The organism is Holospora obtusa F1 (assembly GCF_000469665.2).
In the GTDB taxonomy this organism is placed as follows: domain Bacteria; phylum Pseudomonadota; class Alphaproteobacteria; order Holosporales; family Holosporaceae; genus Holospora; species Holospora obtusa.
Genome location: NZ_AWTR02000085.1, coordinates 1 through 57,671, shown reverse-complemented (window position 1 = coordinate 57,671; position 57,671 = coordinate 1). Strand labels below are relative to the sequence as shown.

At 35.5% G+C, this 57,671-nt stretch carries 49 protein-coding genes, 2 tRNA genes and 1 pseudogene (1 of these 52 running past the window's edge); 19 read left to right on the top strand and 33 right to left on the bottom strand.

Annotation, left to right across the window (positions count from 1 at the left end):
- Positions 1–340: the 5' end (the start) of a glutamine--fructose-6-phosphate transaminase (isomerizing) gene (gene glmS, locus P618_RS05420; RefSeq protein ID WP_021826816.1), read on the bottom strand. 1,442 nt of this gene lie to the left of the window's left edge; the window shows 340 of its 1,782 coding nt (coding positions 1–340); the start codon lies at positions 338–340; the stop codon falls past the left edge of the window.
- Between the two features lie 196 nt (positions 341–536).
- Positions 537–610 (bottom strand) — tRNA-Arg (locus tag P618_RS05415).
- A 373-nt stretch (positions 611–983) separates the two neighbouring features.
- On the opposite strand from P618_RS05415, the gene P618_RS05410 reads away from it, so the two are divergent.
- The 4 genes from P618_RS05410 (at position 984) to murB (ending at position 4,581) form a co-directional block, all read left to right on the top strand.
- Positions 984–1,709, top strand: a complete 726-nt coding sequence (locus P618_RS05410; protein ID WP_024161258.1) for a glycosyltransferase — start codon at positions 984–986, stop codon at positions 1,707–1,709.
- A 19-nt stretch (positions 1,710–1,728) separates the two neighbouring features.
- A complete protein-coding gene (locus tag P618_RS05405; RefSeq protein WP_024161257.1) occupies positions 1,729–2,094 on the top strand; it encodes a glycosyltransferase in 366 nt (121 codons plus the stop codon).
- A gap of 116 nt (positions 2,095–2,210) precedes the next feature.
- Positions 2,211–3,653 (top strand): UDP-N-acetylmuramate--L-alanine ligase, encoded by a 1,443-nt coding sequence (gene murC, locus P618_RS05400; protein WP_021826814.1) that lies wholly within the window; start codon positions 2,211–2,213, stop codon positions 3,651–3,653.
- A 1-nt stretch (position 3,654) separates the two neighbouring features.
- Positions 3,655–4,581 carry a UDP-N-acetylmuramate dehydrogenase gene (murB, locus tag P618_RS05395; protein WP_021826813.1) on the top strand — a complete coding sequence of 309 codons (927 nt, stop codon included), beginning with the start codon at positions 3,655–3,657 and terminating at the stop codon, positions 4,579–4,581.
- Positions 4,582–5,004: 423 nt separating this feature from the next.
- Here murB and P618_RS05390 read toward each other — a convergent pair whose 3' ends face one another.
- Positions 5,005–5,577: a DedA family protein gene (locus tag P618_RS05390; RefSeq protein ID WP_021826812.1), complete on the bottom strand. Its 573-nt coding sequence runs from the start codon at positions 5,575–5,577 to the stop codon at positions 5,005–5,007.
- 110 nt (positions 5,578–5,687) lie between these two features.
- On the opposite strand from P618_RS05390, the gene P618_RS05385 reads away from it, so the two are divergent.
- From P618_RS05385 to P618_RS05365, 5 genes are all read left to right on the top strand, one after another.
- Positions 5,688–6,563 (top strand): aminotransferase class IV, encoded by an 876-nt coding sequence (locus P618_RS05385; RefSeq protein WP_021826811.1) that lies wholly within the window; start codon positions 5,688–5,690, stop codon positions 6,561–6,563.
- A 60-nt stretch (positions 6,564–6,623) separates the two neighbouring features.
- Positions 6,624–7,712, top strand: a complete 1,089-nt coding sequence (locus P618_RS05380) for a Rossmann-fold NAD(P)-binding domain-containing protein (RefSeq protein ID WP_021826810.1) — start codon at positions 6,624–6,626, stop codon at positions 7,710–7,712.
- A 108-nt stretch (positions 7,713–7,820) separates the two neighbouring features.
- Complete coding sequence (locus P618_RS05375; RefSeq protein WP_021826809.1) at positions 7,821–8,258, top strand: proton-translocating transhydrogenase family protein; 438 nt, start codon at positions 7,821–7,823, stop codon at positions 8,256–8,258.
- Positions 8,255–9,388, top strand: coding sequence for a lipid-A-disaccharide synthase (gene lpxB, locus P618_RS05370; RefSeq protein ID WP_021826808.1), 1,134 nt, complete (start codon positions 8,255–8,257; stop codon positions 9,386–9,388). Before P618_RS05375 ends, lpxB begins: the two co-directional genes overlap by 4 nt.
- 109 nt (positions 9,389–9,497) lie before the next feature.
- Positions 9,498–9,812: an HU family DNA-binding protein gene (locus P618_RS05365; protein ID WP_021826807.1), complete on the top strand. Its 315-nt coding sequence runs from the start codon at positions 9,498–9,500 to the stop codon at positions 9,810–9,812.
- A gap of 8 nt (positions 9,813–9,820) precedes the next feature.
- Here the strand turns inward: P618_RS05365 and P618_RS05360 are convergent, their stop codons facing one another.
- From P618_RS05360 to rpsF, 7 genes are all read right to left on the bottom strand, one after another.
- Positions 9,821–11,173 carry an NAD-binding protein gene (locus tag P618_RS05360; RefSeq protein ID WP_021826806.1) on the bottom strand — a complete coding sequence of 451 codons (1,353 nt, stop codon included), beginning with the start codon at positions 11,171–11,173 and terminating at the stop codon, positions 9,821–9,823.
- On the bottom strand, positions 11,166–12,500 hold the full coding sequence (locus tag P618_RS05355) for a M48 family metalloprotease (RefSeq protein WP_162147095.1): 1,335 nt from the start codon (positions 12,498–12,500) through the stop codon (positions 11,166–11,168). Before P618_RS05355 ends, P618_RS05360 begins: the two co-directional genes overlap by 8 nt.
- 62 nt (positions 12,501–12,562) lie before the next feature.
- Positions 12,563–13,534: a DMT family transporter gene (locus P618_RS05350; RefSeq protein ID WP_024161256.1), complete on the bottom strand. Its 972-nt coding sequence runs from the start codon at positions 13,532–13,534 to the stop codon at positions 12,563–12,565.
- On the bottom strand, positions 13,482–13,937 hold the full coding sequence (gene rplI, locus P618_RS05345) for a 50S ribosomal protein L9 (RefSeq protein ID WP_021826803.1): 456 nt from the start codon (positions 13,935–13,937) through the stop codon (positions 13,482–13,484). The genes P618_RS05350 and rplI overlap by 53 nt, the downstream gene beginning before the upstream one ends.
- Positions 13,938–13,985: 48 nt before the next feature.
- Complete coding sequence (locus P618_RS05340; protein ID WP_021826802.1) at positions 13,986–14,750, bottom strand: hypothetical protein; 765 nt, start codon at positions 14,748–14,750, stop codon at positions 13,986–13,988.
- Positions 14,751–14,775: 25 nt separating this feature from the next.
- Positions 14,776–15,045, bottom strand: a complete 270-nt coding sequence (locus P618_RS05335) for a 30S ribosomal protein S18 (RefSeq protein ID WP_024161255.1) — start codon at positions 15,043–15,045, stop codon at positions 14,776–14,778.
- A gap of 35 nt (positions 15,046–15,080) precedes the next feature.
- Positions 15,081–15,524, bottom strand: a complete 444-nt coding sequence (gene rpsF, locus P618_RS05330) for a 30S ribosomal protein S6 (RefSeq protein ID WP_024161254.1) — start codon at positions 15,522–15,524, stop codon at positions 15,081–15,083.
- A gap of 295 nt (positions 15,525–15,819) precedes the next feature.
- Between rpsF and P618_RS05325 the strand changes: the two genes are divergently transcribed.
- Positions 15,820–16,101 carry a hypothetical protein gene (locus tag P618_RS05325; RefSeq protein ID WP_021826799.1) on the top strand — a complete coding sequence of 94 codons (282 nt, stop codon included), beginning with the start codon at positions 15,820–15,822 and terminating at the stop codon, positions 16,099–16,101.
- Between the two features lie 132 nt (positions 16,102–16,233).
- On the opposite strand, the gene gatA is transcribed toward P618_RS05325, so the two are convergent.
- The 4 genes from gatA to dut form a co-directional block, all read right to left on the bottom strand.
- Positions 16,234–17,706, bottom strand: a complete 1,473-nt coding sequence (gatA, locus tag P618_RS05320; protein WP_021826797.1) for an Asp-tRNA(Asn)/Glu-tRNA(Gln) amidotransferase subunit GatA — start codon at positions 17,704–17,706, stop codon at positions 16,234–16,236.
- On the bottom strand, positions 17,706–17,993 hold the full coding sequence (gatC, locus tag P618_RS05315) for an Asp-tRNA(Asn)/Glu-tRNA(Gln) amidotransferase subunit GatC (protein WP_021826796.1): 288 nt from the start codon (positions 17,991–17,993) through the stop codon (positions 17,706–17,708). Before gatC ends, gatA begins: the two co-directional genes overlap by 1 nt.
- 124 nt (positions 17,994–18,117) lie before the next feature.
- On the bottom strand, positions 18,118–19,422 hold the full coding sequence (gene tilS / locus P618_RS06170; RefSeq protein WP_021826795.1) for a tRNA lysidine(34) synthetase TilS: 1,305 nt from the start codon (positions 19,420–19,422) through the stop codon (positions 18,118–18,120).
- On the bottom strand, positions 19,391–19,831 hold the full coding sequence (gene dut / locus P618_RS05305) for a dUTP diphosphatase (protein ID WP_021826794.1): 441 nt from the start codon (positions 19,829–19,831) through the stop codon (positions 19,391–19,393). Before dut ends, tilS begins: the two co-directional genes overlap by 32 nt.
- Before the next feature lie 143 nt (positions 19,832–19,974).
- On the opposite strand from dut, the gene P618_RS05300 reads away from it, so the two are divergent.
- Positions 19,975–20,047 (top strand) — tRNA-Thr (locus P618_RS05300).
- Positions 20,048–20,412: 365 nt separating this feature from the next.
- On the top strand, positions 20,413–24,342 hold the full coding sequence (locus P618_RS05295) for a hypothetical protein (RefSeq protein ID WP_021826793.1): 3,930 nt from the start codon (positions 20,413–20,415) through the stop codon (positions 24,340–24,342).
- 182 nt (positions 24,343–24,524) lie between these two features.
- Here P618_RS05295 and P618_RS05290 read toward each other — a convergent pair whose 3' ends face one another.
- From P618_RS05290 to P618_RS05275, 4 genes are all read right to left on the bottom strand, one after another.
- A complete protein-coding gene (locus P618_RS05290; RefSeq protein WP_024161253.1) occupies positions 24,525–27,203 on the bottom strand; it encodes a PD-(D/E)XK nuclease family protein in 2,679 nt (892 codons plus the stop codon).
- Positions 27,204–27,304: 101 nt separating this feature from the next.
- The gene (locus P618_RS05285; RefSeq protein ID WP_021826791.1) at positions 27,305–28,297 is read right to left on the bottom strand and encodes a hypothetical protein; all 993 of its coding nucleotides are present in this window, start codon (positions 28,295–28,297) and stop codon (positions 27,305–27,307) included.
- 18 nt (positions 28,298–28,315) lie between these two features.
- Complete coding sequence (gene pth / locus P618_RS05280; protein ID WP_021826790.1) at positions 28,316–28,924, bottom strand: aminoacyl-tRNA hydrolase; 609 nt, start codon at positions 28,922–28,924, stop codon at positions 28,316–28,318.
- 6 nt (positions 28,925–28,930) lie between these two features.
- Positions 28,931–29,557, bottom strand: coding sequence for a 50S ribosomal protein L25/general stress protein Ctc (locus P618_RS05275; RefSeq protein WP_021826789.1), 627 nt, complete (start codon positions 29,555–29,557; stop codon positions 28,931–28,933).
- A gap of 267 nt (positions 29,558–29,824) precedes the next feature.
- Between P618_RS05275 and P618_RS05270 the strand changes: the two genes are divergently transcribed.
- The 4 genes from P618_RS05270 to obgE all read left to right on the top strand — a co-directional run bounded on the left by P618_RS05270 (position 29,825) and on the right by obgE (position 33,407).
- Positions 29,825–30,805 carry a peptidylprolyl isomerase gene (locus P618_RS05270; protein WP_021826788.1) on the top strand — a complete coding sequence of 327 codons (981 nt, stop codon included), beginning with the start codon at positions 29,825–29,827 and terminating at the stop codon, positions 30,803–30,805.
- A 3-nt stretch (positions 30,806–30,808) separates the two neighbouring features.
- A complete protein-coding gene (locus tag P618_RS05265) occupies positions 30,809–31,363 on the top strand; it encodes a hypothetical protein (protein ID WP_021826787.1) in 555 nt (184 codons plus the stop codon).
- A 179-nt stretch (positions 31,364–31,542) separates the two neighbouring features.
- Positions 31,543–32,331, top strand: a complete 789-nt coding sequence (locus tag P618_RS05260) for a hypothetical protein (RefSeq protein ID WP_021826786.1) — start codon at positions 31,543–31,545, stop codon at positions 32,329–32,331.
- A 107-nt stretch (positions 32,332–32,438) separates the two neighbouring features.
- A complete protein-coding gene (gene obgE / locus P618_RS05255; RefSeq protein ID WP_021826785.1) occupies positions 32,439–33,407 on the top strand; it encodes a GTPase ObgE in 969 nt (322 codons plus the stop codon).
- A 182-nt stretch (positions 33,408–33,589) separates the two neighbouring features.
- Here the strand turns inward: obgE and P618_RS06165 are convergent, their stop codons facing one another.
- The 14 genes from P618_RS06165 to secG form a co-directional block, all read right to left on the bottom strand.
- The gene (locus P618_RS06165; protein WP_021826784.1) at positions 33,590–35,794 is read right to left on the bottom strand and encodes an ATP-binding protein; all 2,205 of its coding nucleotides are present in this window, start codon (positions 35,792–35,794) and stop codon (positions 33,590–33,592) included.
- A 19-nt stretch (positions 35,795–35,813) separates the two neighbouring features.
- Positions 35,814–37,613: a tetratricopeptide repeat protein gene (locus P618_RS05245; protein WP_021826783.1), complete on the bottom strand. Its 1,800-nt coding sequence runs from the start codon at positions 37,611–37,613 to the stop codon at positions 35,814–35,816.
- A 54-nt stretch (positions 37,614–37,667) separates the two neighbouring features.
- Positions 37,668–39,413, bottom strand: coding sequence for a type III secretion system outer membrane pore InvG (locus P618_RS05240; RefSeq protein ID WP_024161252.1), 1,746 nt, complete (start codon positions 39,411–39,413; stop codon positions 37,668–37,670).
- 176 nt (positions 39,414–39,589) lie between these two features.
- The gene (gene acpS / locus P618_RS05235) at positions 39,590–40,009 is read right to left on the bottom strand and encodes a holo-ACP synthase (RefSeq protein ID WP_021826781.1); all 420 of its coding nucleotides are present in this window, start codon (positions 40,007–40,009) and stop codon (positions 39,590–39,592) included.
- An 18-nt stretch (positions 40,010–40,027) separates the two neighbouring features.
- Positions 40,028–41,377 carry a phosphohexomutase domain-containing protein gene (locus P618_RS05230; protein WP_021826780.1) on the bottom strand — a complete coding sequence of 450 codons (1,350 nt, stop codon included), beginning with the start codon at positions 41,375–41,377 and terminating at the stop codon, positions 40,028–40,030.
- A complete protein-coding gene (gene rpoC, locus P618_RS05225) occupies positions 41,374–45,489 on the bottom strand; it encodes a DNA-directed RNA polymerase subunit beta' (RefSeq protein WP_420805334.1) in 4,116 nt (1,371 codons plus the stop codon). Before rpoC ends, P618_RS05230 begins: the two co-directional genes overlap by 4 nt.
- Positions 45,490–45,651: 162 nt before the next feature.
- The gene (gene rpoB / locus P618_RS05220) at positions 45,652–49,794 is read right to left on the bottom strand and encodes a DNA-directed RNA polymerase subunit beta (protein ID WP_021826778.1); all 4,143 of its coding nucleotides are present in this window, start codon (positions 49,792–49,794) and stop codon (positions 45,652–45,654) included.
- 194 nt (positions 49,795–49,988) lie between these two features.
- A complete protein-coding gene (gene rplL / locus P618_RS05215) occupies positions 49,989–50,366 on the bottom strand; it encodes a 50S ribosomal protein L7/L12 (protein WP_021826777.1) in 378 nt (125 codons plus the stop codon).
- 24 nt (positions 50,367–50,390) lie between these two features.
- Positions 50,391–50,903, bottom strand: a complete 513-nt coding sequence (gene rplJ, locus P618_RS05210; protein ID WP_021826776.1) for a 50S ribosomal protein L10 — start codon at positions 50,901–50,903, stop codon at positions 50,391–50,393.
- Positions 50,904–50,976: 73 nt separating this feature from the next.
- Positions 50,977–51,687 (bottom strand): 50S ribosomal protein L1, encoded by a 711-nt coding sequence (gene rplA / locus P618_RS05205; RefSeq protein ID WP_021826775.1) that lies wholly within the window; start codon positions 51,685–51,687, stop codon positions 50,977–50,979.
- A 4-nt stretch (positions 51,688–51,691) separates the two neighbouring features.
- The gene (gene rplK / locus P618_RS05200; protein ID WP_021826774.1) at positions 51,692–52,147 is read right to left on the bottom strand and encodes a 50S ribosomal protein L11; all 456 of its coding nucleotides are present in this window, start codon (positions 52,145–52,147) and stop codon (positions 51,692–51,694) included.
- 3 nt (positions 52,148–52,150) lie between these two features.
- Positions 52,151–52,693: a transcription termination/antitermination protein NusG gene (gene nusG / locus P618_RS05195; protein ID WP_021826773.1), complete on the bottom strand. Its 543-nt coding sequence runs from the start codon at positions 52,691–52,693 to the stop codon at positions 52,151–52,153.
- The gene (gene secE / locus P618_RS09545; RefSeq protein WP_021826772.1) at positions 52,686–52,892 is read right to left on the bottom strand and encodes a preprotein translocase subunit SecE; all 207 of its coding nucleotides are present in this window, start codon (positions 52,890–52,892) and stop codon (positions 52,686–52,688) included. The genes nusG and secE overlap by 8 nt, the downstream gene beginning before the upstream one ends.
- A gap of 119 nt (positions 52,893–53,011) precedes the next feature.
- Positions 53,012–53,302, bottom strand: a complete 291-nt coding sequence (gene secG, locus P618_RS05185) for a preprotein translocase subunit SecG (protein ID WP_021826771.1) — start codon at positions 53,300–53,302, stop codon at positions 53,012–53,014.
- A gap of 798 nt (positions 53,303–54,100) precedes the next feature.
- On the opposite strand from secG, the gene P618_RS05180 reads away from it, so the two are divergent.
- The 3 genes from P618_RS05180 to P618_RS05170 are packed head-to-tail and all read left to right on the top strand — an operon-like array spanning position 54,101 to position 57,078.
- A complete protein-coding gene (locus P618_RS05180; RefSeq protein ID WP_021826770.1) occupies positions 54,101–55,078 on the top strand; it encodes an NAD-dependent epimerase/dehydratase family protein in 978 nt (325 codons plus the stop codon).
- A 2-nt stretch (positions 55,079–55,080) separates the two neighbouring features.
- The gene (locus P618_RS05175; protein WP_021826769.1) at positions 55,081–56,340 is read left to right on the top strand and encodes a nucleotide sugar dehydrogenase; all 1,260 of its coding nucleotides are present in this window, start codon (positions 55,081–55,083) and stop codon (positions 56,338–56,340) included.
- A 15-nt stretch (positions 56,341–56,355) separates the two neighbouring features.
- Positions 56,356–57,078 carry a diacylglycerol kinase catalytic domain-containing protein gene (locus P618_RS05170; RefSeq protein WP_021826768.1) on the top strand — a complete coding sequence of 241 codons (723 nt, stop codon included), beginning with the start codon at positions 56,356–56,358 and terminating at the stop codon, positions 57,076–57,078.
- Between the two features lie 476 nt (positions 57,079–57,554).
- On the opposite strand, the pseudogene P618_RS09540 reads toward P618_RS05170, so the two are convergent.
- A pseudogene (locus P618_RS09540) lies at positions 57,555–57,671 on the bottom strand (IS701 family transposase); the annotation flags it as partial.

Genomic DNA, 57,671 nt, shown 5'->3' with positions numbered 1-57,671 from the left:
CTTGTTTCAAAAGTTGGGACTTTAATTCAGAAAAATTTTCGATAATTCCGTTGTGTACTACCGAAACCCCACGACTTACTTGTGGATGAGCGTTGCGTTCTTCCGGTGCACCGTGAGTGGCCCATCGTGTGTGTCCTATGCCAAGGGTACTGCTTAGATTTGTAGGCAATATTTTTACTAGTTGATCTAAGGTGCCTACCGAACGATATCGAACTAAGTGACCTTGATTGACTAATGCAATGCCGGAAGAATCATACCCGCGATACTCAACGCTTTTTAAAGCCTGTACGATAACATTCAACACAGGATGTTTTCCTATAAAACCAACAATTCCGCACACAATCTGTCTCTAAAAAAAATAATTACTGATCATGATTATCCACGAAAACCTAATATCTTACAAGATAAAAATTCTGTGATATTTATTCCAAAGGCGTTCTTCCAAACTATTTAAAAAAGACAAATCTAAGAAGTTTATAAATTATTTTTTGCTTTATGTCGAAAATAAATTGCAAAACGATATATCACGTTATACATACGCTCGGCGGGATTTGAACCCACGACAACAAGATTAGGAATCTTGTGCTCTATCCAGCTGAGCTACGAGCGTTTGAACGAATTATTCTAGCAATTTTTTTGTTTAAAATCTATAACGTACAAAAAATAAATTCTAAAAAAAAAACTATTAAAAAAGAGTTCAGGAGCGCATGATGGGAAGTTTTTGTAAAAGTAAACGTATCTACAATTAATAGCTTACTAGAATTCTGTTTAAACTCTACGCAAGTAATTTATTACGTGTTTTTTGTAATAATTTATAATTTTTTATTTCAAATTTAAAAACATTTCATTTTTGTAACTCATAATAAACGTGATTTTTATGAGCGTAGGGGAAAATTTTCAATGTTTTGCGTAACTTGAACGATGGTAACGAAAAAAAAAATGTGGATAATAAGTTTCACAAATAACTTTTCAAAGGATTCGTTATGGTGTTGCTTATTGCTGGAGGATCCGGAGGGCATGTGTTTCCTGCCATTGCTTTAGCACAACGACTTTCAGATCATGCGTATTCCGTATGTCTTTTGACAGATGAGCGCGGTAAAAGATTCATAAAAGATTACACACATATATTTGACCACATTGAGGTGTTGTCAAATTTTTCTTTTTCTGGACGGTATTCACGTTATGTAAAGCCCATAACGATGAGTATTCAGGTGTTGGTATGGATCTGGCAAATACGAAAAATTTTTCGTCGTCATAAGAGTATTCAAGCTTGTTTTAGTTTTGGAGGTATGATGAGCGTTGTTCCTATGCTTTGGGGGCGATATTTTTATCGAAATGCGAACAAAAAAGAAATATTTTTTTCTCTACATCAATCTGATCGCGTATTGGGCAGAGCGAATCGTTTCCTTTCGAATTGGATACCGGTGTTGTTTACGGGATATCCGGATACGTTCAAAATTCCTAAAAATGTTGCTGTCTTTCCGGTAGGAACCCCAGTTCGTAAAGAATTTTTTGAAATTCCAGAGCCAACCCTACCCAGAAAATTTTTAGGAATTTTAATTTTAGGAGGAAGTCAAAGTGCATCTTTTTGGAGCACAATATTTTTGAAGGCATTAGAACAGTTATCTTTTCAGCAACAAAAAAAAATTTACGTTTTTCATCAATGCCCTGAAAAAGAAAGTTTTTTGCGTACAAAAACACTATGGTAAGCTTGGTGTTTCTTGTGATGTGCGTAATTTTTTTTCAGATTTACCAGAAATCTTAAAACAAGTGCACGTTGTTTTTAGTCGGTGTGGAGCATCTACTGCAGCAGAACTAGCATGTTGTGGTCGAAGTGGATTTTTTGTTCCTTATCCTTACGCCACCGATCAACATCAAAAATATAATGCAGAATTTTGGGTTTCTCATCAAGCGGGATGGATGTGTTCTCAATCTGAAATAAGTGAAGAAAAAATTGCTGTTTTTTTGAAAAAGAGTCTAGAAGACCCTGAAAGATTGTTGTATACTTGTGGTCGAGCAAAAAATTTCGGGCGCCAAGATGCTGCTATGACTATGATTCGGTATTGGAGGAATCAATGCGTGACTAAATTGTAAAAAAAAATTGTGTATTTAAGCGTACAAATGTACAAAAAATAAATTAAATTTTTTTATATGTCTAGCAATAATGAAAAAAATAGTATAAAAATATTAAAAGGTTTTTTACAGAAAAAATGACAAAAACAATGTACAAGTCTATTCATTTTGTTGGAATCGGCGGGATAGGAATGAGCGCGCTTGCTTATGTGTGCTTGAATCAAGGATACGCAGTTTCGGGAAGCACTTTATCAGGAGAAGAAAGTTTATTAGATGCATTAGAAAAAAAGGGAGCTTTGATTTATAAGAGTCATCACGCTTCTTATATTTCTGAGGAAGTAGAATGCGTTGTAATAAGCTCCAGCATAAAATCAGACAACGTGGAATGGTTAGAAGCTAGAAAAAAAAATAAAATTATTTTACATCGCTCTGAGTTGCTGGATCATTTAATTTTGGACTATCAAATTATTGCAATAAGTGGAACGCATGGTAAAACAACGACAACTGCGCTTATTGGACACATGTTAGATGTTGCCGGATATGATCCTTTAATTATCACAGGGGGAATTATGCCTTTATATCACAGCAATGTGCGTCAAGGGAAGGGGGCTTGGGCAGTGATAGAAGCGGACGAATCTGATGGAACGTTTCTTAATCTTTCCCGTGTTGATATTGCTGTTGTCACCAATGTAGAACCTGAACATATGGAGTTTTATGGTACAGAAGAAAAATTATTTTCTTTTTTTTCTAAATTTTTGCTGAAAGCTTCTAAGAAACGAATTATAGGAAATATGGGATCTTTTTGCCAAGATTTTACCAAGTATCATGATGATTCTTCATTAAATGTAACCTATGGATCTCAAGGATCTGTGTATTGCCAAAATGTTTGTCCCTTTATTGAAGGAACTCAGTTTGATGCAATTTTTGTCAATTCTGCCATGACATGGGATGGATTAAAGCTGCACTTAAAAGGAGTGCACAACGTGCACAATGCTTTGGCTGCGATTTCGGTTGCACAAACCTTAGGGATTAAAGCTTTAGATGTCTACAAAGCGTTTTCTACGTTTAAGAGCGTTCAAAGAAGGATGACGCATACCGGATCTGCTCAAGGAGTGCATGTGTTGGATGATTATGCTCATCACCCGACAGAAATCAAAGCAGTTTTAGAGGCGTTACGTTGTCATTATCCTGGGAAAAAAATTTTTATTATTTTTCAGCCACACCGTTATACACGGCTTCAATATCTTATGGAGGAATTTGCAGAAAGTTTTTGTGATGCAGATGAAGTTATGGTTCTTCCTGTGTATGGCGCGGGGGAAAAACCTTTAAAGGACATCAACTCTTCGGTTCTTCTGGAAAAAATTCAAAAATTTCATAAAAGAGCGTATATTTTTTCGGAATGGGGCGTGAGTTTACAAGATTTGTGTGATCATCTTGCGCGTTTTTTAAATCAAGAAGATATTATCGTTTGTTGTGGTGCTGGAGATATTACAAACTTAGCTTATGCTTTACCCAAAGCTTTAGAGCGGACGTTAGTTGAAATCGACTCTTTAGTTAACAGCTCTTTGGCATGGAAATGACGTGGTGAATTTTGGGGCGTTAAAGAGCCCTTTAAAATTGCATGATCGATTAGAAATGCACACGTGGTTTCGTGTAGGTGGACCTTGTTTAGGGATTTTTTCTCCTTTAAGCATTCAAGATCTTTGTCATTTTCTTCAACATGTTTCAAAGCCGTACCGTGTGTTAGGTGCTGGATCAAATGTTCTTATTCACGATGAAGGGTGGCCAGGATTTATTATAAAATTACAGAAAGGGTTTCATTCTATCACCGTAGAAAATGATAAAATTCGTGTTCAAGCCGGCGCATTAGATCGCGTGGTTTCCCAAGTGGCTCAAAAATCTGGGCTTTCGGGTTTGGAATTTTTGTATACTATCCCAGGAACTATAGGGGGGGCCTTGTCATTGAATGCGGGATGTTATGGTCATGAGATTGCAAATGTACTTGAAGAGGTGACCGTTATGAGCCCTTCAGGAGAACTGCATATTTTAGATCCTAAAGAATTAGGGTACGGGTATCGTTCTTGTTCTTTACCTTCTGGGTGGATTTTTATTGAAGCTGTATTATCTTGCATCCCAAGTCATCCTGCTAAAATTTTAGAAGTTATGAAAGACTATATGTGTCGTCGACAAAAAAGCCAGCCTTTACAAGTGCGCACAGGAGGAAGCACGTTTAAAAATCCTGCGGGAAGTTTTGCATGGAAATGGATCGATGCCGTGGGAGGAAGAGGAGAGATTTTAGGAGACGCGCAATGTTCTCCAGTGCATTGTAATTTTCTTGTTAATTTAGGGCGTGCCAAGGCTCAAGACTTATGGGAATTAGGAACGCGCATTCAAGAGCGGGTACGTTTAGCATACCAAGTAAATTTAGAGTGGGAAATTCATATTTGGGATGAGGTTTTGTTTCAAAAAAATCAACAAGAAGAATATAAGGTGTTAGCTTCTGGTTAGAAAAATATCAAAATACTCAACTCAATTTTTGGAAAACTTAAAATTTAAGTTTTTGTATAAGGGTTAATTATTTTTGTCGGCATAAAGTAAACTTATATACACAAAGTATGTTTGAAAAACTAGTAGTTTTTGGAGTAATTCGGGTAAAAAAATTATTTCTCAAAGACAAGCATTATTATTATATATCGAAAAATCTTTTTTTGGGGTGTGACGCTTTATTTTTATCCTGTAATTTTTTATAAGAGTCTAAAAACATATGTGCAGATATGTCCGTGAAAAATATTTTCATATTTAAAAATTAGATCAGAAAATTAAAATTATTTTTACTGAAAAAAACCATTCACTATGTTCTAACTTATGAAGCAGTACTTTTTCAATAAAAATCTGTCCTATAATTTTTTTACGATTGCTTAAAAAAATAATTTAATTATTTTTATTTTTTTTTAACATCTTCCATCCCAGAATACCTAATAAAACAGTTGAAATAATGCCTATGGAAATCCACCATCCGTAACGTTCTAGCGTATAAAGCAACGCTTCTCCAATAAAAAAACCCGTCATACAACTGGCTACTGTCCAAACGATTGCAGCAATAAAATTTAAGCTTGCAAATCTCAAAAGAGAAATTTTTTGGGAACCAATAATAACAGAGCTAATAATGCGAACCCCCCAAATAAATCGAAAAGAAAGAATATAAATATTTTGGTAACGCATCAAAAAATTTAAAGCCTTATCTATATAAGGATTCATTGAAGGAAAACGACAGCGAATCCAATCTAAAACCCTAGATCCATACAGATACCCTAAAAAATACAATGCTTGATCTGCCAACAAAGTTCCAAAAAACGCAATAATCATAATTTTCTGAATAGAAAAATAACCCGCAGCTGCCATTGCGCTAGAGGTTAAAATAATCGATTCTCCTTCAATTAAAGAGCCTAAAAAAATAGCCCAATACCCGTAGTTTTGCAAAAATTTTAAAACCTCAGCGTTCACACAAAATCCATGTATATTTTTTGCTATTTTCCCAGTTTAATACGCTATTGTCAATGTACCAAAAATATGGTCTAATACTCCGTTTTGTAAATAAAAAAAGGAAGGGGAGGGTGTTTGATCAGCTTGAAGGAAATATTTGGTTAGATGGGGCTATTCTTGCTTGGAATCAAGCAAAAATTCATATCATGACGCACGCTTTACACTACGGAACAAGCGTTTATGAGGGGATTCGAAGTCGAAATGGGGTGTTATTTCGAGGATTTTTGCATTATCAACGGTTTTTAGAATCTGCAAATTTACTTGATTTTCAGATTCCGTATAGCGTTTGTCAGCTTGTGCAAGCAACTCAACTGCTTTTGGACGCTACGCATTATCATTTTGGATACGTTCGAGCGTTGGCATGGTGCGGAAGTCAAAGCATGTTTGTTTCTCACCGTCAATCAAATGTTCATACCGCTATTATGATTTGGGAAAGACCCATGCCCTACAGCACTAAACACTACGAAAAAGGGTTACATCTTCATATTTCATCGTGGCGTCGTCCTGATCCGCGTAGCGCTCCTGTACATAGTAAAGCTTCAGGACTTTATATGATTTCTGCAATGGCCAAGCGTACAGCAGAATTAAAGGGGTTTGATGATGCAGTATTACTGGATACCCAAGATCGCATTGCAGAAGCAAGCAGTTCTAATATTTTTTTTGTTAAAGACGGCAAACTTTTAACTCCGTTTCCTCATAGTTTTCTTAAAGGATTAACGCGAGCTTTTGTGATAGAGCAAGCAAAAAAAAGGGGAATTGATGTGCAAGAAACAGATATATTTTTGTCTGATTTACCCTTAATGGATTCCGCATTTTTAACGGGAACTGCAGTTGGCATCGTCCCGATAGCATCGATTCTTTCAGATTCTAAAGTATACAAATTTTATCCAGATACGGTAACGCGAAATTTACAGCTCATTCACAAAGAAACATTTGATTTATTGTAGAAGATAATGCTTGACAAAAATAATTAATTATTTTTATAATTCTAAAAAAACTAAGAGTACATGAAAATCATCGTTCCTGCTAACTGTGTGAGCGAAGACAAGCGTATCGCGTTAGCTCCAGAGCATGTTTCTTCTTTGATAAAATTGGGTTTTGAGGTTTGGTTTGAACAGTGCGATGCTCCGTTTCCCGTATCTGATTATGAAGCTCAAGGGGGAAGGTGGACTTGTGATAAACGTCAGTTATGTTCCGATGCTACGTTAATTCTTTCTATAGGGGCAGTGTCTCCGGATGTTTTGAACCTGATATCTTCTCCTGTCTATGTCGTGGGATTGTTGGGAGGAAAACGAAATGCAGGTCTTTACGGATCTCGTTTTTTACAAGCATACGCTTTGGAGTTATTGCCAAGAATTTCAAAAGCTCAATTCATGGATGTTCTTTCTTCTCAAGCAACTTTGATGGGATATTGGGCGATTACACAGGTAGCAACCTATTTGCCCAAAGTCCTTCCGATGATGACAACTGCTGCAGGAACTCTTTCTCCAGCACAAATATTGGTGCTTGGCGCTGGTGTTGCAGGACTTCAAGCCATCGGCATGGGGCGTCGCTTAGGAGCAAAAGTAAGTGCATGCGATGTGCGCTTAGACACAAAAGAACATGTTGAAAGTTTGGGGGCAAAATTTCTTCATTTACCTGGGATTCAAGACGCGGAGCATACAGGTGGTTATGCCAGAGCGTTGACCCCTCAAGAGCAAAAAATTCAACAAGAATTTTTAAAAACTTTGTTACCATCTTATGATGCGATTATATGTAGCGCCTTAGTTCCTGGAACTTCTGCTCCTTTGTTGCTTACGCATGATATGATTGCGTCGTGTCGCCCTGGTACGGTCATTATAGATTTGGCAACGCACCTGGGAAATTCAGGAAATTGTGAGTTTACAGAGCCAGGTAAAATTATTTCATTTCAAAATGTGACTACTGTTGGAGCATTTTATCCGTTAAGTGCTTTGCCTGTTTCTGCAAGTTTGTTATATGGAAAAAATCTTTTAGCATTCATTAATCTTATTTGGAATGCTAAAGCGCAACGATGGATGCTTCCTGAAGAAGATCCTTTGCTGGAAGCTATGTGTATTTCTCGATTTTCCCAGTAAGTAGGTGGAATTAAATCGCATTTTTCGAGTTTTCTGTATAAAAAAATGATTGACTCGTTTAAGCTTTGGATTTTTTAATTCGTATTTTTATCAAAATAGGGGAGTGTTATGGATTTTTTTCTGATATTAATGATAGGAATTATTTTGGGATATTATACTGTATGTAGGGTTCCTAGTATTTTTCATGCTCCATTGATGAGTTTGACTAATGGAGTTTCAAGTATCTGTATTCTGATCTTGTTAGATGAGTCTGTAAAAAGTACAATTACAGGTAGTTATCACAGTGTTTTTAAAATCTTATCTTGCATGACTGTCATGATGTTATGTTTAAATATTTCAGGAGGTTTTGATATTACAAAAAAAATGCTTAGTTTTTTTTATATTCCTGCTAAGCAGGAATCCGCTAATCAAGGACACGTTTCTATTTCTATCACACAGAGATGGGGTGCTTTTTTTTTCGCAAGCATGGGGACATTTATGAGCATTGCTTTGTTTATTTTTTTAATAAATAAAGTTAGGGTGTATCTTGGGTTTAATTTATTATGACTGCAGACAATCGTTTGGTATGGATTATATTAGGTGAACCTTCGGGAGATCTTTTAGGAAGTGCGCTATTAACGATTTTGCGTCAACAGTATCCAAACATTACGTTTCGTGGAATTGCTGGGCCCTTGACGGAGAGGGTAGGGCAGTTTGTTTCTTTATTTCCATATACAGATATTTGCCACATGGGAATCGGGTCGATTGTAAAGAACGGAATTTTTCTTATTAAACGATACTATCAGACGGTAAGAGCTATTTGCGCTCAACGTCCAGATCTTTTATTAACGATTGATTGTCCAGAATTTTCTTTGCGTGTTAGTCGTGCTGTGAGAAACGTTACAAAGCGTGTTCATTGTGTTGCTCCCTCTGTCTGGGCATGGAGGAAAGGGAGAGCAAAAACATTAGCGCAAAAAACTGATTATTTGTTGCATCTTTTTGAATTTGAGAAAAATTTTTTTTCTGATCTTCCATGCTTTTGGATTGGGCATCCTTTAGCAGATCAAGTTCCTGCCCATAAGGATGAATTTTTGCATGCATATCCTGAAATTGTTTCGTCTCACTGTTTAATTGCTATACTTCCTGGAAGCAGACTTTCAGAAATTAAGAACTGTTGGCCAGTTTTTAAACAAAGTGTGGAAAATCTTAAAAATACCATACCTTTCCTTCAAAGTGTTGTAATCACGCTTCCTGAATATGAAAAAATTTTTGTCAAAGATGGATACTTAACTGTTACAAATCCATTATTAAAACGCTCTGTGTTTGCTAATTCCGCTGCGGCTTTAGCATGTTCTGGAACGGTGACCCTAGAGTTAGCATTATGTAAAACGCCTACAGTTATTGGGTATCGCGTGCATCCTGTTCTGGCTTGGGGATTGCGACGCTTAATAAAAACTCCTTACGTAGGGCTTTCCAATGTTTTAGCTCAAGAGATGATTGCACCAGAATGTTTACAAGAAAACTTTACATCAGAGTACGTAACCAAAGCGTTAAAAACTTTGTTAGAGTGTTGTGAAAATCAAGATATCCAAAAAGGATTTCAAAAAATATTATCAAATGTACGTACGCCGCAAGGGTTTTCCTTGACCGGAGCTCGGGTAATTGCAAAAATATTAGGATTACCTGAATATTTATAAAAAAATATTGCTCTTTCACAATAGTTTTTAAAATAAAATTATATATTTTTATTTTTTTTATGTTTTTTTGTATATTGTTTTTATGTATCATTATACTTTTCATTAAATTGTGAGTAATCATTCTTATAAGTTAACTCGAACAGCTCTTCGAAAATCTTTTCAAAAAAAACTGAAGATTAATGAAAAAGAGGCGCATTATCTCTTAGAAAAAATTTTAGATCATTTTCAAAAAATTTTTTTAAATACAAAAGATACTTCTATAAAAATTTCTTCTTTCGGTACGTTTACAATTACAAACAAAAAAGAGCGCACCGGAAGAAACCCCAGAACTCTAGAAGAAACGGTAATATTGCCTCGACGAAAAATCACATTTCGTGCGGCAAAGGGGATAATAAAAGAGCTCAATTCTGAATGTCTTCCATAATTTTCTTTTTATTTTTTTAATAAATTAAGAATTTGAGCGTAGTTTGATTGCAAGCATAAAAATAAAACTTGATCATTTTTTAAAAAAAATTCTGAGGTAGAAAAAATTTTATTTTTACGTAATATTGCCAAAACCTTGATATTGAGCGCTTTTAGCGTATCATAAGAAATTTTTAAAAGATCACTTTCTTCGACGATTAAGGCAGTGACAAATAATATAGGTTCTGTGGAATCTGAATGACTATCCATCAAGATGTGAATACGTTGAATGTAAGAAGGACTCAGATGTGTCATTAACTGTTCTAAAATCAGAGCATTAGGGTGAATAATAGATCGTGCTCCAATTTTTAATCCCACAGGAATATAGGAAGCATCTTGTAATACAGTAATAACCTGATGTGCACTTTGATGAACAAGACCAGAGAGAAGATTATCAGCATCATTTAATCCAAGAGCTAAGATCCCAGCTTCTTTAGGTCTTATATTTAAATCTGTCCAAAGAGATTCATCTAAAAAATTGCTACTATAAAAAGAAAATTTTGGATAACGTGTAGCTAACTCATGATATTTGAACGGATCTATATCAACAAAAAATATATTCAAAAATGGATAATGCTCTTGGATAGTTTGCGTTAATGCATAAGAAAAAGAATTGATTCCAAAAGAAACTACGAATTTAGGTTCTGATACGGTTATTTCCAAAAATTTCTTTAACACAGAAACAGGAGTGTAAATAATGCATACTCTATCATTTTTTTTTATTACCGTGTTTTTGTGAATTTCTTCTAGCTTATTATTTCTAAAAATTTGTACAACTTTTACATCTTGTAACTGATAGCGTTCAATTTCTTCAATTTTCATACCACACAAATGGTGCTGTTCATTAATTCTTAATATGATTCCATGAAGCTTTTTTTCAAAAAAAGACATGTGCCTCATAATATTTGGATAATACAGTCTGTAAATAGCATTATTTATTGTGTTGAATTCAGGATTTAAGACTAAATGAATACCTTCTTTCAAATGATCAGATTGTATTATTTGGTAAATACTTAGATCTTTTAATCTCAAAGCGATAAATCCCAAAGAAAAATGATCTCTTACATACCGACAGACAGTTAAATTGATGCTGTCTTCTCCTGTTACACTAATTAATGCACACTTTTGATCTAACTTTAAATCAGATAAGATGGCTGTATCTAAAATATTTCCTGTAATTCCCTGAATATCGTATTTTCCTGAAAGATCTAATATAATTTCATTACGTACGTCTATTGCAATAATTTCATAATGTACTTGAAGAGTGTGTACTATGCTGCGCCCTAACTCTCCTATTCCTGCAACAATTAATCTTTTAATCATAAGCTTTTACAGGAGTTATATTTTTTAATACTTGCTGTAAATCTTTGGCACGAATAAAATATTTGTTAACTTTATTTTTTAAACGATCTATTGCTAACTTTGTATGTCTTTTTGCTTCTTGAATATCACCTTTGCTTAGTGCGTATTCAGCCATGGCCACATGCATTTCTCCTATACGATTTAATTTTCCTAACGCCACACCAAGCCAATACCAAAGTTGAGGATCTTTCTGTGTTCCAAAAACTGCCCCTTCTAGCAATGTTGCGCTGCGCTTCCACTGTTCACGAAATGGTGTATCTAACGCAATAATGGCAGCATAAGTTTTCATATTACTATCTTTAGGACGCATCTTTAAAGCAGCATGAATAAATTTTAGTGCTTGAGAAAGCTTTCCATTTTCAAACAAAATTTGAGCACGCAATTCACAAGTAAATGCATCTTTTTTATGAATTTTTTCAAAGCGATCCAAGGCTTCTAAAGCGTGTTGAAATTTTCCTTTACGATGCAAAAAAATACTTTCACCAAAACAATGATACGTATCTGGCACTTTAACTAATCTATGGCGAAACATTTTAAGAGATGAAATGTTTTGAATTCCTGTACAAGCTAAAAGTTTTGCTTTAATTTTAAAAAATTCTTGATATATCTCACGATCCAACGTCTGAGCCGGGCCTAAATTTTTTTGAGCATCCTGAATACTAGACAATCGATCGTGTGAACAAGGGTGCGTTCTAAGGTAAAGCGGAACATGATTGACGCCAGAAGTGCGGACCATTTTTTCCATAAAAATTGCCAGACCGTTTATAGACCAGTGGAGTTTTTTTAAAACATTTAGAGCAAATTGATCAGCCGCACCTTCTTGAGAGCGACTGAAATGCATCATTTCTGTCAGCGTTGTGAGATCAATAAGGGAAGTTCCCCCTAAAAATCCTGAGAGCGCGGTTCCCATTCCATCTTTATACGTTAATGCTGTCATTCCTGCAGCAATCCCTGCAAGTACACGAAATACGACAGAACGCATTTCTAAACTTTTCATTAAATCCATAGCTTTTGTGACGTGATCACAGGCAACATGTCCTAATTCATGAAAAATAACACCAATCACCTCTTCAGGACTGTCTGCCATTAAAAACACTCCCGTATTAATGAAAATGTTTCCATTTTTTGTAGCAAACGCATTAACGGCTTCACTATTAACAAGGTGAAATCGCACTCTAGAGCGCAGATCATTTCCCAAAATTGTAAATGCCGGAGCGCATACCGTATCTAAAAAATGCTCCACTTGACTGTCTGAAACTACGCTTCCTTCTTCGAATCGCAAAGGCATAGCTTCGGCAACACATTTGTAAAGTAGGATAAAAACAGTAACATAAAGCTTAAAGCTAAGCGTCATCGCTCTTGTGATAGCAAAACAATCGCTACAATCATAGCAGCACTTCCTGTCCACATCCAGAGACTAGGCCATGGTTCATTAAAAAAATACCATCCTAAAAAAGCACTAATCATAGGGCGTGTTGCCCCAAAAGGTAATAAAAAAAGAACGCGGTGTAGAGCCAAAGCGCGATTCATTAAAATATGCGATAAAAATGTTAAACTTCCCAAAATTACAAAATTTTTTAAAAATTTTTTCAAAAATAAAAGATTTAACATCTCTTGTAAGGTTAATCGTGTTGTTGCGCTTAAAAAAAAAGGTCTCCAAACATATTCTATTAAAATACATAAAGCTGTCCCAAGTGCAGTTAGTGCAAACACAGAACATCCCACCTCTTCTGGAGATGAGCGTTTTAGCATTTTTTTTGCAACAATATTAGAAGCTGAAAAGCAAAATATAGCTAAAAATGGAAGCAATGGAATATTACGAAACTGCAAAAAATTTTCTAAAGATAGAGCAAACACACTTTTCCCACAATGAATAAGTGATCCCCCCAAAAGGCTTACAGTAATGGCGGCAATCCTGCGCCAAGTTAAAGATTCTTGTAAAATTAATACTGCTAAAAAAATTGTTGCACAAGGACTAAACAATCCTAAACAAATCATTTGAAAAAGAGAAAAATGCTTTAAGCTAGAAGTCCACAAAAGAACTCCAGCTAAAGACAACACACCTCTTAACAAAGAAAGAGGTCGAAAAATTTTAAAATCTACTTTGAATCCGAACCCCAAACAAACCCAAAAAAAAGCTCCAAAATTTTGGATAAAAACAACCCAAAGCACAGGAAAATTTGCGCTTTTGATTGCCACATTTAAGCACGAAAACCCCAAACAAGAACCTATTTTGTATCCTATAGCTGTCCAAGACATAAGATTAAAGTCAGTGATGCAATAATTTAGGGGTGATAGTAATTTTAATATCAACGACAACATGTGGATGAAGCTCTACAGATACTTCGTGAACCCCAAACGTTTTCAAAGGTTTGTCCATCAATATCGCGGACTTAGAAAACTTCAAGTCTTCTTGCGTAAACTGATCACCTAACAATTGGCACACATCTAATGCAGTTACAGATCCGAACATAACGCCCGCCTCATTACTTTCTTTAGAGAACGTCAACTCAACCGACTGTAATTGTTCTGCGTACTGTAAAGCAAGCACTTTACGTGCTTCATCTTCAGCCTTCAGCGCTTCACTTTTTAGGCGAACTTCCTCAATTTTTTCAGAAGTTGCAAAAAATGCTTTACCTTGGGGCTCCAAATAATTACGATGATATCCTGGAGCTACTTGCACAATATCCCCCACATTTCCTAATTTACGAATGTTAGCACACAAGACAACAGAAGTTTTTTTTTCTTTTTGATCGCCATAAATTTCTCCTACTTATTTAACAGAAGGCCTGATCCAAGGCTTGAAAATTGAATACAAACCCAAAATAACCAATGGAACTCCGGTTATAGTAGCACAAGATGCTGCAATAAAAAAGACAAGCCCCGATTTTCCCTTACATAAATTTCGAAGAACGCTCCATCCCTCTAACACAAACGGTAAAACTGCACTCAATACCATGTTAAGAAAGATGACCTGCGCGTCTTCTAAAAAAATTGCCAGCATAAGAAATATACTTAACAACCAATAATTGAACACAGTTACGGAAAATAAATTTTTTGAAAAAATTCTATCTTTTAAAAACCACGCTCCAGAACAAGATCCGGAAAGTAATGATAAAGTTCCTGGCCATATTTTCAGAAAAAGAGGGGCCGAGGACAACGCCATCACATCTTGCCACCATAATCCGACAAAAAAAGTAAGGATCATCATGGTAAAACTTAAAAATTTTAAAAAAACCCCCTCTGGCATTTCATTTTCGAACATTTTTTCATTACGTAAGAGAAAAAGTGGGACCAAAAAATATACAGAATACGCTACCAATACTGCAACAGGATATTCCGCGCACACCAAAGAAGAAAAAGCAAATACGGAAAGCACCAATGATACTTCCCAGTGAATATTTAAAAGCACCCCTGCAAACGGAATCATGAGTCCCAACAAAAGTCCCTGAGACACAAAAGAAGAAGGTGCAAAAAAACATACGAAAGAAAAAACTCCCACAAAAGCAGTGGCAAGATATTGATAAATTTTTTGCATCACTTCTCTAAACAAACCTCTAAATTTACTTTTTATAAGGAATTAAGGCAAGATATCTCGCAATTTTTACAGCATTTGCTATATTCTTTTGACGCTTTGCATTAGAAAGAGTCTTAGAAATTTTTTTCTGAGTTTCTTCTTCCGATTTTCCTACCGACCTACGATCGATCTGAATCAGACGTCCAGGTGTGATTCTTCCTGAATCCGTCACAGATCGATTTAACAATTTTAAATTCTTAAAATTTATCTCACTCTCTTTCAAAGAACGAATATATTTTTTACGCATATAATTCATAAAATTTCTCCTCTATCACACACAACACACGTTCATCAAGATACCGCAGGAGCAGCTTTTGGTGTGCCATTTACAGCATCCGTCAAAGAAGATTGTTTCAACATTGTGGGTTCTACCAGCAAATCTTCATTTTGCACTTTTAAAATGAGATGTCTGAAAATCCCTCCGTGAAGCTCAACAGAAAGAAAGCGTTCCAGCTCCTTGACGCACGACGGATTAAACTGAGCAGTACAATAAACGTAGTGCGCTTTATTACGTTTATGAATAGGATACGCAAGGGTTCGAAATCCCCAGTATTCCGCAGGATTTAAAGATCCACTATACTCTTGAACCTTAGATTCAATTTTTTGGAAGGCTTCCAAGACCTGAGGCATAGAATAATCTGGATTAATAATTAATACTAATTCATATTTTAACAACTTCTCACGATGATAACGTCCTCGTAACATCTCTTTTACGGTATCTTGCATTGTCGTCATGCTATTTAATTCTCCTGATATGTATGATCATTTGCTCAAAGAAGATAAAGCTCACAAAATCTTCTTTGGATTATTACACAAAACTTCCAGTATCGCAAGCAGCGTACACCTCCTGACAATCAATATATCTTAAAAATTTAATTTTCTGATTTTATTACCCAACGTCACGGATTCGTAAATTCAGAAATTATATATTTTTAAATCGATTTAATTTTTTATTTTCAAATACAACCGTTAATAAAAAATAAAAAACAAAAATATATGATTGTAAATATATAGATAAATATTTTATAATATGAAAATTGTATTTTTTTTAATATGTTTTGCTTTTGTATGGGGAAAAAGTTTGTGTTATGCACAAAATACCTTTTCTTTGAATGCTCCAAAAAGCGTAAAAAAACCCTATGCCAAAAAAAATGAACCTTATACTCAATTGGCAGATTTTTCTTCTTGGAATATTCCTTTCTCTGTTTTAGGACCAGATGCGAATCCTCTTAATGCTTTACCTTCGGCTTTAGGAGGGCAAAGTCGTGTAGGAAGTGGAAATTTAGCACCAATTTTTAATCACACGTTTTAATTATCTTTTAGCTCTTTAGTATATGCCGTTTTTTTGAACATAATCTTCATATTTTGGTTTGATCTAAAATAAAACGGCACAAAAAGCGTGATTTTTGCATAAAAAGAGTTCACACTAAGGAAAAAAATATTGCTACAAATTTTTCGTTAAAAAAGGAAGATTAGGGAAATTACTTTCTTTTTCTAACACTTTTCCAAACTGAAACAAACGCCCATCTTCAAAAGCAGGAGCCAAAATCTGAATTCCCAAAGGAAGTCCTTGACTGGAGAGACAAAATGGAACAGAAATTCCACAAATTCCACCGACATTTATAGGAACAGTGAGTATGTCATTCAAGTAAATGTTCACCGGATCTTTTGGTGCTTGAGACGTAGAAAATGCTGCGGTAGGTGTCGTGGGCATTAACAATACATCAACATCTTGAAAAACTTTTGAAAAATCTTCTTGAATTAATTGACGAATACGCAGCGCTTTTCCGTAATACGCATCATAATTTCCGTGAGACAAAATATATGTCCCAATCAAAATTCGACGCTTTACTTCTGCTCCAAAACCTACGCTTCGTGTATTAACATACATTTCTTCTAAGGTTTCACCAAATTGACGCACTCCATATTTTACGCCATCATAACGAGCTAAGTTAGACGCTGCTTCCGCACACACAATAAGATAGTAACAAGGAAGCGCAAACGAAACATAGGGCAATGACACCATCTTTATTTGACATCCTGCATTTTTTAGAATGTCACGACTTTGATCCCAGTAACGGCGCACGTCTTCCGAATAAGAAGCTTCATAAAATTCTATAGGAATTCCAACCCTCATATTTTTAACAGATTGATTCATGACAGAAAATATGTCTGGGCAAGGTATGTGACGACTTGTAGAGTCTTTTGGATCATACCCACAAATAGCTTGAAAAATGTACCCAGCATCCTCTACTGTGCGCGCAATCGGTCCGGCTTGATCAAAAGAAGAAGCAAACGCGCCCATGCCATAACGAGAAACTCTTCCATACGTTGGGCGCACTCCCACAACACCACAAAAAGAAGCGGGCTGTCGAATAGATCCTCCTGTGTCAGATCCTACCGCACCTAAAGCCATACCCGCAGCAATTGCAGCAGCGCTTCCCCCCGATGATCCTCCTGAAACGCACGAAATATCCCAAGGATTTGCAACAGGATCAATAAATGTGTAGGTATTCATGGATCCCATGCAAAATTCGTCTAAATTCGTTTTTCCAAGAAAAATTCCACCACATTCTTCTAAACGTTCTGTGACAGTTGACGAATACTGGGGAACAAAATTTTCCATCATTTTGGAAGCAAACGTTGTGCGAACGCCCTTTGTGCAAAATACGTCTTTGATCGCCAAAGGAATGCCTTCCAATATTCCGCATTTTTTTTGTTTTCTTCGATAATCGCTTTTTTTTGCCATTTCTAACGCTAATTCTTCGCACTGTGTTATATACGCATGATACGTAGAATTTAAAGAAATCATTTGCTCTATATAGCATTGAGTAAGCTCTACGCTGGAAAGATCACCTCGATCAAGCGCTGATTTTGCTTGAGCTAGAGTTAGAGATAAGATATCGGAATATTTCATTAAGCGTCTCCTGACAAAACATTTGGAACAACAAAATATCCTTGATGATGCTTTGGTGCGTTTGATAATAACTTTTCAACATCAACAGGAGCGTTAGGAGTGTCTTCCACCATAGGACAAGAAAGTTTTGGATGTTGATGGTGATCTTGAAGACATAGTTGTTCTAGTTGATTTACCCAGTCAAATACTTGATTTAATTCTTGAAAAAATCCTTCAGCTTCTTCCTGAGTCAAATTTATTTTTGCAAGTTTTGCAACTTGTTTGACCTCTTCTAAATTTACCTTCATATCTTGTCCTCTATTTTTTTATCCAGAAGAAAATTTTAAAGCAAACTCAAGGGGAGCACAAGAGGTAGTATCTATTAATCTATCAGGTTTAGAGCGTTTTCCATGTGTTTGACGGGTATAATTTTTACAAAAAAGACAATCCAAAAGGCAGTGAAAAAACAGGGCAGGGGACGCTTGGATAACACAAAAATCCTCCGGAAACATTAGGCATACAAGCGCACGCCCAGCGTGCTACATATTTCGAAAATCCGAACGTATCAGCTATGAGTTCTGGATAAAGTGGGGTGTCATAAGCAGAAGCGCAAACGGGAAAGTCAACATTTTGAAAGAATAAAAAACGATGATCCCAAATCCAGGGGCCTACAAGATGCTCTAGTGGTTTATAAGGAACAATTCGTTCCCATTCTCTAAAACAATAAAACGCATCCATAGCGTGAATTATGACGCATCCTCCTAATGTCAAAACAACGCAAGGCGATGCGTTGCGACTGACTACAAGCATACGATTCCATGCTTTGCACAAAGATGATTGCGATAAAGGAGTCCGACCAGGGATAATACTAAAAAGCCATTGAGATAAAATCCTGGCTCCTTGTGAAACTGGAAGATTAAAACAGGCAGAAGATCTCGAAATTTTACATCCCCCTGCAAAAAAACTTACCTGAACGCTCTGTTTCCAATCCAAACTTTCTTGGTTGCGTTGCTTGGCAAAGCTTAAAGTGGACTTCCATAATTCTTGACGTTCTTGATCAGATTGGCTTTTAATGACGCACCGAGCTTTCCACCTTTGAAAATGTTGACATTGATTCGAAGGATCTTCAATCCAGGGATGCTGAATATGCTTTAATATGCGGTACATGCATGATTTAGGCCAAGCTAATAATGGACGAAATATGTGAATATTCCATTGGATACGATGACTACTAATTCCAGCACACCCTCTCCAATCGCTTGAAGCGCGTTGTCGCATCCACACCGTTTCTAGTACGTCGTCTTGATGGTGAGCTAAGGCTAACGAAAAAACTTGGTATGTATGGCACGCCAAAAGTAGCGCTTCATATCGCGCTTTTCTCCAACTGGCTTGATTATTCCCTATATCTCCTGAACAAGAAATAATTAAAGATTCTAATCCCCAACCACATAACCACTTAACAACGCGCTCAGCCTCTTTTCTGGATTCTTTTCGGATCCCATGATCAACTATAAAAGGAAGTAAAACAATATCAGGAGCGTAAAGAAGTTTCCACCGCGTAAATAAATACGCTAATGCAAGACTATCTGCTCCACCAGAAACTCCAAACGCAACTGAGGGGCCAGGAAATTCAGAAAAATAACCAAAGAGCACATCAAAAAAGTACTGTTCTAAAAATTCAATTGAAGCAAATTGAAGATCTGTACTAGTGCAGACCGGTTGAACCAAAGCCTGCATCTCCGCGTTGTGTTGGGGGCAAATGATCTACCCATTGAAAATCTGCCTGCACAACCGGACTCACCACAGCTTGTGCAATACGCATTCCTCTTTCAATCATAAACGGACTAGATCCAAAATGTATTAAAATAACCTGAATTTCTCCGCGAAAATCTCTATCAATCGTTCCAGGAGCATTTAATACTACGATACCTTGATGCGCAGCCAAGCCAGATCTGGAACGAATTTGAATCTCCCATCCTTCAGATATTGCCACTGCGATTCCTGTTGGAATCGTAACAATTTTTCCTGGTTCTAACATGTGCTGAATTCTGGATCGAAGATCAAAAGCGGAGCTTCCAGGGGTAGCATATTCGATGTCTGGAAGTTCAGGATCTAAACGTTTCACATAAAGTTGAGCAAATGCCATACCTTTTCATAACAAAATTTTCCTACGAATCATATATATTTTTTTTACTATATGCAAGGGACACACGAAAAAAAGTACTCTTTTTGTAGGCATTGCGCTATTGTTTTAGGATACTTTTTTTTGTATACTTATAGCCAGGAAGAGCCGAGTTAGCTCAGTTGGTAGAGCGACTGATTTGTAATCAGTAGGTCGTTAGTTCAAGTCTAATACTCGGCACAAAAATAAGTTGGTTAGTCGTTTCTTCTTATTTTACGCAGCAAGTTAAGAAAAATAAGTTTTTTGAAGTGTAATGCTTGTTTTTTAATTATATATCGTGTGTTCTATTTTAGTCTATTGTCTTAGTGAGAGAAGCTTTGTCTGATTCAGTGGCGTATTGTGGAGCGATAGTGTTAGCGATTTTTTTGCTTGAATAATAGTTTTGATAAGAGTTTATTTGGTAATTCGGCAGTAAAAAAAGCCTTGAGTAAAAGTAGAGTTCATCATCTCAGTATTTCAAAAAGTGAGTAGTCAAAAAAAATTTATTATATTTTTATTTTTTTTATGTATATTTTTTAGTATAATGTTGATATTAAATAAAAAAAATGATTAAAAAATTTTATAAAAATATTTTATTATTTTGGATTTCAGCCGTAGTAACTTCTTCTTTTTCGCACGCAAATTGTGACAATAATAACCCTTTAAAAACGGCAACTTGGGTAGATACAGCGAGCGAAAAGTACGGAATAAAAGCAACTGGATATGTTTTGAATGAAAGTTGCAATAGTTCAATTAGAAAATTGATCGAAGACGAAATTCAAAAGATTGAATCTCAAGACAGTGAAGATGTTAAATATAAAAAAAATACTCAATTTCAACAGATACAAAATGAGATAAGGAAGCAAGAATTCGATTTTAGTTCTTTAAAGTTTCAAAATCTTTTATCATTTTTATCATCCTTAAAAGACGAAAAATTTCAATCATTTAAGACTTTAGTTGCGAATATTTATAAAATATACTTTAATGAAGGAAAAAAAGCTGACGGAATGGAGATTATTAAATCTTCGTTAAAAGTAGATCAATCTTCTGTTGCTTCATCGTTGAAAAACGTACAGGAATTAGAATCCCAACTTACGGAAAATTTGAATAGTATCGGAGATAATTCTAAGCAAATTAAGCTAGCTGTGTATAAAATTCTGGATATTGAAAAACAACCTACCCAAAATTTCGTTAAATCTAAAAAAGAAGTGCTTGAGAAAAATGCACTCACAAATAAAAACACACGGCTTGAAGAAGAGAAACGGAGCTTGGAAAATCATAAAAAATCTCTTCAAATTCAAATAAATAATTATCTTAAGAACATCCAAGAGTATGATAAAAAAATTCAAGTGTTAGAACAAGAAAAGAACACATTAAATCAGCAGATAAAAAATCAGGGCAAAGAATTGGAAGAAATACAAAGTACAGCTCTGAAAGAATATAAAGATATGTTGGAAGAGCAAACAAAAAACTCGAAACAAATCATAGAAAATCTTAATAATGATTATAATAAAATGCAAACAGAAATGCAAACAAATTTTAACACAAGAATTGAGGATACTTTAAAAAAAATTGAAGCATTAGAACAAACAGTTCAAGAGTCTCAGACAAAGTTTCAACTTTTTCAGCAAAAACAGGAAAAAAAAAATGAAGACCTTATTGAGAAACTGACGTCTTTGATCTCAGATAACTCTCAAAAAGATATACAGGAGGGCACAGAAATTTTAGTTAAAGAAATAACTGAAAACACTCAGAATGAGATTGAAAAAAAAATAAAACAAATAAAAAATTTTATCGAAGAAAAAAACAAATTAATCTCTGAAATTGATGTGAAGCTGAAAGATAGCCAAAAGAACGAGACTGAATTAATAATAATTAGATCTAATTTTTTCGACGAAAAACAAAAACTTGATTTTCAGTTAAAGCATTTAACTAAATATTTAACTAAATATAAATCCACAATTAAAAAATTAAAATATTCTGTTAATATTCTTAAATTGCAAAACAAACAACTTAGAAAAAAAGTTGGGAAAGCCAAGGATACATTACTCAATATACAAGCAGAAAATTCAAAACTTCAAGCACAGGTTTCTTCCATAACACAGGAATTAGAGACAAATAAAAAACTTTTAAAAGAAGAACAGAATAAATATAGTCAATTATCTTCTGATCAAACACAAGAAAAAGAAAATCTAGGAAAAAATATTGAACAGTTAAACAGTGAAAAAAGTACGTTAACACAAGAGCTTAATAAAGCAAGACAATCTGTGGAAGAACAAAAAAAAGCTCTCGAAGATCTGCAAATTAAGAATATAGAAGAAGAACAAAAAAAACAGGAGCTTTTATCAAACACGAAAAAAATGAGTATTGAAATTCAGGAATTTGAAGGAAATATTGAAAATATAAAAAAAGAAAATTCAAAACTCAAAAGTGATATTGATATAATAACGAAAAATTTATCTGATACTCAAGAAAAATTAGAAAAATTGTATACATCATCTACAGATCGATCAAAAACAAACAGTGATTTCGCACAAAAGATTAACGAGTTAGAAAAACGTGAAAATTTGTTAAAAATAGAGCTTGAAAATGCAAAAAGATCTTTGGAAACAGAAGTTCAGAAATTTGAAAACACAAAGATTTGTCATGATCAAGAAAAAACAAAACTTTTATCAGAAATGCAAGAAATGCGTCAGAAAATTGAGAGCTCTGAAACAAAAAGTACTCATTTTGAACAAACAAAAAAAGAATTAGAAAATCAAATTCAGAAAAAGGAAAAAGAACAAATCCTTTTGAAAATAAAATTAGGACTTTCCGGACAGCTTAATCAAGAAGGTCAAACAGAATTTGAAGAATTGTTAAAAAAACATGCACTCGGAGATTCAACAGACAATTCTTTAGCTCAGTTAGATGACTTTCCTTTTCCGAGTGATGATCAAGATATTTTACAAAAAATGCAAATGTTAAATAAGGCGGCCTTGATAAAAACAAATTTTAATGATCAGGCATCATCTCAGCAAAAAAGTATTATGAATGAATTAATAACAGCGTATTATGAATCTTTCTTACAAACACTTTTATCTTATAATATTCCTGTAAACGTTGGACTGTTACATGGGTGTGTTAAGGTTATTAACTCTATCTACGCAATAGACAATGAGCTCGGAAAGGTACTACAAAATAAGTACAATAAATGGATTTCAAAAATTCATTCTATCAGTTCTGCTGAAAAGTTAAAAGCGCCAGAAATTATAAGACTTTTCAATACAACGAAAGATGTTCCTACAGAGCTTGATGAAGCCTTCAAGCAAATAGACAATCTATCTACGATTGCTTTGGATCAAAGCTTTCAGGATTTTTCGGATGAGGATAGAAATACTATTAAAAAGCGCCTTCATACACGTTATGAAGAATTTTTAAAATTAGCTTTTAGAAAACCATCGTGGTTACCAAAAGGCGAGTCCTATCTTAAGAAATTGCAAACAATTTTACCAGATCTTAAAAATGTGTATCTTAATAAAATCAAAGAAGTAATAAATGCTGATTCTCAAATTCCAAATCAAATAAAAATCTTAAATTTTGGAATACTTGTTCCCGCATTAAATGATGCAGATTTTATTTCTATTCAAGATAAAGGTTTTTTTAAATCAATTTTTGAAAGAAAATATGAGCTGTTCCTGAAAAATTTTCCGTACGATCTAAAGTCAGAAAAATTATTAAAAGATTTTTTGGAAAAAATGTTTAATTTTATGAGTGATGAATCCTTCAAAGAACGTATAACGAATCTTTATCAAAATTGGAAAAACTCAAAGATTAAGCACCTCATAGAACTTTTTAACGAAACGAGCACTGAACCTACTAATCAAGAAAACTGCGTAGAACAAATGGGATTGCTACAAAGAATTCTTGACAGCCAATCTGCTTTGAAGAAAGAAAGTATACAAGCGGTAGAAACACGAATGGAAGAAAGATATCGAAAATATTTACAGTTTGTAATCAATAGGACTGATATTCCCCATAATTCTCCCCAACTTTTAGCGAACGCATTCTCTCCCTCAAAGAACGTCGCATCATCTTCACTAAAATCTAAACTGAAAAACATATACATCGACACAATGCTTCATGGAGAAAAATACAATCCCAATCTTCCTATTACCAATGAAATTTTGATTTTGTACGACGGCTTAATTTCTCCAGCTCTACATTATCCTGACTATATGAATATAGATAATCAAACGAGAAACGATATAATCGCCAACGTTAAAGAAAAATATTCCAAACTTTTAACTTTTCCACCTAAAGGTTTGAATCTCGATAATATGAAAGTTTTTTTTATTAACACAATTAATCTGCTCCAAGATCAAAATTTGACAGAATACTTACAAAATTTGTACAACGAAATTTATAAAATTCAAGAAAATGGTTATCAAAATCAACAAACGAATCAACAAAATGATCAAAATAAAATATTCTTTTCCTTTGGCGCTAATGCGTGAGAAGCTCTTAGAAAATAATCCTAGCGCATTCTTACCTAATGAATGATTCATTGGGGGCAAACGCAGGATTCATTTGATGATGCGAGTAATTTACAAGATACATGATTAATTAGAGAGTATCAGAAGTTGATATTGGAAAATTCAGAATTGATATTATGGAACAAAAATTGAAATAGAGCTTTTCAAAGTGGACTCCATTCTAATCTTCTGGAAATTCCATCTGTAAAATTTTTTACTTCTAAAGGCACATAGGGAGTTTTTCCTAAAATGTAATCTTCTAAAACATTCCAACGATGCTGGATATCGTTTTCTAAGTTTTGTTCTACATTGGATTCAATGCATTTTAGCCCATGTGCCAAAGAAAGCTGTAGCCACTGTACGTGAATACACGAAGAATTAGGTACTCCCTTGAATCCATTATGTTTTAACATCCAAGATAACCACCATACGTGATGTTCTAACTCGTTTGTTTGGATAGATTTAGGTAACGCACCCGTTTTATAATCAACAATGACAACTTTTTCTGAAGTACAATCAATTCGATCTGCTTGCCCAAAAAAATTCACAGAACCAAAAGCAGTCATAATCTCTGTACATCCTTTAACTTTTACAAAGGAAGTAAAAAAATTTTTTCTTTTTTGTAGTTCACAGGCTAAGAACTCTTCACAGCAACGTAATATTTGAGTGCGAACAATCTTATTTGAGTATAATGAAAATAGATTTTCTTCTATTAATTGCATTAAATGACATCTAAGTGTGTGCTCTGAAAGAGAACCTTGTGACGGGCAGCGACGCATCCATTGTGCTAACAACTGATGAAATGCTATTCCTAATGAAACCCCAGAGTTTTTTTGAAGAGCAGGCAAAGGAGCAATACCTAAAATGCGTTTTAAATAAAATCCGTAAGGATTACTATGTAATAATGCCATGTCATTGACAGAAAGCGATTTAGGCTTTATTTCTGAGCATACAACAGAAGGTTTCTTAAAAGAACAAGGATAATATGAAAAATATTTAAAATCCTCTACAAGAAAAAAAGGTAATGTTCCTTTCAATCTCAACAAAAATCTAGAAGGATCTCCCCGATCTTTAGATCGTATCAAAATGAGTTTAGGAGCACTAAGACAAGCGTAAAAATTTCTGGCTGACATTCCTATTTGCCAGGTAACAGGAGGAAAATTCAAAAATTCATGTAATGAAACTGGAAGCAAAGAATTTGCAGTAAGAGCTCTTGGCCATCCTCCTTCATATAAACTGGTCATAATACAAACATCATAATGTTGCACAAGTAATCTTGCCTCTTTTGGGCTGCAAATATAAAGAGTCGGAACTATTTCATCTTTCTCTTCTTGTGAAAAAAAACAATAATTTTGAAAAAAATGTTTAAGTAAGATTCCCACATCTTCACCAGACATTTCCGCGTACGCGCAGGCGTTGTTTTTCAGCGTATCAAGTGCTTTTTTTATTTCATTTCCACTGCAACTCTTCCAAAACATATCTTTCAATAAGCCATGCAGAACATCATTTAAAGTGTGTAACCATTGCGTGAGAGGATACAGTTCAAAAGAATTAATCATAGAAGAAATAAGATGAAGATGAGAATAGAAAATTTCGTTAACACGTTCTGCAATACGTGGATAACGCGTATGTTGGCCGTGACGTTTTAGCCATTCTAAAAAATTTTCAGGCAAAGCATTTCCTCGAAAATAGGTGTCTTCAAGAAAATTCATCCACCGAAAAAGTACAGGATAAGAAGTTGTTAAAACGTTATGTTTTATAAAATCTGCTGAAGAAAAAAAAGACCACTTTTTGTGTATACAATTCCATAAAATTAAAATAAAATGCGCACCAGTGTTATGAATTATAGTCAAAGTTCGTTTCCAATACAGCGGTATTTTTTCATTTTTCAGCATAATGGATACTCCTTCCGCTAACACTGGGTCAGGTGTAACGCATAGTACAGATTTTCCCAATTTATGATACGTTATTAAGCATTGAGCCACTTGGTGGACTTCTTCTAACGGAGTCGTTACTGTGTAGTACTCAAGATTATTTTTAATAGGTGATGATAAGCAGTGCCCATGATAAGACGCTAAAAACGCATCTTGAGCGTCGCATTCATTTTTTTGTTCTTTGCAAACAGTTAAGCTAGAAATGATAGCAATGCTTTCATAGGAAACTTCCAAAATTGACAGAGTTTTTTGAAATCCATAAAAAGGATGTGTAGACGATAAAGTCCCCACTGGTTTTGGAACGTAAGGAAATAAAATCCATCCCTGTGTTGATTTTTTTAATCGCTTCATGAGATTTTGAGTAAAAGGAAGCGTTCCGTGACATCCTATCAGTATCGTGGGTTGGCTTAATAAACAATCGTATTCATCAGAGCACTTATAAAAAGATACTTGTTTTTTCAAAAATTCAGGCCAAGACTCTGAAATGTAACGTAACAAATGTAAGGCTGAACACTTATATTGAGAAAATAATTCTTCTTGCACATCGCACAACTTATGCCAAGAAGTTTCGTATAGTAAACTTTGTTCCCATAATGACAATGCATCTTTCGCGATAGTCAAGCGATGCTCTAAAGAAATATTAGATAAAACAGGAGTTAAAAAAGAAAGCATCCACCCTAAACGTTTTTCAAAAGGAATAGGATCAATTTGAGTCACGGATAACATATTTGGCATTCCTTTTTCTTGAGAAAAAAAGAAACGACCCAAAAAAGGAATACATCTTTTATACGGGACATAAATTTTCCACTCTGATAAAGGAATATTAAAACGTAAAGAATGAGTTTTAATCCAATGCGCTGCCAGAGAAAAAAATTCCTCTCCTTTTTTTGCCATCATACAAGATTGCACTGAAAATTCCTAAATATAAAGTTTACTAAAGCATACAGCATCACTAAAAAACTGAAAGACTTTTATCATCCCCCTTCCTACCCTTTTTTATTACAAAAATTTTATAAACACAGCATTTGTACAATGGAAATATCATCATTTTTTTGAAAAATTTCTTTTTTAATATTCACCTCCAAATCATACAAATCATCCATACGTTTTTCTAAAAATTCTAAAGACCATTCATGAATATACTTTTGAATGAAAGGGATATATTTAAAAAAAATTGGAGGATCTAACTGAGTAGCTAATTTAGCAACTTCGTGAGGTAAAATTTTTTTTTGGCTATTTTGCTGAGTTTTTGTGTAGTGCTTAAGCGTTACCTTCAGTTGCCAACACTGAAACGATAGCTTTTGCCATATACGCACCCATCTCAATTTTTCATCACTATGACGTAAATGCTCCACAATAGAAAGATCGGGTTTATTCATAAAGGGTAAAAAAATTTCTTCTGAATTCACAGCAAGATGATTAAATATTTTTTCCAAATCTTCTTGCTGTATCGAGTTTTTATTTTTAGCTTGATACAACAATTGCAGTGTTTTTGCTGTACTCAACCAATCTCCTTCTTGTACCCATTGAGACACCATTTTCAAATGATGTTCAGAAAGTGGAACTTGATATTCTTCTAAGCATCGCTTAAGAATTGCCATAGACTGATTTAAAGAAATTTCGTAACACGGAATGACTGCTTTTGTAGTAGATTGCTGAAAGCTACGTAGCCATGAAGAATTTTGCCTAAACTGAGAAGACGTAAAAATAATTTGAAGATTTTTTGGAAGAGCCTCTACTATAGGCTGATAAGAAGAAAATTTTTTTTCAGGAACTTCTTGAATAAGAAGTACGGTTCTTCCCATATTAAATAACGTGGGGGTACACAGCTCAATATGTTGATTCCAAAATTCCGAATCTTGCGCTCTAATAAATCGCAACTCCACGTTTTGTAGTTCGTTTAAAATACTTTCAATGAGATCAAGTTTATTTCCATACAACAAAAAAACTCCATAAGTTTTTTGTTTCAATGAAGGAAAAAATTCATGAAGAGCAATTTTCATAAAATTTTATAAAACATTCTAGAATGATTCACTATTAGAATATACGTCTTTTGAAATTTCATGAATCTTATCAAATTTTCCTTGAAACAGATACGGGAGAGCTCGATGCATGCATGGAAATACAAAAACATTTAAAATCTCCAGTTCTTTGGGTGTAAAAGAACTCAAAACAAATTTTGAAACCTCTACAGCCCCTCTAGGACGACCAATGCCGATACAAAATCTATTATAGTCACTTCCACACAGTTCAGAAATATTTCTTAAACCGTTATGCCCCTTGTGCCCCCCTCCTGTTTTCCACTTTAACACCCCAAAATCTAATTCTAACTCATCGTGGAACACAACAACATGGTCCAAAGGAATGTTAAACATTTTTAAAATCGAAGAAACAACCGCTCCTGAACGATTAACATACGACAAAGGCTTACACAATAGTACTTTAAATTCTTGAAAAAAAAGGACTGATACAAAAGCGTTATATTTTTTTTCCCATTTTTTGCTTTCTTCTAGAGTATCTTGAAAACGCTCCTTAAGCGCATCTAATGCTAAAAAACCTGCATTATGCCGTGTTGTATCATACTCTGATCCCGGGTTTCCTATTCCAACCCACACCCAATCGTAACGCATCAAAAATTACGAAGAAGATGTTTGAGCTTCAGAAACTTCTTGATCATCTGTTTTGTCTCCAGAAGAAGGCGGAACGATACTTGCTATGGCTTCATCTTTTTCTACATGAAGAACTTGAATCCCCTCAGGTAACTGAATAGATTCCAAATGAATCGTCTGACCTATATCAAGATTCAAAAGATCGACATCAATTGCTTCAGGAATACAATCAACAGGAGCAAAAACTTCAAGATGATGGTGAACGATGTTTAACGCCCCTCCCCGCTTGATTCCAACGCTTTTATCTTGATTAAGAAACACAATACGTACCAAAATTTTTATTTTTTGATCTTTTGATAAACGACGAAAATCAACATGAATCGGTTTATCTTTTACACTACAAAACTGAATTGCACTAATTAAAACTTTTCCATAATTAGGCAATTGAAACACTCGACTAAAAATTCCGGGTTTTTCTAATTCAAAAGCGATATTTTTTGCACAAACAGAAATATTTTCAGACGGTCCTTGACCATACAAAACAGAAGGAATACGCCCCGAAAGTCGCAAAGCCCTAATTTGCCCTTTGGTTTGGTTCGCGTTTCTTGGATATACAGTTAATGAAAGAACAGAGTCTTCAAAAGGAGATTTCACTACTTTACCAATTTAGAAATAATCGGTTAGAATTTTACCTGTAATTTCGAACAAAAGCAATCCCTTCATTCTTCTTTTGTAAATTACTATAAGCTGTGAATTCGTTATAACAAAAATATGATGTGTTCATTGTTTTCATATTTTCATCAGGATAAAATTGATCATTATATATTAGTATTGATTTAAAAATTTTTCTTGAAAAAAAGTTAGATTTCTGAGATACTCTACTGTGTGTTTCTAAATGAGGTATGGAGTTTAAAGCAATAAATGAACTTAAAATTAAAATTAAAAATTGCTTTTGGATGTGTAAGTAGTCTTGTTACGTTCTGTATCTATGCTGATAAGATGGATTGTTTTGTGTTGGCTACCGTTCAAAAGAAGCCTATCACGACCTCGGATGTTTGGGCTAGATTTTTATTGCTCCCTAAACTACATAATTCTTCTATTTCAAGAACTGCTTTTTCTCAATATGCTCCTTCTATTTTTCGACAAATTTTAATGGAACGCTTGCAACTTGGACTTGCATTTCAATATAAGGTAGAAATCTCTGTTCAGCAGTTAGATGAAGTCTATCAAGTATGGTTACAAAATTTAAAAAAATCTTTTCCTGCACTCACGTTGACGGAGGAAGAAAAAAAAATAATAAAAGAACAATTAAAAGCTAACTTATCATGGGATACTTATATTGAAGGAAGATATGGATCAGATTTTGTAATTACTCAGCAAGAAATAAAAAATTATAAAAAAAATTGGCAATTGCTTCCGCATAATCTTAAATATATTCGTTATGGAGAAATCGTAATTTTTTATAAATCTTGCCCAAAAACCACGTTAAAAGAAATGGAAAATATTAAGGAAATGTTAAATCAAGGAGTTCCTTTTACTCAGGTAGCAGGTCACTTTTCCCAAAGCAATAGTAAAAAAAATCTTGGAATTGTGGAATGGACACCGGAATATAAATTAGATCCTGATTTATTAAAAATTTTTTCACAAACACTTGAGGGGGAAATTTCAGGTCCATATGTGCTAAAAAATTTAAGAGCCGTCATATGTGTAGTTCTCTTAGGTCGAAAAACACAAAAAGAATTAAAACAGACATGCCCTTCAGATTCAGAAATCAGTACTATTCTTAGACAAGAGCGTAAACGCATTAGGATTCAACAAGAAACAGACAAATTGCTAAATGGAGAAAATTACGAAATACTTCAAAGTGCAGAAGAATATTTATCTTGTGGATTAAAAAAATAAACGATGAAAAAAATATTTAAAATTATACTGATCTATCTCAAAGCGGTAGGAATTATTTCTTGCGCTTCTTGGATTCAGATTCCTTTTGCACCTTTGCCTTGGAATTTTGTTTACTTTTCGGTCATCAGTTTGGCTGGTATTTTTTGTAAAGAAATAGCGTTGAGTATCGTTTTGTTCTGGTCGATACTAGGAGTTTTTGATTTGAATTGGATATGCCCTATTTCCTCTGCAATCCTTTCCAGCCCCTGTGGAGGATATTTTTGGGGAATCGTTCCAGCGCTGTGTTGGGCTAGTTTTTCTTACGAAAAATCAGCATGGATAAAATGGGTAGGAGCATTGATCATATTAGAAGCGTGTGGAGCACTACAATGTATTTTGTTAAGCCCTAACTTAAACATTGCTAAACGTTACGGATTGTTTGCGTTATTTCCTTGGAATCTTGTGCAATCAGGACTAGGGATAAGATGTGATAAGATTGTAAACCGCATAGCAAAAAAAATTTTTCTTTTTTCAAAACTTTCTGTAGTTCACAAATTTTTTCTAAGCACACAAAAATGAAGTTAACGAGTCCGGTCTGATGTTTTGTTTTCAGAAAAAATGATCGAACCTCCTTATTTTGAAGAGAAAAGTTGATTAAAAAAGTGTATTCCCGTGTAGGTAAAAGTGCTAATAAAAAATTGACACTTTATTTATTTATGGTACCATACAAGACACGTGATTAAATTTATGTTTTAAACGTGAGTCGTTCTTTACGCTATAAAGAAAAAAAATATTCTTCCCCTAAACCCAATCTCTGGAAAAGAAATACTTTACTCGTGGTGTTCAGTTTTATAGGAGGTGGAGTAAGTGTTTTGGCGTACTATTTTTTTGGAACCCCCTCCAAAACAGGTATTCCAGTTGTTCAAGGGTACGGTTTTCCAGTTAGAACTTACCTTGCTCCTCAAGAAGATAAGAATGTACAAAAAATTTATGATTTAGATCAAGAAGAGGCTCCCATTGTAGAAAAAATTTTACCTTATCAAGATCTTGCTAAGTCCTGCGTTGAGCCTTTTGTTGATGTAAAACCCGATGAAACTTTTACGAATTCGCCTTGTGAGGCAAAAAAAATTTTGCAACCTTCTTCAAATACTAATCCTGAGAGCAAAAAAGAGCAAAAATCCTTAAATGATTTGAAGACTCCTGCTGTAAAGCATTCTACCATACCTAATCATTCCGTTGAATCTGAACTGACTGAAAAACACAAAGGAGAAGATGCTGAAAAAAAAATAAGCAGCGCAGATATTGAAAAAAAAACTTCTAAAAATTCGTCACATACACTTGAAAAATCTGGGCAAATAGGCCCTGTATTTTCAGACTTAGGTCGTGCAAAAGAATTTTTAGTTCGACTTAAAGCTAAAGCAGAAGGATACAGTTTTTCTTTACAGTCTCGTTCTGTAAAAGGAAAAATTTTGTATCGCGTTGTAACTAAAAATTCCTTAAGTTCCCAAGAAATAAAAAAACTTTTAGAGCTTGCTCCTTCTTTTTAGAATAAAGAATAGTATATGTCGGTCTTTATCCTATCTTAAAGAAGCGTTTCTCGCTTTTTGTATCAATTTTTTGTAAGATAAACGAAAGATAAGATAAGGAACTTTTTATGCAATTCATTCAAGACGCAAAAATTTTTATTAAAAGTGGAGATGGTGGAGCTGGAAGTATTAGCTTTCGTCGAGAAAAAAACATAGAATTTGGAGGCCCTGATGGAGGAAACGGAGGAAAAGGTGGAGATGTCTTCGTCCAAGGAAGCGGGACAAAGCAAACTCTTTTAGATTTCAGGTTTAAGAAAAAATATGTAGCCGAAAATGGATCTTCCGGATCTGGAAGAAGAAAAGCAGGAAGGTCTGGAAAAGATTTAGTCTTGACAGTACCTTTGGGAACGGAAATTTGGATAGAAGGAGAAAAAATTGCAGATATTACTAAAAAAAACCAACAGGTCGTTTTATTTAAAGGCGGAAAAGGTGGAGCTGGAAATGCGTGTTTAAAAAATTCTGTTCATCAATCGCCTCGCATAGCCTACCCGGGAGAATCAGGTCAAGAAGCTTGGATTGATCTTAAACTAAAATTATTGGCAAACTTAGGTTTGGTAGGCATGCCTAATGCGGGAAAATCTACGTTGTTGAATGCACTAACGGATGCCAATTCAAAAGTGGGAGATTATCCTTTTACGACACTTTTTCCTAAACTTGGTGTTATGCGATGGGATGATAAAGAGGTTGTATTAGCCGATCTTCCGGGATTAATTGAAGATGCACATCTTGGAAAAGGGTTGGGGCATCGCTTTTTAAGTCATACTCAAAGATGCAGTATATTGTTACATGTGCTAGACGCTAAAGAAGCAGATGTTTTACAGAAATATCGGCACATTCGTCAAGAATTAGAAGCCTTTGATGCAACCTTGATGCAAAAAAAAGAATTTATCGTACTAAATAAAACTGATCAATTAACACAAGAGGAAAATGATAACCTAAGAACACTTTTTCAAAATTCGGAATCAGTTTTTTTTGTTTCTGCTTTGCATCGTCAAAATTTAAAAGTATTAATAGATCAGATAGAGTCTTTTTTTTAGTGTACATTTTAGAAAATAAAAGTATTGCTTAATCAAGGAGGAAACAGTGAACGTTTGAGGAAGGTTCCACACTTACCAGAACAGCCTTCAAAAAAAAATCGATAAAAATGATACAAGTTTGTAACGCTTAAGTTTAAAATTTCTCATACCTTTATGAAAAACAAAAAACAGAAAGCGTTACTTTAATTTTTTTTTAAAATTTCTTGAATTTTTGCAACCAATTCAGAAAGAGAAAAAGGTTTTTGTAAAAAATATCGATTAGCAGAAGCCCCAGATAATTCAATAGATTCTTTGGGGTATCCAGAAACAAAAAGTGCTTTAATATGCGGAGTATGCTTTTGCACTTCCGAAATTAGTGAGGGCCCATCAATTCCCGGCATCATAACGTCGGTAATAATCAGCATAATGTCTTCGTGTGTTTTCATGGTTTGCAATGCTTGAATCCCGTCTCTTGCTTCAACTACTTCGTATCCTTTTTCTCGCAAAACTCTTGACGAAAAAAGACGAATGGGATCCTCATCTTCTACCAAAAGAATTTTTTCTCCTGTTTTATTAGGTTCTACCAAAGATTTTTGAGATTCTTGATTTCTTGAATCAATCTCTCCTTTATGAAGAGGTAAATAAATGGAAAATGTACTTCCACGACCCTTTTCTGTTTGAACCTGAATTCCTCCTTTGAGTTCTGTAACAGTTTTTGAAATATTTGAAAGTCCAAGCCCCGTACCTTGTTCTTTAGAAGAAACAAAAGCGTTAAAAATATACGGAAAAATGTCTGGAGGAATCCCTGAGCCCGTATCTTTTACTTCAAGATAAACATACTGTCCCATTTCTAGCACGCCTTGCGTAAGCGTTTGAGAAGATTTTGCAACAAAAGTACCGAGCGTAAAATCTAAGGATCCTCCATTAGGCATTGCGTCTCTGGCATTAATCGCAAGATTTAAAATCATTTGCTCTATATTATCTAAATTTCCATAAACAGCACTCGTTTGAGCGTCATGACGAAAACTTAGAAAAATTTTAGGCCCAATAATTCTTTGAATTAAGGGCATTAAATTTTGTACACATCCTTGCAAAGAAAATACTCGTTCCGCACTAGAAGTAGACTTAGAAAAATCTAATAAATGTTGAATTAAGCGCGCAGCCCTTACGGCACTATGCTTAATTTGTTGAACATCTTGAAAAGAAGGATCACCAGGTCCATGACGCTGTAACAACAAATCACAAAATCCAATCATTCCAGTCAATAAATTGTTAAAATCGTGAACAATTCCACTGGCAACTTGCCCTAACAACTCCATTCGCTGAGATAAAGGTTCTTGAGGGGGAACAATATTAGGAGCAGACATCAGTAACAATATAAAAAGTACGTGATCATCATAAGACGAAAAAGGTTGTAAAAAAGCAAACATTTTTTCTAAAGATTCTTTTTGTACAGTTTTTTGCTCTAACTCCACAATAAAGACACAAGAAGGTTTCGATCTTTTACGAGCATGCTGTAATTCAGTAAACAATTTAGACTTAGATGCTTTAGTTAAATAAGGAATAGGAACTCCGAACGTGGATTTGTTATGTGAATAAAAAAATTTTCCTTGAAATTCTTCATTTGAATTTCTAATTATTCCGTGACTATCTATCAAAACTGCTGAACAAGGAATCGCGTTTAAAAACAGTTGATCATTTTCATACGCATACATGTACTCACAAGGAAAAAAATAAAATATGTTAAGCTTTGTATCTTTCAGTACTGTTTCCATATGAATTCGCGCAGCTCGATCTTCCTTTCCACGACTCAAAAGAATAACGATATGACGATTTTTTATACTTTCCCAACGTGGTGGTGAATTTTTGAATAACACAGAAAACGGTGAGTGATACAGATCACAACTATGCAAAGCAAGCCATTGCAGTAAATTACGACTAAACCACTGAATCTTTCCATTGGAATTTACGACGCACGTGTGCATTGGGTGATTCCATATCAAGCTTTTTATCCATTTTTTCTTAGAAGAAGTGTAGCAAGGAATCCAAATGACGATGCTATTTTTGAAAGGAACACTTAATGCAAAAACAGTACTCCCATTGTTTAAAATAAAAAATTGAGCATATCTTAATTTAGATGGAGCAACGCTTGGATGTGCACAATATTCTTGAAGCATTGTGTAAAATTTTTCTTTTTTATTCTGAAAAATTTTAGGTTTTATTCCAAAAATATGTCCTGTTTTTTTGATATAAAAAATCCCTATTCCAGTTCCATAATACAAAGCGATAAAAAAAACAATACTGGTTGCAATACAAACGTCAATCCAGTTTATATTTTCTAACAACACAGCTTCACAAATCACACTACACAGCTCCAACACTAGGCTTCCTTCAAATTTGTTCTCCATAATTCTATGGAACCTTTAGTTAAAAATAAAGAAATCGAGCCAAAAGATGTAAGCGTTCCCCTAAATCAGTTCCATTATCAATTTCCGTTTGGGGAGTTTCAAGATCTCCTGAACGAAAATTAAGAAATAAAGGTGAATTTTCTAAATGTCCAAAAATATAATACCAATTCGAAAATTCTCCTATTGACATAAGTCCACGCATTTTTAGCTGATTGTGAACCTCTTTTCTAGCTTTTTCTATTTTCTTTCGCTCTATTTTTCCAAGCTGCTGCCCAGACCCCCCCAACCGCGCAGTAATTAAATAAATAATACTGTTAACCCTGGAAGAATTTTGTTTCCCTCCAAAAAAATACTGCACAACAGGAAGATCACCCAAAATAGGTGTACGACTTTCACTTTGAGCACTTTGCTTCGTATAAATACCTCCCAGAGCAACTGTTTGACCTATAACAGCTTTAACTGTTGTTTTTACGCGAGAACGTGTAATACTCAACAACTGAGAAGCCAACCCGGCCCTAAGGTTTGGGTTATCTGTAAAAAAACTTCCAGAAAATTGAATATTCATTGTCAAAACTCCTTCTGGAGATAAGCTCACTGGCGTAATTTCTAGCGAAATTCCTGCTTCGATATTTCCAGCAGCTGCTCCAGTTGAACCAGAAACTCCCCCTGTATAGTTTTCTCCAGAAAATAGCGTAGCTTTTTTTGTAAGAATTGTATGAATGGATGGACGTGCCAGAATACTCGTTACTTCTTTTTGAGCATTAGCTAAGTTTAAACTGTATCGTAATCCAGACAAAGATACCGCCATACCAAACTCTTTATTCCATTTTCCGGCCACAGGCTGTGGAGAAACAAAACTTGAACTCGCCCTCCCCAAAGTTCGAGTTACAGACGCTAGCGTATTTGTTCCCAAAACAATTTGCAAGACATTCATAATATTTTGCCCACTTAAAGCACGCTCAACTTCTTGATGTTGCATAGAATAACAATCAAAAAAAATACTGGTAACATCTTCGACTTGATTTTCAGGACCTTTACCTGCAGATGGATCTCCTGCCATTTCAGCATCAGGCCCCGAATTAGAGCGAAGAAACGATTCATCCAAAATCTTAGTCAACTTTGGAGCGCTTTGATACGCGTTTTCCCAATCATGAATACGACGATCCAGTATGTTTGCAGATTCCGCAGAGACGTCACGATGCGCTCTGTACTTTTTGGCATAAGAACGAGCTTCATCAAATTGGTGATAAGCTGCCAAAACAATTGCCATACCCCTTAAAAATTTTCTATCTAGCGGACGAATAGAAAGAGCTTTCTTTAACATAGCTCGTGCTACAACTAAATCTTTCAAGTGATAAGAAGCATAAGCTAACGCGTACATGATATCAGGATTTTTAGGATTTAAGATTAACGCACCGGTTAAATGAGTTTGTGCTTCTAAATATTGACGCTCTTCTAACTCTCTGATTCCTAACAAATACGCATGTAGATATTGAGAGGGGTCCAAATTATAAGCAGCTTGGTAAGCAGATTTAGCAAGTCCTTGTTGATCTACATCGTCATGAGAACTTTCGTAAATCAAACCGTTAATTAAATGGTATGTAGGGTTTTCGGGAGATACTTGCAGGGCAATGTTCATTTCTTTAGAAGCGCGCTGTAAATCATTTTGTTCTATAGCTTTCCAAACCTTTGATAATTCGCAGTGACGTTTAGATAATTCTGATAAATTATTTTTTATATCAGAATTAGGAGAAGTCAAAAAATCACAGCTCGTCATAAAAACAATTGCTCCAAAAAAACATATAAGAAATTTTTTCATTAGTATGCTCCTATATTTGTAAAAATTGCAAAAAATTTCACGAACTTTTTTCTCCTAAAAATATAAAAATCTTGCAAGCTTAGACAATTTTTCCTCTAAACTCATAATAGAAAAACTATTGACTGGTTCAGCCAAATCTCCTGAACGAAAATCTGAAAACATCGAAGATCGTTCTAAAAATTGCAAAATATAAAATAGCGTTGTGTACTCTCCCAAAGACCAAAACCCCGTTCTTCTTAATAAATTTTGTGCTTGAGACGGCGTTGAAAGTGATGTAGATTTTTTTTTCTTTTCTATACTTCGGCGTACTGTAATTAAATACAATATATTTCTTCGTACTTGATTAACTGTTCTCTGTTTAAAAAAGTACTGAATAATAGGAATAGCCCCTAAACCCGGCATTTCTGTTTCGTTAGAAGACGTTGCAAGCTCATTAGATCCAGCAATAACGATGGTTTGTCCTATTAGTACTTTAGCAGTAGAAGATGTGCTTCCGATTGTACGCTCTACTAACTGATCAGAAATACTGATTTCCGCATCAGGAGCTGCAGAAAATGTAGATGCTCCCAAAGCCACATCCATAATCACTTCATCAGATTCTGTAATTTGACGAGGCGTAATAGAAATATTTGTTCCCGTAGGAATATTAATAATTGCACCGCCGTTAGATCCCTCAGTAGACGCTGAATATATTAATCCATCTTCAAACGTTGCCGTTTTACCTACAATAGTCGTTAGTGTTGGGCGAGAAACTAAATCTACACATCTATGTTGTGCATTGGCAATATTTAAACTATAACTGGCACTTATCGGAGTTACTGAAAAAGCAAAACTTTTTTCCCAACTTCCAGAAACTGGGTATGTTGCATTGGTGAGGGTTTCTCTTTCAAGCGATCTTCTGAATCCCGCCAAGGCAGAACTATCCCCTACTGTTACTGCTAACTGTTCTAAAAAATTATTTCCTTGAAGTGTAAATTTTTCGTTTTGCATAAAGACGATATAACAATCGATAAACAAACTTTCTGGTTCAGTACTCTCTAAAGAAGAATCCGTTTTAGGTATGGACGTACATTTAGAAGATTCTTTTTGTGCGAGCTCAGAAATATTTTCCCACTGTTCTACGCGTTCTTTAGTCTTTTGATATTGATACGAAGAAACGTTAGAAAATTTTTTGTAACACGAAAGCGCTTCACGAGCAGCTTTTTTTTGACCGCATGCAGAAAAAATAATCGCTGCTGCTCTTTGAATTTCTGGTCTATTCGGATTGAGTTTTAAAGCAGCTTTAATAGAAGAAAGCGCGACCGGAAGATCTTTTAAATAATAAGAGCTGTAGGCTAATCCATATAATGTATCAACAGATTTTGGGTCAAGCATGTGTGCATATGTTAAAAATTGTTGCGCTTCTGCATATTCACCTAACTTCAACTTATAAGAGCCATACAAATAACATCCCACCGCATTACTGGAATCTAAGCCATAAGCAGCCTTGTAAGCCACACCAGCCAAAGCATCTTTTCCTTTATCCCCCATACGTTCCATTTCTTCATACAAAAAACCATTCAAAAAATGCAAAGCGGCGTTTTTAGGAGCTACCTGAAGTGCGCTATTAACGTACCGAGAGGCGCTTTCTACTCCCTCATCTTTTAAAACTCCCATAAACTGAGATACTGAAAAAAAATTAGGAAACATACGAGACAGCCTGCGCACAACACCATCATCTATGACAGGTACTGTCTGAGTACATCCATATATCCATAGACCTAAAAAAATTTCGAGAATCTGAAAATATAACCGCTTCAATTGTTAAAATGTCATTCATAAAGGTAGGGAATGATAAATTAAAAATAACGTTTTGTACATAGAAATCTTTAAAAAAAAGATAACTAAATCAACTGTGACGCTATCCCAAAAAAATGCGGCATTTTCAACACATCTTTAATAGTTTTTTTAAAAATTAGATCTCTTCAGTTAAGTTTTTATAAATATTCTAAAGGAACTAGTAAAATAACTGTTGCACAAGCATAATGCTTTTCATCAGAAATACTTAAATGTGTTGTTATACGTGACCAAGGAAGGTAGGTGTACACTTTTTCGGATATATTTAAGTTTGGCCTGCCTTTTTCGTCATGAAAAACCTCAATATCAAGCCAAGAACAGCGATTAGAAATACCCCACCCCAAGGCTTTAACAAAAGCCTCTTTTGCACAAAAACGGGACGCATAATGGCCATAACAATTTAACTTTTCTCTGCAATAACTTTGCTCTTTTTCAGTAAATACGCGATTTAAAAAATTTTCTCCATGACGCTGAATTTTCTTTTTAAGACGAGAAACTTCTAAAAGATCTACTCCTAACCCCACGACTGTCTGAAAAGACTTTAAAAAATTGTGTTCCATACTTACACTAAACGGTGTTTAAGCGGCGTTACTTTCAAAAGCATTTTCAATATTCATATATTCAGAGATCCACGCTACAACGCGCTCCATTTCAAATTTTAGTGTCTTAACACACAGACCTTCCAGTAAAATACGAATAACAGGCTCTGTTCCTGATGGGCGTAAAACTAAACGTACATCAGGGGAAAGAGACGCGTACACCCCACATAAGCGCGATTGAATTTCAGGAATATTTAAAGAAAAATTACCGGAAATTGGAATATTTTTCTGCAACACAGGATAAGGAGAAAAAACTGGAAAAATTGGAACTTTTCCTTCTTGAATAAAACGGGAGCTCATTTCCAAAGCAATCCACAATCCATCTCCAACAGGTAAAAAATTATAATCAATCAGATGACCAGAAGACTCCCCCCCCCAACGGAGTTTATTCGTTTTTAAAGCCTGAGAAATCCATCGATCTCCTACGTCCACCCGAAAAAAAGATTTCCCCTTCTCTAGGAAGTAACGTTCTAAACCATAATTACTCATGACAGTCCCAACAACAGAAACGGAATCCTTAGATAGAGCTGCCAAAATTTGATCTCCATCCCAATACTTTCCTAAATTATCCACAACTCCAACACGGTCACCGTCCCCATCAAAACAAAAGCCCAGATCTGCACAGTGATTTATCACAGCATTTTGTAAACAGCTCGGATACAATACTCCCGAATTTTCGTTAATATTTCTTCCATTCGGATCAGCCCCTAACACAGAAACTACCTCCGCTCCACAGATGGTAAAACAATCCGACGCAAATTTCCATAAAGATCCATGCGCCCCATCTAAAATGACTCGTAACCCCTTTAAATTTCTTCCAAAAGTTAATGCTTCTTGATACGCATTTTGACTATGTGTAACTTGTAGAAAAGACGAATCTTTAATGTGCAACGCTTTTTGAAGATGATAAGCGACGTAATCTTCTATTTCCAGCTCATCTTCAACGGAAAATTTGGACCCATCAGAATCAAAACACTTAATACCATTGTAAATAGCCGAATTATGAGACGCAGAAACCATAATGCCAAAATGCGCACCATAATAGCGTGTTAACCAAGCTAAAGCACCACTTGAACACACCCCAAGGTATCCAACGCCTACGTATTCTTGTAGTCCTGAAATTAAAGACGCAGCAAAAGTGGGACCGGAATCGCGCGTATCAACCCCAATTAAGACCCACAAAGAATTTTTCAAAACTTGATTAGAAAATTTATTATGAAGATATTCCCCAATTCCTTTTCCAACTCGAGTCAAAACAGAAGGCACAAACAAACCTTCAAAAGCTATTCCGCGAATTCCGTCTGTACCAAACCAACGTAAATTTTTCACAAAATTTTCTCACCACTTGGATTGAAGCGAGTACGATTTGCATCCCGAACCCGAGCTTCTTGACGTAAAATACGCTCAAACAACCCAGTTCCTGCAGGAATTAAACGCCCAGCAATAACGTTTTCTTTCATTCCTTTCAAATTATCTACCTTCCCGTGAACTGCTGCATCCGTTAATACGCGCGTAGTTTCTTGGAACGAAGCTGCAGAAATGAAAGAATCTGTTTGCAAAGAAACTTTTGTAATTCCTTGCAAAATACGCGAAGCTTTTGCTGGTAATTTTCCTTCTTGAATTGCAATCTGATTGCCTTTTTCTAACTCCTCAAGAGTAATATGATCTCCAACCAAAAAAAGAGTCCCTCCTGGTTCTTGAATTTCTACTCGCTGCAACATTTGTCGCAAAATAACTTCTATATGCTTTTCATTAATTCTTACACCCTGTAATCGGTACAGCATTTGAATTTCTTGAATCAAAAAATCTGCAAGAGCGTCCACGCCCAAAATTGACAAAATATCATGAGGAACCATATTTCCGGCAACTAATATGTCTCCTTTATTCACGCGGTCCCCTTCGTATACTAAAATGTGACGCCCTTGAGGAATAGTGTATTCGGCAGGACGCTCGCGACCATCATCGGGAATAACAGAAAATTTTCGTCTATTTTTTTGATCTTTACCATAAGCAACGACTCCAGAATAGCGACTCATCACAGCGGGCTCTTTTGGACGTCTGGCTTCAAACAATTCTACGATTCTAGGCAATCCTCCAACGATGTCTCGAGATTTAAACGCTTCTTTTGCAAGCCTTGCAATAATATCTCCCCGCTTAACTTCTTGATGATCGGTGGACAACACTACAGTATCCACAGATAAGGAGTATCGAACTTCCGAACGATTCGTATCATAAGGCCTTAATACAAGCGTAGGACGCAGATCTTTTCCTCTAGACGTCACACGAGATGACACCACTATACGCTGAGTAATTCCAGTCAAATCGTCCAAAACTTCTCTTAAAGACACGCCTTCTACTAAATCTGTATAATGAATTGTTCCTTCTTGCTCTACAATAATAGGTAATGTGTAAGGATCCCATTCTGCCAACCTCTTTCCTTGCTCTACTTCCATTCCCTCTTGCACTAAAAGAACAGAACCGTACGGCAATCGAAAGCTCATCAATTCTTGTCCGTGTCGTGTCAAGTCTAGTATTTGAAGCTCCATAGACCTTCCAACTACAATAACTTGACCATAACGATTGATTACTGTATTTTCATGACGAAACGCTATTTTTCCTGCATAACGAGCATCCAAAGACGAAGACTCAGATGCACGCTGAGCAGTACCTCCTGAGTGGAAAGTTCTCATGGTAAGCTGCGTTCCAGGTTCACCAATAGACTGCGCTGCAATAACTCCTACAGCTTCACCCATCATTACCATTCCACCTCGAGCTAAATTTCGTCCATAGCACAAAGAGCATACTCCGTATTTTGCCTCACACTTTAACACTGAACGAACGGCAACTGATCGAATATAATCTTTTTCGATTAAAAGAATATCGTCATGATCTAAAAGAGTTCCCTTCGAAATAACCGTTCCGTCAGAGCACACAATATCACGAGCCAAAGTTCGACCGAAAACACGTTCCCGAAGAGAAGGGCCTACACCAGAAATATCGTCTAAAGCGCTCATTTCAAGAAATTCATCCGTCCGACAATCCGACTCATGAATGACACAATCTTGAGCAACATCCACTAAGCGACGTGTCAAATATCCTGCGTTCGCCGTTTTTAATGCCGTGTCTGATAATCCTTTTCGAGCACCGTAAATAGAGTTAAAGTACTCATCGGAACGCAATCCTTCCTTAAAATTAGAGATGATTGGATGTTCAATAACTGTACCATCATGGCGCGCAATCAACCCTCTCATTCCCATTAATTGTCTAAGCTGACCTTTTGCTCCTCGAGCTCCAGAAACTGCCATAATATACAAAGAATTCAACGGTTTTCCCGGAACTTCTTGAGCGATACGTTCCATCATGTGATAGGCAACTGCCTCAGAACATTTTGTCCAGGCATCTGTGATTCGGTTATACCTTTCCCCGAACGTGATCAATCCATCTAAATATTGTTGATGATATTCTTGAATCAATGTTTCAGTTTCTTTTACCAAAGAATCTTTTTCTGGAGGAACGAGTAAATCATCTTTTCCAAAAGAAATTCCTCCAATTGTTGCATATTTAAAACCAAGCTGCACCAAAGCATCTGCAAAAACTGTCGTAGCTGTTGCTCCACAAAATCGATGAACCTGCCCCATAACTTCGTTAATCTCTTTAGAACTCAAATTGCGATTCAAAGAAGCAAAAGAAATTTTGGGATGCTTAGGAACAACATCCCAAAATATTAATCTTCCTGGAGTAGTCGTTTCGCGAGAACAGATCTCTGTCCCTTGAGCATCCAACATTTCTACTCTTGCCTGAATAATAGCATGTAAAGAGACTTCTTTTTTCTCTAACGCCATCATAATTTCCGAAAAGGAAGAAAAGATCATCCCCTCCCCTTTTTCTTGACGACGCTCTAATGTTAAATAATATAATCCCAACACCATATCTTTGCTGGGTACAATAACAGGTTCTCCGCTAGCAGGGCTTAAAATATTATTTGTAGACATCATCAAAACTCTGGCTTCAATTTGAGCCTCTAAAGAAAGAGGGACGTGAACCGCCATCTGATCTCCGTCAAAGTCCGCGTTATACGCTGCACATACTAACGGATGAAGTTGAATAGCTTTTCCTTCAATCAAAATAGGTTCAAAGGCTTGAATACCCAAACGGTGTAATGTCGGTGCTCGATTTAAAAGTACGGTACGTTCTTTTATAACTTCTTCTAAAATATCCCAAATTTCAGGTCTTTCTCTTTCCACCATGCGTTTTGCAACTTTTACACTGCTTGCTAAGCCGTAGCGCTCCAACTTTGCATATACATAGGGTTTAAATAATTCCAAAGCCATTTTTTTTGGTAGTCCACACTGATCTAATCGAAGCTCTGGCCCCACAACGATAACAGAACGACCTGAATAATCTACGCGTTTTCCTAAAAGATTTGATCGAAAACGACCATGTTTTCCTCGTAACATATCTGACAAAGACTTTAGGGGACGCTTATTCGTACCTGTAATTGGACGTCCTCTACGTCCGTTATCAAAAAATGCATCAACAACTTCTTGAAGCATGCGCTTTTCATTGCGAATGATAACCTCGGGTGTTTGCATCTCCATTAATTTTTTAAGTCGATTATTTCTATTCAACAAACGACGATAAAGATCATTTAAGTCCGAAGTAGCAAAGCGCCCTCCATCCAGGGGAACCAGAGGTCTTAAATCTGGTGGAATTACAGGAATAACTTCCAAAATCATCCACTCAGGACGAGTATTAGAACTCACGAAAGCCTCAACAAGTTTTAGTTGCTTGATAATACGTTTCCGTTTAAATTCTGACACAGAGCCTTCAAGTTGCGCTCGCAAATTAGCGCGCATTTCCTGAAAATTTAAATTTTCTAACATTTCCTTTAACGCTTGAGACCCAGATCCCACAACAAAATTTCCAATTCCATATTCTTGACAAAATTTATTGTATTCAGCGTCCGTTAACACGCGACCATAAGCAAGAGGCGTCAAACCTGGATCTAAAACCACCTGTCCTTCAAAATATAAAATGCGTTCCAATGTTTTAATAGTCATATCTAAAAGCGTCGCAATTCTGCTTGGCAAAGATCGAGAAAACCAGATATGTGCCACAGGAGAAGCCAACTCAATATGCCCCATACGCTCTCTACGTACTTTTGTTTGAGTTACTTCAACACCGCAACGCTCACACACCGCACCTCGGTACTTCATACGCTTATACTTACCACATAAACACTCATAATCTTTGATGGGCCCAAAAATTTTAGCGCAAAACAAACCATCTTTTTCTGGTTTAAACGTTCTATAATTAATTGTCTCTGGTTTTTTTACTTCTCCGTATGACCAAGAACGAATTTGATCAGGACTGGCGATAGAAATTCTTATTCCGTCAAAATCTGAAGCAGTCCCTGGACGATACGATGCGGCCGTAAACATATCTTGATACGTTTGCGCAGTTAACGGTATTGCCATTACTGGAGTTTCTTCATCTTTTTTTGTATCTGTTTTTTCTGCTTCACAAGAATCCTCTAAAGAACACTCTTGTTCCATTGCCCAAAACTCAGGTTGTTTTTCTATATTCATCAATAACTTTCCCCTTTATGCCGCAGAACATCCTATTACATCTTTTTGCACATACTCCACGTTTAAACACAACGTACGAAGCTCTTTGACTAAAACATTAAAAGACTCTGGAAGCGTAGACACAGAAGATTCCATGTTTTTAATAATAGATTTAAACATTGCCATTCTTCCCTCTAAATCATCAGACTTAACAGTAATCATCTCTGCAAGAATTTTAGCTGCTCCATAAGCTTGTAAAGCCCACACTTCCATTTCTCCAAATCTTTGACCTCCAAATTGAGATTTCCCCCCCAAAGGTTGTTGCGTGACCAACCCATAAGGGCCAACAGAACGTGCGTGAATTTTATCATCGACTAAGTGATCGAGCTTTAACATATACATAATGCCCACTGTTACAGGACGATCAAAAGGTTCCCCCGTTTTTCCGTCATAAAGACGTTCTTGCCCCGAAGAATGAAGTCCCAAAGACTGAAATAATTCTTCAATATCCGAAACTTTAGCTCCTTCAAATACAGGGGTAGCCATTGGCATTCCTTTTCGTGTTCCGTCAGCCAACTTCATCAAAGACTCTAAAGGCATTTCCTGAATTTTTTGTACTAAATCCTGTTTTTTATACACTTCACAAAGCCCATTTTTTAAATGAAGCTCACCTTCTGAAGGTGTCATAAACACCGCTTGTTTTAAAAATTCGTTCACCTTTTTACCAAAATTCAAAGAAGCCCATCCCAAATGTGTTTCTAACGTTTGCCCTACATTCATACGAGAAGGAAGACCTAAAGAATTCAAAACAACGTCGACAGGAGTCCCATCTTCTAGGTACGGCATATCTTCTTGGGGTACTATAACGGAAACTACACCTTTATTTCCGTGTCGACCAGCCATTTTATCACCTGGTTGAAGTTTCCGTTTCACTGCTAAAAATACTTTAACAATTTTCAAAACACCGGCAGGTAACTCGTCTCCACGACTAACGCGCCCAACTTTTTGTTCGCACTGCTCTTCAAGTTCCTTAACATTTTCTGTATATTTTTTTCGCAACAACTCTAATTGCTCTCCCTCTGGACTTCTTGGATCTAAAGAAAATTTTCTCCATCTCCCAGCTTCTATTTCTGGAGTCCATAAGCACTTTTCAATACCTAAACGATTTTGATACTTAAAAATAAGATCTTGAGTATTTTTTTTCATAATTCGCTCAAGAAGCTCTTTTTCAACGTCTTTTTCCTGGATTAATCGCGATATTTTTTGCTGCTCAATAATTAAAGCGCGTTCATCTTTTTCTACTCCAGCGCGACAAAAAATCTGAACATCACACACAACTCCTCTCATCCCAGAAGGCACACGCAAGGAACTATCCTTAACATCTGAAGCTTTATCTGCAAAAATTGCTCTCAATAATTTTTCTTCAGAGCTCAACGTCGTTTCTGCACGTGGGCTAACTTTTCCAACTAAAATATCTCCTGGCTCTACTTCTCTTCCAATATGAATAATCCCAGATTGATCTAAACGAGCCAACATTTCCTCGGGAACACCGGGAACATCTATAGTAATTTCTTCTGCGCCTAACTTTGTATCCCTCACGATCACTTCTAACTCTTCAATGTGCAGAGTAGTAAAAGCGTCTTCCTTAATTAAACGATTCGAAATAATAATAGAATCTTCGAATCCATATCCGTACCATGGCATAAAAGCAACAAGCACGTTACTCCCCAACGCAAGCTCACCTTGATCCATAGCGCATCCATCTGCGATGATACTTCCTTCCATAACTTTTTGCCCTACCATCACTACAGGTTTTTGATGGATGCAAGTCCCGGAATTTGAACGTCTGAACTTAGTTAATTTATAAATATCAATTAATGAATCTTCTTCTTGCGTGTCTGGAATAATAACAATGCGTCTAGCATCAACACTATCAACGATTCCGCTACGTTTTGCGTGAATAATTGCGCCAGAATCTCTTGCTACCAAAGCCTCTAATCCTGTCCCTATCAATGGAGCCTGACTTTTCATTAACGGAACAGCTTGGCGTTGCATGTTAGACCCCATCAACGCACGATTTGCATCATTATTTTCTAAAAATGGAATCAAAGCTGCAGCTACGGAAACAATTTGTTTAGGTGAAACATCAATAAAATTCACATCTTTTACAGGAACTAAAACATACTCTCCTGCTTTTCTAGTTCTAACCAAAGGTCCTTTTAAATAACCATGTTCATCCAAATCTGCATCAGGCTGAGCTACGTAGGCATCTTCTTCTTCCATCACAGAAACATAAACAACGTCTTGAGTAACGCGGCCGTCTATTACACGTCTATACGGAGTCTCTAAAAAGCCGTATTTGTTTACGCGAGCATAAACGGCCATAGAATTAATCAACCCAATGTTACCCCCTTCTGGAGTTTCAACAGGACAAATACGCCCATGTTGACTTGGGTTAACATCACGAACATCAATACCTGCTCGCTCTTTAGTTAATCCTCCTGGCCCCAAAGCAGATAACCTTCTTTTATGATTTACAGAAGAAAGAGGATTGGTTTGATCCATAAATTGAGACAACTGAGATGTTCCAAAAAATTCTTTAATCACCGATGAAATTGCGCGTGCATTAACAAAATCGTTAGGCATCGCTTGATCTAAATCAATAGCATTCATTCTTTCACGAATTCCACGTTGCATACGCAATAATCCAGAACGATATTGAGCTTCCAGTAGCTCCCCTACAGAACGAACTCGACGATTCCCTAAACTATCAATATCATCAATGAAACCTTTTCCATCTTTCAACTCTAAAAGATATCGAATGATTTCAATAAAATCTTCTTTACACAAACAAGTCTGATTAAGAGAAGATGTTAGACGCGACAAACGAGCATTCATTTTTAATCGCCCAACTTCAGCTAAACTGTATCTTTCCGGATTAAAAAATAAATTTTGAAAAAATGTATACATAATTTCCAATGTAGCATTTTCTCCCGGACGTAAAATACTGTAAATTTCTTCCAACGCATCCTTGCGAGATACATTTTTATCTGCTAACAATGTATTACATAGGGGAGCGCTATTACTGATATGATCTAACGAAAGAACCTGAAGTTCCGCACAAAAATTATGCAAAATTTTTTCCAAAAGTTCCTTGGTTATTTCTTCCCCGGCTTGTCCCAACCGCTCTCCTGTGTCTGAAGAAAATAGATCTGTAGCAAGACATCGTCCAATAATTTGAGTTATTTCTGCTCTTATACTTTTGACCTGTCGTTTTTGTAAAGAAGATAGAACTCTTTGAGTTAACCTCTCCCCCATACGAACAACGACCTCACCTGAATCCGCATCAACAAGATCTTGAGTTAAAATAACGTTATGCCAACCTTTTGGGTTGAAATCGCATACCCATTCTCCATTATTAAACACCCAGCGTTCTACTTCATAAAAACGATGTAAAATTTCACTTCGAGACATTCCTGGAATTAACCACGGATCTTGATCATCTTCATCTGCTTTGTTATCTGATGCTAAAGCCATCATTAACGTAGTCGCTAAAAATTTACGCTTACGATCAATGCGAACATACAACAAATCTTTTGGGCTAAACTCAAAATCAATCCAAGCCCCTTGAAAAGGAATAACGCGTGCTACATAATTCTTAACACCATGCGTACTAGAATCCTTATCAAAAAACACGCCTGGAGATCTTTGTATTTGAGAAACGACAACGCGCTCCACACCATTAATAATAAACGTACCTTCTGGAGTCATAATAGGTACATCTCCTAAATACGTATCTTGCTCTTTTACTTCCTTTACTTCCTGCCTTCCTTCTATCGTCTCAAACAAAGTCAAACGAAGATGCACTTTCAAAGAAGACGCGTAAGTCAATCCTTTTTGACGAACTTCATCGATATCAAATTTACAAGGCTCCACAACGTAATAATCTAAATCAAGTTGAGCACGCTCTGAAAAATCCTGTATAGGAAAAAAGCTCATCAAGGCACTTTGAAGACCTTCTCGCTTTCTCTGATTCCAAGGAACATCTTTTTGCAAAAAATCATCATAAGACTGCTTTTGTAGCTCTATCAAACTAGGAATTTCCATAAACTCTGGAAAACGAGAAAAACCGTACCGAAGCCGCTTCGGAGCTAAACCAAACGCCCCATGGTCTACCATAACCTCTCTCCTAAAGTAAACAAACTAAAACTTTTCACTTTTGCTATATTGGATGTATTGAAATATAAAAAACTAAAAAATTTAATTTTATTAAAACATTTTTTAAACACAACATATCCACGCATAAAGTCACCCCTCCCTTTCGTCAGCACAACGCCATAAGAGGGATACGTTTCTATCTAAAAACAACCTGATTATTCTACAGAAACAACAGCGCCAATATCCTTAAATTTTTGAGCAATTTTATCTGAATCTGCTTTAGAAATCCCTTCTTTGATCACAAAACCAGGAGTCTCAGCAGCAGCTTTCGCTTCTCCTAATCCAAGCCCCGTAAGAGCACGAATTTCTTTAATAACTTCTAATTTTTTGGATCCAACTTCCTTCAAAGTTACTTTAAACTCTGTCTGTTCCTCAACAGCTCCCCCAGAAGGAACTGCTCCTGGCGCAACCATCGCCACAGGAGCAGCTGCAGAAACTCCCCAATGAGATTCTAATTCTTTTACCAAAGCCGAGACTTCTAAAATGGTAAGCGTGTCTAATTGCTCACGAATTTGTAATAATTTTGCATCCATAATCTAAAAACTCCCTGTTCAAATTTAATTTGATTCTTTTTTTTGATGAGCATCTAAAACCGTTACAATACTTTTCGACGGAGCTTGAAGAACTGAAAGAAACTTTCCTCCAACTGCATTGAAAAGACATAACAATTTTGCCCGCAATTCCCCTAAAGATGGTAAAGACGATAATTCCAAGATCTCTTTCTGAGAAAGAAAAACACCATCCAAACGCCCCAAAATTATTTGAAAACGCTCTTTTTGCTCTTTAGAAAAATCAACAGAAACTCTGGATAAAGAAACCGGGTCTTCTGAAAGAAGCACCGCAGTAGAAAAACGAAAAGCTTTCAAAAATTCCACATCTTCCCCTAACGCTTTTTTTGCTAGTGTATTTTTCACTACTTCAATCGTCCCCCCAACTTCTCGAACTTTTCTTCGAAACCCAGAGATAGATTTTGCGTTCAACCCAGAATGCGTAACAACTAGCATACACGAACTCTGGCATACACTCTTACGCAAACGCTCAACACAATCTTTTTTAGCTAAACGATTCATGTAACCTCCAAACCATGCACGTAATCAACGTACAGTAAATCACGATTTTATATTTAACACAAGTCCATTAGTGTTAAATCTTAATCCACAAACAAAATCCCATTGTACTAGAAATTCCTTTTTTCTTTATAAACTCACCCTTGCTTTCAGAAGGACGTAATTTTTGCAAAGCTTGATAGACGTGCAAAAAATTTTCTTCTAGAGCACTTGATAAAAAGCTCAATTTTCCCATCAGCCCATGAACAATACCTGCTTTCTCTGCCCTAACCTCAACTTGCCCAAACTTAGCATTTTTTACCGCTTGTTTTACATCTTTTGTAACGGTATTCGTTTTTACGGTCGGCATTAGACCACGAGGCCCCAAAATTCTTCCCAACGTCCCTACTTCTGCCATCAAATTTGGTGTAGCAATACAAAAATCAAAATCAATTCTTCCCTTTTTAACTTCTTCAACCAAATCTGATCCCCCAACAATATCTGCTCCCGCTGCTCGAGCTTCCTGGGCATCTCCGTGTTCAGCAAAAACAGCAACACGTACAATTTTTCCCGTTCCATGCGGCAAAGGAATTAATGTACGAATAGACTGATCACTTTTCGCAGTATTAACATTGCACTTAAACACAAACTCAACGCTTGAATCGAACTTCACTCCGCCATTTCCAATTTTACCTCTATCCTGAAGTAATTGAATAGCATCAGGAAGAGAATAAAAACCATGAAAATCGATACCTTCATCTCTAAGTTGCAACCGCCTTGTTTTATTTCGTTTCATAATTTTTCCCATTTACTTAATCTTTAATTTGAATCCCCAAAGATCGCGCAGACCCTTCTAGAGTGCGCGCCGCAGAAGCAATATCATATGCATTCATATCGTCTATTTTAAAACTTGCGATCTCTTCAAGTTTCGCACGACTTAACGTTGCAATAGGACTCCCTTTTCCAGTAGAACTACTTCCTTTTGAAACTCCAGCTGCTTTTTTTAACAAATAACTCGCAACTGGCTTAGTAACACGAAAATCAAATTTTCTATCTGCATACACATCTATCAATACTTTTACCGGAGCACCCTTTTCAAGATGCTCAGTTTTAGCGTTAAACGACTTGCAAAACTCTTGAATATTTAATCCGTGCTGCCCTAAAGCAGGCCCAACGGGCGGTTTTGGAGTCGCTTCTCCTGCCCCTATTTTTAAACGAATCGTTTTAACAGGAACCTTTTTTTTAGATTCTTTTGATACTACAGCCATTTATTACTCCTCAATAATCTCAACTTGATCAAACCCCAAATCTACTGCTGTTAGTCTCCCCAAAATAGAAATAGACACCTTAACACGTTGTTTCAGAAGATCCTTAGACTCAATCATCCCTTCCATTGCAGAAAACAATCCACCAGAAATTTTTATAATCTGTCCAACCTCTAACGTACGAGGAACAGAAGAAGGAGAAACTTCTTGACTAGCTTGATGAAGCATTTTTTCAACTTCCTCGTCACTTAAGCATTGAGGACCAGAATCGTTCCCAAGAAAACCAAGAACCCGTGAAGTGTTCCTAATTACATCGCTTAAAGAATCTGTCAAAATCAACCGTACAAAAACATACCCAGGAAAAAGTTTCTCGTTTATTTGTTGACGCACACCTCGACGCACGACTTCTATTTTTTTAGATACTACCAGTGTCTGATAAATATCTTTCCACAACCCAGCGTCTTTTAACTGCTTTTCCACCTCTAAGGCGATCGAAGTTTCTGCATTTGAAATAACACGCAAAATATACCAACGAAGCGCGTTATTCATACCCATACCCCAATCCCCAACGCAACAAAAATATAATAGTCTGGTCAACTACCAGAAAAAAAATAGAAAAAACAACCGCGAGAACAAAAACAATGATTGAGTTAAAAATAACCTCACCACGTTTTGGCCACTCGACTCGCTTGACTTCAGCAAATACACTCAACAGAAAACCGCGAGCCTGCTTATACAAACCTAGCATTTTTGAACTGTTTTCATTTCTTAGCTTTCAGATTAAAGGATTTTTTTTTGCACGTCAAGTCTGATAATATATTTTTATTCAAAAATGTGATCCTATATAAAGTTAAAAAAAATACATTATCATTTTTTTTCTATTTTTTTATCTAAAACCTTTTTTTCACTACCATCACTCTCTATATTTTTCACCTTACTTACTTTTGATTCCAATCGAACTAAAGTCGCCATTAATAAGCAATCTCCCATAAAAATTGCCCCAAGAATCACGGTAAGTTTTGTAAACACACTATCCCCCCCGCCCGAACCTCGAAGAGCAACGCTTTCTGAACCAAAATCTTCACCTTTTTGTAACAAAATAATTCCTACCATAAACATGGTGACAATAATGTGAAAAATCATTAAGACAACAATCATATTACATCTCTTTATTTTTTTCTTTCTGAAAAGAATACAAGATTTTTCTTAAAGAGTAAATACTTTTTCTTCTCTTAAAAAATTAATGATGCCCCCCAAATGTTTTTCTTAAAAACAATTCCTGTTAAAAACGTCCCATCTAATGAGGAAAATCTCACTATACATTCAGTAAAATTCAAATCAATTCGATGAAAAACAATGTAGCAATTAACAAAGATTAATTATTCAGAGTGAAAAAAATAAGAGCAAAATAAATATCTAAAACAATGTGTGATAAAGGAAAAACGAGGTGTACGCTTTAACAAATTATCGATTAAAAAAAAATTAATTACCCTATATATGAGAGAAATCATATAATAAAAACGACAAAAATTCATTCTAAATTTTTGTAATGAAGCTTACGTAAATCATATTTTAAAGAAACAAGGAACGAAAAAACACTTCAAGTGGTTATCTTTTTGCAAAACATAAGTAGTACCATAAAAACCGAAAACTTAAATTAACACAAGACAAATTTCCCTATCTAAAAAAATTCAAAAAGATTTTATGTGAAAAAAACTTACGAAAGAGGTTTAAAAATCCGCTCTTTACCAATGTGTTGAAGATTTTATTCACAAAACTAATTGATTACTAATTAAGTCAGGACTGATTCCAAACCAAAGCACTCCTTTTAATTTTTCAATTTAAAATGACAATTCGGAAAACGTTGTTTTTAATTTCTGATTCAGAATTGATATTCTTGAATTATTTTTTTATGATATCATTAACACCCAATTGTTTTTTTAAACAGGAAAAGGTATGAATCAATTTTTGATTACCGGAGCCGCAGGATTTATTGGATTTCACGCAGCACTAGCTTTATTAAAGCAAAAAAAAGACAGTGTCATTCTGGGAATCGACAATCTGAATGCGTATTACGATGTGGAGCTCAAAAAAAAAAGACTGTCTCAACTTTTGAATTACCCTAATTTTGTGTTTTACCCTTACGATATTTCTTGCGAACAGGATATGAGTCGTTTGAGCGCTCAACATCCTGACGTAACGCATGTGCTTCATTTTGCAGCACAGGCAGGTGTACGTCATGGGTTAACTCACCCCATGGACTATGCAAAAACAAATCTTTTGGGTTTTGTGAACATGACGGAGTTATGTCGTCATTGGAAAAAAGTAGAACATTTTTTGTACGCCAGCAGTTCTTCTGTTTATGGAGGAAATACTCAGTATCCGTTTTCCGTTCAAGACCCTGTACGCCATCCCTTATCCTTGTATGCTGCAACCAAGCAAAGTAATGAGCTGATTGCTTATGCCTATCATCATGCCTTTCAAATGTCTTGTACAGCCTTACGCTTTTTTACTGTATATGGACCATGGGGAAGACCGGATATGGCAATTTTTTTATTTACAAAAGCATTATTCGAAAATACATCTCTAACTTTATTTAACAAAGGAAATATGTGGCGCAGTTTCACCTTTATTGACGATATTATAGAGGGCATCCTACGCATCTTAATGAATCCTCTTCCCCCCTCTCCTTTTTACCAAATATTCAATTTGGGAAGCAAAAATATTTACAGCATTAAAGAAGTTTTAGAGATATTAGAACAATTAACACAAAGAAAAGCTCATATTCAACAAGAACCCGCACATATTATGGATGTTCCAAAAACTCAGGCAGGACTAGAACATCAAGATTTAGTTTTCGAAACAAAAACATCCTTGCTATCGGGGCTAGAACAATTTGTCACCTGGTATAAACAATTTTATTTAGGAGAGTAACTATGCTATTTAATCATCGCCCTTCTATTGGAGTTATTGGTCTTGGATACGTGGGGTTACCGCTGGCTGTAGAGCTTTCCCTTTTTTTTGATGTTGTGGGATTCGATATTTCTCTTTCTCGTATCCAAGAATTAAAACAAGGACAAGACAGAACTTTAGAAGTTTCAAAAAAAAGATTACAAGAAGGTCAGGTAAGATTTTCTAATGATCCACAATCGCTTTCGGAACAATCACTTTATATCGTTACCGTTCCTACTCCAATCGATCAAAATTCAGAACCTGATCTAAGTTTGTTAAAACATGCGTGTCAAACTCTTGCATCTATGGTGCGTTCTGGGAATATTATTATTTTTGAAAGTACCGTATATCCTGGAGTAAGTGAAGAATTATGCGGAAAATGGCTAGAAGAAAAAAGTGGGCTTCGGTGTGGGGTAGATTTTTTTCTTGGATATTCTCCTGAGCGGGTTAATCCAGGAGATCAGCAACACACGCTATCTAATGTAACAAAAGTGATCGCAGGGCAAACTCCTGAAGTTTCCGATATTATGAGTTACGTGTACGGAAAAATTAATGAAAACAATATTTTTGTAGCAAAAAATATAAAAGTCGCTGAAGCAGCAAAAGTTCTGGAAAATACTCAAAGAGATATAAATATTGCATGCATTAACGAGATGGCTCAAATCTGTAGCGCTGCAGGTATATCCGTATATGATGTACTAGAAGCTGCAGAAACAAAATGGAATTTTTTATCTTTTCGCCCAGGATTGGTAGGGGGGCACTGTATCGGTGTTGATCCTTATTATCTTGCATTTTTTGCAAAACAGAACTCAATATCATCTAAAGTTATTTTGGCGGGACGTCATATTAACGAAGAAATGACTAAAATGATGAGTAAAAAAATTAAGAACATTCCGAAAAAAAGTCGCCTAGCTGTTCTTGGATTGACATTTAAAGAAGGAGTTCCTGATTTGCGTAACAGTAAAGCAGTAGAGGTCGTTCAAACGCTTCAAATAGACTATCAAGTGGAGGTATTTGATCCGTATGCCTTACCAGCTGAAGTAGAAAATATTTTAGAAATTCCGCTTAAATCTAACTTTACTCCACCTTATGACGCTGTTGTGCTCCTTGTACCTCATCTTTTATACGCACAAATGAATTTTTCTCAAATCACTTCATTGCTCAAACAAGAAGGATATGTGTTTGATATCAAAGGAGTATGGAGATCTTTTGATTGGAAAAATTTTAAATATTGGACACTTTAGGATTTGAATTAAAACATGCATAAATCAAGTTCTCAAGAAATACATTTTTTAGCGCGCCCCGATTTAGAAGCACATTTGAAGCATTATATTCAATATTGGGGACAGTGCCCCCTAGAATACTGTAAAGTGATTACAGTGCTTGGAGGAGATGGTTTTATGTTAAGCGCTCTTAGTCAGTATTGGACATTCGGAAAACCGTTTTATGGACTAAAATTTGGAAATGTTGGTCATTTGATGAATGAAGAACCCTTGATAGAAAATTTAGAATTGCTCGTTGAAAATGCTACTCCCTTTTATTATCTTCCTCTTTCAGTAGAGATAGAAAATTTATCTTTTTTGGCATTTAATGATGTGTGCTTGTATCGTCAACGGTACCAAGCTTTAAAATTTAAGATCACAATTGATACGGTGACGATGCCCTCTTTATTGACGGGAGACGGTATACTATGCTCGTCAATTTTAGGAAAATCAGCATATTACGCTTCTTCTGATGGAATTCCGTTTGATATTCCCCATACTTTGGGAGTACGCCCACTAAATTGTTCTTCTTTAACAAATTGGAAAGGGACGACTCTTTTTCCTTCTCAAACATTAATTGTAGAGCTGTTTCAACCAGAAACAAGGCCGGTCATCTTAGGCTGGGATGGAAAAGATCAGGTATTAGAACCAAACTATAAAATTATAAAAATACGTACCAAACAAAATAAACATATAACTTTATTAAAAAATTTATTCTAAATAAAGCATAAAATTAAGCTCCAGTAAAATAAATTTGAATTTATGAACAGGCAGCTCATTTAAGAAAAAATACTAGCCTTATATAGTCAAGATTTTCAAAAAAAAATTATAGAGCGCGTAAATAAAAAACAAGACGATAGGTCAATATTCACGTTAGAGATCGTGGTAAATTGTATACTTTTTTAAAATTTTTTTTGATGCGCAAACTACTATTTAATTAAGTCTAGATAAGGTTAATATTCTCTGTGCGCAAAAGCTTTGCAATAAGAACGACTGATATAAATATCAATATTAGACCTCTTGGGAAACGATCATTATGCTCAGTCTAAATATAAATCCAAATCTTTTTTCTCTATTTTTGCATCATGGCTCTTATTTTGCACAACATTATCTTGATATTAAATATAAGCCTGCGATCTTAGAACTTGTAGTCAAAGATATTTATAGTAAGACAATAGAACTCTAATAAGCTCATCTTACGTAGCACCTTTCAAAATTTGAAGTTCATTGAACATTAAAACATTGGCTTTTAACAATAGTTTTTGTTTTATTGCAAAATGATTCAATGAGGTTTTCACTTTCAATAATTTTAA

What these genes read in the sequence shown, in the direction of transcription:
- murC (WP_021826814.1), top strand. Translation starts at nt 2,211, where the DNA reads ATGACAAAAACAATGTACAAGTCTATTCATTTTGTTGGAATCGGCGGG.
- dut (WP_021826794.1), bottom strand. Translation starts at nt 19,831, where the DNA reads ATGGCATTTGCTCAACTTTATGTGAAACGTTTAGATCCTGAACTTCCA.
- rplK (WP_021826774.1), bottom strand. Translation starts at nt 52,147, where the DNA reads ATGGCTGTAGTATCAAAAGAATCTAAAAAAAAGGTTCCTGTTAAAACG.
- P618_RS05285 (WP_021826791.1), bottom strand. Translation starts at nt 28,297, where the DNA reads ATGAAAATTGCTCTTCATGAATTTTTTCCTTCATTGAAACAAAAAACT.
- acpS (WP_021826781.1), bottom strand. Translation starts at nt 40,009, where the DNA reads ATGGAACACAATTTTTTAAAGTCTTTTCAGACAGTCGTGGGGTTAGGA.
- pth (WP_021826790.1), bottom strand. Translation starts at nt 28,924, where the DNA reads ATGCGTTACGATTGGGTGTGGGTTGGAATAGGAAACCCGGGATCAGAG.
- rplA (WP_021826775.1), bottom strand. Translation starts at nt 51,687, where the DNA reads ATGGGAAAAATTATGAAACGAAATAAAACAAGGCGGTTGCAACTTAGA.
- P618_RS05265 (WP_021826787.1), top strand. Translation starts at nt 30,809, where the DNA reads ATGAAAAAAATATTTAAAATTATACTGATCTATCTCAAAGCGGTAGGA.
- P618_RS05380 (WP_021826810.1), top strand. Translation starts at nt 6,624, where the DNA reads ATGAAAATCATCGTTCCTGCTAACTGTGTGAGCGAAGACAAGCGTATC.
- lpxB (WP_021826808.1), top strand. Translation starts at nt 8,255, where the DNA reads ATGACTGCAGACAATCGTTTGGTATGGATTATATTAGGTGAACCTTCG.
- P618_RS05360 (WP_021826806.1), bottom strand. Translation starts at nt 11,173, where the DNA reads ATGATTAAAAGATTAATTGTTGCAGGAATAGGAGAGTTAGGGCGCAGC.
- P618_RS05245 (WP_021826783.1), bottom strand. Translation starts at nt 37,613, where the DNA reads ATGAAAAAATTTCTTATATGTTTTTTTGGAGCAATTGTTTTTATGACG.
- rplJ (WP_021826776.1), bottom strand. Translation starts at nt 50,903, where the DNA reads ATGAATCGTTTAGCTAAAAAAGATTGTGTTGAGCGTTTGCGTAAGAGT.
- P618_RS05295 (WP_021826793.1), top strand. Translation starts at nt 20,413, where the DNA reads ATGATTAAAAAATTTTATAAAAATATTTTATTATTTTGGATTTCAGCC.
- secG (WP_021826771.1), bottom strand. Translation starts at nt 53,302, where the DNA reads ATGATTGTTGTCTTAATGATTTTTCACATTATTGTCACCATGTTTATG.
- rpoC (WP_420805334.1), bottom strand. Translation starts at nt 45,489, where the DNA reads ATGTTTACGGCCGCATCGTATCGTCCAGGGACTGCTTCAGATTTTGAC.
- P618_RS06165 (WP_021826784.1), bottom strand. Translation starts at nt 35,794, where the DNA reads ATGGAGAACAAATTTGAAGGAAGCCTAGTGTTGGAGCTGTGTAGTGTG.
- P618_RS05335 (WP_024161255.1), bottom strand. Translation starts at nt 15,045, where the DNA reads ATGAATTATATGCGTAAAAAATATATTCGTTCTTTGAAAGAGAGTGAG.
- secE (WP_021826772.1), bottom strand. Translation starts at nt 52,892, where the DNA reads ATGCTAGGTTTGTATAAGCAGGCTCGCGGTTTTCTGTTGAGTGTATTT.
- P618_RS05180 (WP_021826770.1), top strand. Translation starts at nt 54,101, where the DNA reads ATGAATCAATTTTTGATTACCGGAGCCGCAGGATTTATTGGATTTCAC.
- rpoB (WP_021826778.1), bottom strand. Translation starts at nt 49,794, where the DNA reads ATGGTAGACCATGGGGCGTTTGGTTTAGCTCCGAAGCGGCTTCGGTAC.
- P618_RS05325 (WP_021826799.1), top strand. Translation starts at nt 15,820, where the DNA reads ATGAAAATTGTATTTTTTTTAATATGTTTTGCTTTTGTATGGGGAAAA.
- P618_RS05340 (WP_021826802.1), bottom strand. Translation starts at nt 14,750, where the DNA reads ATGCAAAAAATTTATCAATATCTTGCCACTGCTTTTGTGGGAGTTTTT.
- gatC (WP_021826796.1), bottom strand. Translation starts at nt 17,993, where the DNA reads ATGAAGGTAAATTTAGAAGAGGTCAAACAAGTTGCAAAACTTGCAAAA.
- rplL (WP_021826777.1), bottom strand. Translation starts at nt 50,366, where the DNA reads ATGGATGCAAAATTATTACAAATTCGTGAGCAATTAGACACGCTTACC.
- gatA (WP_021826797.1), bottom strand. Translation starts at nt 17,706, where the DNA reads ATGAAATATTCCGATATCTTATCTCTAACTCTAGCTCAAGCAAAATCA.
- P618_RS05375 (WP_021826809.1), top strand. Translation starts at nt 7,821, where the DNA reads ATGGATTTTTTTCTGATATTAATGATAGGAATTATTTTGGGATATTAT.
- P618_RS05175 (WP_021826769.1), top strand. Translation starts at nt 55,081, where the DNA reads ATGCTATTTAATCATCGCCCTTCTATTGGAGTTATTGGTCTTGGATAC.
- rpsF (WP_024161254.1), bottom strand. Translation starts at nt 15,524, where the DNA reads ATGACGACAATGCAAGATACCGTAAAAGAGATGTTACGAGGACGTTAT.
- P618_RS05170 (WP_021826768.1), top strand. Translation starts at nt 56,356, where the DNA reads ATGCATAAATCAAGTTCTCAAGAAATACATTTTTTAGCGCGCCCCGAT.
- tilS (WP_021826795.1), bottom strand. Translation starts at nt 19,422, where the DNA reads ATGCAGGCTTTGGTTCAACCGGTCTGCACTAGTACAGATCTTCAATTT.
- P618_RS05410 (WP_024161258.1), top strand. Translation starts at nt 984, where the DNA reads ATGGTGTTGCTTATTGCTGGAGGATCCGGAGGGCATGTGTTTCCTGCC.
- P618_RS05350 (WP_024161256.1), bottom strand. Translation starts at nt 13,534, where the DNA reads ATGTTGTCGTTGATATTAAAATTACTATCACCCCTAAATTATTGCATC.
- nusG (WP_021826773.1), bottom strand. Translation starts at nt 52,693, where the DNA reads ATGAATAACGCGCTTCGTTGGTATATTTTGCGTGTTATTTCAAATGCA.
- obgE (WP_021826785.1), top strand. Translation starts at nt 32,439, where the DNA reads ATGCAATTCATTCAAGACGCAAAAATTTTTATTAAAAGTGGAGATGGT.
- P618_RS05355 (WP_162147095.1), bottom strand. Translation starts at nt 12,500, where the DNA reads ATGCCTTTGCGATTCGAAGAAGGAAGCGTAGTTTCAGACAGTCAAGTG.
- P618_RS05270 (WP_021826788.1), top strand. Translation starts at nt 29,825, where the DNA reads ATGAACTTAAAATTAAAATTAAAAATTGCTTTTGGATGTGTAAGTAGT.